Origin of the sequence: Luteimonas qiangzhengi (genome assembly GCF_039548515.1) — a bacterium.
Classification (GTDB): Bacteria; Pseudomonadota; Gammaproteobacteria; order Xanthomonadales; family Xanthomonadaceae; genus Luteimonas.
In genome coordinates, this window is record NZ_JBCLVE010000003.1 from 55,512 (window position 1) to 113,182 (window position 57,671).

Consider the following 57,671-nt stretch of genomic DNA (forward strand, 5'->3'; position numbering starts at 1 on the left):
ACCAGCGGGATGGTGCCCACCGCGGACGCCAGCGCGTACACCCCCACCAGCATGCCGATGTGGGACTCGGAGACCCCAAGGTCTTCGGTCATCTGGGGCAGGATCCCCGACGGGATCAATTCAGACAGCAGGCCCACGAAGGTGACGCTGGCCATCAGGCCGAATACGAACCACTCCGGCGCCCGCAGCCGGGGCGCTCCCGGTACCGGGGTCATGGATGAGAAGGCCTGATCATCATGGGCGGATATTCTCGCCCGGATGCCTACACTCCGCGACTGCCGACCACTGGAATGAGATGACGATGCAAACCCAGACCTCCCGCCTGGCCAACACCTACGCGCGAATGAGCCGTTTACCGTTCGGGCGATGGCTTTTCGGCCGCGTCGTATGCTGGCGCGCTCCGTATTTCGCCACGATCACACCGCGCTTCCTCGTCGTGGAGCCGGACCGCTGCGAGGTGGCAATCCGCGACCGCCGGCGCGTGCACAACCACATCGGCACCGTTCACGCGATCGCCCTGTGCAACCTGGCCGAGCTGGCCGGCGGGGTGATGATGGAGGCGGGCACGCCGCGCGGCATGCGCTGGATTCCAAAGGGAATGACGGTGGAATACCTGAAGAAGGCGGTCGGCACCCTGCGTGCCGTGGCCACGCCTGTGGTGCCGATCGAGGTCCATGATGAGGGCTACGAGGTGCCGGTTGACGTGGAAATCCGCGATCCGCAGGAAACGGCGGTGTTCAGGGCGACGATCGCGATGTGGGTGTCGCCGCGCGCCCGCCGGGATTGAGCCGCCTGCGACGCAGGCCCAGGCACCGCCAGGTCGGTGAGCGGCTCTACTCGCGACCTTGCGCGAACTCCGGGAAGGCCTCCGCTAGCGACCCTTCATCCGGCAGGATGTAAAACACCCCGCCCCGCTCGAACGTCGGACGGATGATCTGTTCGTAGAAGTCGGGCGCAACGTTGATACAGCCATGCGTCACCCGGTTGTCATCGGGCGTAGGCGATGCAAGGCGTTCGGGGCGTCGCTCGGCCGGGACGCCAGTTGCGGTGGGGTGGATGGAGACCGCCGAATCGTAGTCCACCCACAGCACGCGCCCGGCGTCGATCGACGGGCCGTAACCGCCAACGAAGCGGCCAGAAGGCGTGGTGCGATCACGACCAGGAATCTCGCGAAGTGCAAGGCCGGCGATGCCCGGGGCCGTGTGATCGCCAACCTGCGAGCCAAACAGCCCGGGTGCGGCGCCGCGAAGCCGGCCGTCGCCACCAAACACCAGGATCTGTGCAGCGGCCTTGTCCATGATCGCGAACGGATAGCCCTGACCGTCGTTGGCGGCCACCACCCAGCCCGCCAGCTCGATCACCGTGTCAGACACGTCCTGACCGGGCGGAAGCTGGTCAACGGCGACGACCGGTTGCCCGGCATCCCCGGCGTTCGCCACGCCGGGGATGCTGAACGCCAGGGCCAGGGCCAGCGCCCCATGAACGGCTCGCATTACCCGCGGGGCACGCGGCGCGGCGCCGTTTCCAGCTGCTGGACGCGGCTTTCAATCTGATCCAGCCGTTGGTTGGCCTGCTGCGCGGACTGATTCGCGGATTCCGCACTCTGGGCCGCACCCTGCACCCGCGTGTCGAGTTGATCGAGTCGCGAATTGACCTGTGCAAACTCGTCACCGTAGGTGGCGCAGGCCGAAAGGCCGACGGCGGCAACGATCGCCACGCCGAGCGTACGGGCCATCACCAGATGCTTCTTGGTCGGGAACATGGCAATCCTCCTTCGTGTTGGGTCTTCGAATATAGCGGCGTTTATGGCGGGGCCTCGATGCGCCTTCAGCTGACGTTGGAGTACGTAGATGAGCCGTGAAAATACCGCCACCCCGCCAGCCCGCCATACAGCAGCGCCAGCACCACGAGGTTGCACAGCTCCGGCGCCACCTCGGCCACGCTGGCGCCCATCTGGTTGAGCTTGACCATGGCGTTGATGCCGGGCGTGGAGGGCACCAGCTTCGCCAGCCACGCCAGCGGCTGCGGCATCGACGCCGCCGGCCACGACAGCCCGGACAGGAAGAACAGCGGCAGCGAGGTAACAATCAGCAGCTGGAACGGGCGCTCGCGGGTGCGGAAGAAGCTGCCCACGAACAGCGCGAACGCCACCACCGCGGCCACGTACAGTCCGCCGCCCAGCAGCGTGCCGGCCGGATTGCCGCCGCGCGGGTAGTCCTGCAGCCACATCACGAAGCCGTTGTAGTACAGCATGCTGCAGGTGCCGATCAGCGCGAACGCGGCGGCGATGCCGAGCAGGCCTGGGCGCGAGAACGCCAGCGGACCGATGCGCTCGCGGCGGGTGCCGGCCAGCACCAGCATGCCGATCAACAGGGTCTGCTGCACGATCAGCTGCGCCACGCCGGGCACGATGGTGCTGCCATAGCCTTCGCGGGTGTTGAACAGCGGCCGCGTCACCAGCTGCAGCGGCGGCGCGGCCGGTGCGCCGGCAAAGCGCGCCTGGGCCATGGCGGCATCGCGGCCGAACGCGGTGGCGGCATCGCCCAGGCCCTCGAGCACGGCGGCGCCGCGGCCGAGGAAGGCGCCGCTGCCGAACAGCGCCAGCCGTCCTTGGCCGCCGCGCAGGATTTCGCGCTGGAAGCCTTCCTGTATCGCCAGGATGCCCTCGGCTTCCCCGCGGGCAACGCGCTGCTGCGCTTCGTTCATCGACATGGCGCCGTCGACGATGCGCACCGCCCGCACCGCATCTACCTTGCGCACCAGCGCGCGGCTCATCGGGCTGCGGTCCTGGTCCACCACCAACACCGGGTACTGCGAGGCCACCTGGTGGCGGTAGGCGACCGGATAGAAGAACGAGTACAGCACCACCGCGCCGACCAGGGTCACCACGGCGTAGCGGTCGGAGAACACCGCGCGCAGCGTTTCCGTGAACCCGGCGGCGATCCGGTTCATCGCTGCCCCCATGCAGCCGGATCACGGGCGCCGCGCCCGTACAGCAGCAGGCCGGCGCCGCCGGCCACCAGCACGAACAGCAACAGCACGCCCAGCAGCGGCAGCGACACCGTCCACGCCGCACCCAGGTCGAGCTGCTGCGCCTGCAGCTTGAGGTAGGCGGTGAACGGCAGCAGCTGGCTCCAGGCCTGGGCCAACAGCGGCGCACCCTGCGTTGGAAAGGTCGCGCCCGAGAACGCCAGCGAAGTGCCCGCGTACAGCCCGGTCGCCGACAGCGCCGTGCCCAGGTTGCGGGTGGCGCCGACCAGCAGCAGCGCGATGCCGGCATAGGCCAGGTACATCGCCGCCTGCGCCGCCAGCAGCAGGGTCGCGCTGCCGGCCACGCCGCCGCCGCGGATCGCCGCCAGCCAGACCAGCGAGCCGGCTCCGTACGCGGTGAACAGCAGCAGGTACGGCGCCAGCTTGCCGGCGACCGCGGGCAGCAGACGGTCGCCGCAGGCCCGCAGCCATTCGCCGGCGCTGCCGTCACGCAGCTCGCGTCCCAGCGCACTCACCATCGTCAGGCAGGCGGCCAGGTGCAGCAGCGCCGGGAACAGCAGGCCGAGCAGGAAGTGTTCGTAGCTGCGCGCCGCATTGGCCAGCACGGTGGCCTGCACCCGCAGCGGCGGCGGGCGCACCGCATCCGGGCCGCGGGTGCGCGCCACGTTGCCGCGGGCAATGCGCTCGCCCGCCGCCTGCACCACGTCGCCGATCTCGCGCGCGGCCGCCTGCCCCGCGGTCTGGTGGTTGGCGTTGTAGTGGGCGAACACCACCGCGCTGCCTCCGCACAGGATCTCGCGCTCGGCGCCCGCCGGCACGTACACCACTGCGAACGTGTCCCCCGCGCGCACCCCCGACCAAGCCTGCGGCAGGCCCAGTGGCCGCGCGGCCACGCGCAGGCCGGGCGCGGCATCGAGCATGCGCGCCAGCTCGCGGCTGGTCGCGCTGTTGTCGTGGTCGACCAGCGCCACCGGCAGATCGCGCGGCACGCCGGCGGCGAACATCCAGGCAAACAGTGCCAGCGCCAGCAGCGGGATCCACGTTGCCAGCGCCAGGTCCCAGCGATCGGCGCGCAATCGCGCGCACTCGCGAACCGCCGAACGGACGAAGGCCTGCCGCGCGCTCGGCCGCGTCAGCGCTGCGGCCATGCGAACAGCACGCTCATGCCCGGCCGGAAGCCCGCCACTTCCGCCACCGGCCGCGCGCGCACCTCGAAGCTCCTGACGTCGTAGCCGGATGACTGCCGGGTCGCGCGCCAGGTTGCGAAATCGCCGGCCGGGCTGATGTAGTAGACCTCGAACCCGACGTCCTCCAGCTCCAGCGCCGGGATCGCCCCGCGCAGCGTGCGGCCGACCTCCAGCCCGGCGAACTGGTCCTCGCGCAGGTGGAAGGCCACCCACATGCGGTCCAGGTCGACCAGGGTGTAGATCGGATAGCCGGCCGGTACCAGCTCGCCAACCTCGGCCAGGCGCCTGGACACCTCGCCCGCCGCCGGCGCGTGCCCGCGCACCTCGTCGTCGGCCGCCTGCACCTCTGCCACCGCGCCCTCGGCCTGCCGCACCTGCGCCTGCGCGGCGCTCCTGTCCTGTTCGCGGGCGCCGGCCTGCGCCTGGTCGTACTGCGCGCGCGCCGCGCGCGCCTGCTGCTCGGCATCGACCGCCTTCGCCCGCGCCTCGTCGCGCTGCTGCCGGGTCACCACGCCCTCGGCGTGCAGCCGGTCCAGCCGCTGGAAGGTCGAGCGCGCCAACTCGCTTCCAGCCTGCGCGCGCCGCCAGTTGGCCTCGGCCGCATGGATGTCCTCCACCCGCGCGCCTTCCTCGGCCTTGTCCGCCTGCGCTTGCGCGGCGGCGAGCGCGGCGTCGGCCTGGCGCTGCTTCGCGGCCACTTCGGGGCTGTCGAGTTCGAACAGCGCCTGCCCGGCCTCGACCCGCTCGCCCTCGGCCACCAGCAGCGCCGCCACCCGCGCGGTGACCTTGGCCGAGACATTGATGCTGTCGGCATCGGCCATGCCCTGGACCAGGTCGGCCGGGCTGCGGAACGCCAGCCACAGGCCGCCGACGAGGATCGCGGCGATCACGGCCAGGACAGTCAGGCGCAGCCGGCGCCGGTCCGGCGGCGCCTGCGCGGCGGCGGGTGGTGGCGGGGCGGATGGCGTGGTTGCGTTCATGGCGGCAGCACCTTGTGGTCCGCCCTGCGGACGTAGTCGCCGAAGCGCGCCGACTGGCCGCTCAGTTCGAGCAGCCGCGCCAGCGCGAGGTCGTATTCGTAGGCGGCCTGGGCGCGCTCGACCAGCGCGCCGCCCAGGCCGAGCCGGGCGTCGATCACGTCCAGCGAGGTCGACTGCCCCTCGCGGAACGACAGCTCCTGCAGGCGCAGGTTCTCGTGCGCGTGTTCGATGCTGCTGTCCAGCAGCAGGTACTGCTGGCGCGCGGTCTCCAGCGCATTCCAAGCCTGGGCCACGCCGATCGCAATCCTGTTCTGCGCCTCGCGCAGCGCCGCCTGCGCCTGGTCCTGCTGCGCGCGCGCGGCGCTGATCCGGCGCGGCCGGTCGCTGCCGGACAGGAAGGTGTATTTCAGGCCCACGCCGAAGGCCCAGTCCGAATCGGTCAGCAGCGCATCCTGGCGGTGCAGGTCGTACTGCCCGAACAGGAACACCTGCGGCTTCAGCGCCGCCTGCTGCGCGCGCACCCCTTCACCGGCCTGCGCATCCAGCGCGCGCAGCTGTGCCAGCTGCGGGTGGCGGTCCAGCGCGGCACGGGTGAACTCCTCCAGCGCACCCACCGGCGCGCTGCTCACGAACAGCGGCGTGGACGGTTCCACCAGCCCACCGCTTCGCAGCATCAGCGCCAGCGCTTCGGCCACAGCATCGCGGTCGTTCACCGCCTTGCGGTATTCGCGCTCGCTGGCGTCGCGCGCCACCGTCGCCTGCAGCCGCTGCGCGCGGGTGGCGAAGCCCTCGCGTTCCAGCAGTCCGGTATGTGCCAGGTGCCGCTCCAACCCGTCGCGGACCTCGCCCCGCACCGCCACCGCCTGCTCGGCCAGCCGCAGGCCGAAATAGGCTTCCACCAGCTCCGAGACCAGCTGCTGCGACTGCTGCGTCCGCTCCGCATCTGCCTCGCGCACCGCCGCCGCCGCCGCGCCCTGGGCGGCCGGGATCTGCCCGCCGGTGTACAACGGCAGCACCGCGGTCACCACCGGGCGCAGGCGCCAGTCGCGCTCCCCGAACCGCAGCGGGCTGTCAATGCCGTAGGCCTCGGCCACCGGCGCCAGCGAGCCCAGCGGCAGCGCCAGCGTCTTCTGGAACTCCATGTAGCGCGCCTCCAGCGAGACCTCGGGCAGGCGCATGCGGTGGGAGGCGTCGGACAGGTCCTGCTTGCCGCGCAGGTTGGCATCGGCCGCGGCCAGCGCGTCGGACACCTGCTCCAGCCGTTGCTGCGCCTGCTCGAAGGTCAGCGCCACCGCGGCCGGCTCGTCCTGCGCCTGCACCACCGATGCGGCCAGCAGCACGAGCGCGGCGAACGTGAGCCGCCGCGCCAGTCCGCCGACACCGCCGGTTCTGGCGGAATCCGCTCCGTTCGCCCTGCACATCCGCCTGCCTGCTCCCTGCCTGCCCGCCAAATGCCGATCCTATCCCAGTCAGTACGCCGCTGCGGCCAACAGCGGCGCAGGATCCTCCCAGCGGGCGCGCCCGCCCAGGGCGGGCATTTCAAACAGCACAGCCCCGCCCACCACCTCGACGCCCTGCCGGCGCAGCAGGCGAGCCGCTCTGGTCCGACCACATGCACGCCCGGCGCCTGTCCATGACTTCCGCGCCTTCGCGGGAGTGACGGCATGGGCGGGCGGATGCAGGGACCCTCACGTGGCCCCCATGCCGCCGCGGAAAATGAAAAACACCGCGCCGAGGATGCATAGGCCGGCCCACAGGTAGTCCAGCTTCAGCGGCTCCTTCATATAGAAGAAGGCGAAGGGCACAAACACCAGCAGGGTGATCACCTCCTGCAGGATCTTCAGCTGGCCCAGCGACAGCACGGTGTAGCCGATGCGGTTGGCCGGCACCTGGAACAGGTATTCCAGCAGCGCCACCGCCCAGCTGGCCAAGGCGGCGACGATCCACGGTTTGGCGCTCAGCTCCTTCAGGTGCGCATACCAGGCAAAGGTCATGAAGATGTTGCTCATCAGCAGCATCAGGATGGTCAGGCCGACTTCGCGCATGGGGCACCGGTGGGATCAGGAAGGGGTGGAAGGGGATGACCGGGATATTCCAGCATGAAAGCCGGCCAGCGCCGTTATTGACGGCACATTGGCGCCGTAGCTGGGATGGAAGGCTGTGTTTCTTTGCCCACCCGGCTCCAAACCGCGACAATGGGCGGGTTACGCGGCCGTCCCGACCGGGCCGGCCCCTGCGCGCCACCCGGCCCATTGCCCGCGGCGCGCCCTCCCGTCCGTATCGAGGATTGCCAGCCCCATGCCCAACGCCCCCAAGATCATTTACACCCTGACCGACGAAGCGCCGTACCTGGCCACGCAGTCGCTGCTGCCGATCGTGCAGGCCTTCACCAGCACCGCCGGTATTGCTGTGGAAACGCGCGATATCTCGCTGTCGGGCCGCATCCTGGCGCAGTTCCCCGACCGGCTGAAGCCGGACCAGCAGGTGGCCGATGACCTGACCGAGCTGGGCGAGCTGGCCAAGACGCCAGAAGCCAACATCATCAAGCTGCCCAACATCAGCGCTTCCGAGCCGCAGCTGCGCGCCGCGATCCGCGAGCTGCAGGACAAAGGCTTTGATGTGCCCGATTACCCCGCTGAGCCCAAGGACGATGCCGAGCGCGAGATCCGCGCCCGCTACGGCCGGGTGATGGGCAGCGCCGTGAACCCGGTCCTGCGCGAAGGCAACTCCGACCGCCGTGCGCCCAAGTCTGTGAAGGACTATGCCCGCAAGCATCCGCACCGGATGGGCAAGTGGAGCGCGGATTCCAAGTCCCACGTGGCCCACATGAGCGACGGCGACTTCTACTCCAGCGAGCGCTCGGCGACGATGGCCGCCGCGGGCGAGCTGAAGATCGAGTTCGTCGGCGCCGATGGCAGCAGGCGCGCCCTGCGCGATCCGGTGAAGGTGCAGGAAGGCGAGATCGTTGACGCCGCGCGTATGTCGCGCAAGGCGCTGGCCGCGTTCATGGCCGAGCAGATCGAAGACGCCAAGGCCCAGGGCGTGCTGTTCTCGCTGCACCTGAAGGCAACGATGATGAAGGTCTCCGACCCGATCATGTTCGGCGTGGCGGTGCAGGAGTTCTACCGCCCGGTGCTGGAGAAGCACGCCGACGCGCTGAAGCAGGCGGGCTTTGACCGCAACAACGGCATCGGTGATCTGTACTCGCGCCTGGACAGCATGCCGGCCGACACCCAGGCCGCGATCAAGACCGATATTGAGGCGCTCTACAAGGAGCGTCCGGGCGTGGCGATGGTCAACTCCGACAAGGGCATCACCAACCTGCACGTGCCGTCCGACGTGATCGTTGACGCCTCGATGCCGGCGATGATCCGCGACTCCGGGCAGATGTGGAACGCGGCCGGTGAGCTGCAGGCCGCCAAGGCCGTGATTCCCGACCGCAGCTACGCCGGCGTGTACCAGGCCACGATCGAGGACTGCAAAGCCAACGGCGCGCTGGACCCGGCCACCATGGGCAGCGTGCCCAACGTGGGCCTGATGGCGCAGAAGGCCGAGGAATACGGCAGCCACGACAAGACCTTCCAGGCCCCGGGCGAAGGCAGCATCCGGGTGACCGACCAGGACGGCAACCTGGTGTTTGAGCACACCGTGGAAACCGGCGACATCTGGCGCATGTGCCAGGCCAAGGACGCGCCGATCCGCGACTGGGTGCGCCTGGCGGTGGAACGCGCGCGCCTGAGCGGGACCCCCGCAGTGTTCTGGCTGGATCCGCAGCGCGCGCACGACGCCCAGCTGATCGCCAAGGTAAAGACGTACCTGAAGGATCACGACCTGGCCGGCCTGGATATCCAGGTGCTGGCGCCGGTAGAGGCCACGAAGCACGCGCTGGCGCGCATCCGCAAGGGCGAGGACACCATCTCGGTGACCGGCAACGTGCTGCGCGATTACCTCACCGACCTGTTCCCGATCCTTGAGCTGGGCACCAGCGCAAAGATGCTGTCGATCGTGCCGCTGATGGCCGGCGGCGGGCTGTTTGAAACCGGTGCCGGCGGTTCGGCCCCCAAGCACGTGCAGCAGTTCGTGCAGGAGAACTACCTGCGCTGGGATTCGCTGGGCGAGTTCCTGGCGCTGGCGGCTTCACTGGAGCACCTGGGCCAGCGCAACGACAACGCGCGTGCGCTGGTGCTGGCCAAGGCCCTGGATGCGGCCACCGGCCGTTTCCTGGACAACGACAAGTCACCTACCCGCCGCCTGGGCGGGATCGACAACCGCGGCAGTCACTTCTACCTGGCCATGTATTGGGCACAGGAGCTGGCCGCGCAGGATGACGACCCGGCCCTGAAGGCCATCTTTGCCCCGCTGGCTGCAGCGCTGGCCCGCGATGAAGAGAAGATCGTGGCCGAGCTGATTGATGTGCAGGGCAAACAGGTGGATATCGGCGGCTACTTCCGTCCGAGCATCGAGAAGACCGGCGCAGCGATGCGCCCAAGCGCAACCTTCAACGCAGCCCTGGCCAACCTGGCCACCTGACCCACCACGGGGGCCGCAGCCGCGGCCCCCGATGGGTTCCGCTGTAGGAGCGCGTCATACGCGCGAAGGCGCGTGACACTTGGACGCAAACCGCGGCTTCGGCCCCAGCGTTATGTCCGAAGCCACGCTCCGTTGCCGCAATTCACGCGGTTTCGCACGCATGTAGGGATCCAGCGACAGCCACCGGTTGCGCAGCAGGACCTGGCCTTCGGCGGGCGTGGGCAGCGGCGCACGCTCGAGGCGGAAATTGCCTGCCGTTGGACGCCCTCGGGGCGCGAGGCCAGCACGATGCGGGTGTTTTCAGCGGGGGACTGGGTGTTCATGGGGTCTCCATAAGGCGTGCCCGCGGATTTCGCGACATGCCTTGGGAGTTGCAAGGTAGCGCCCTTGGCGTTTCGCCGCCCCGAAACCGCCACCGGCTTTGCGCTAGGCTGTCGACCCATTTACGGAGAACCGCCGATGAGACCTGTCCTGCTCACCGCCCTGCTTCCGCTCGCCCTGGCCGCCTGTACTCCATCCGGCGGCGACACGCCGGCTACCGCAGAGCCGGCGGCCGAAATGGCCATGGCTGTTCCGGCCGACGCCGGGGCCGAGGCATCGCTGGAAGGAACGGTTTCCGGCACGTGGCGTTCGCCCGACTTCGTCGAGCGCGACCGTTACCGCAACCCGGCTGAAACCTTGGCCTTCTTCGGCCTGCAGCCTGATCACACCCTGGTCGAAATCACCCCGGGCGGCGGTTGGTACGCCGAGATCCTGGCGCCGTACCTGCGCGAGCGCGGCCAGTACATTGCCGCCGTGGTGGACCCGGATGCGCTGGCCGAAGACCGCCGCGATTACCCCACCCGCGCCCTGGCCGGTCTGGAGGAGCGCTTCGGACAGGGGCCGGATCAGTTCGATCGCGCCCAGGTGGTGCGTTACAACCCGGACAGCCCGCAGTTCGGCGAGCCCGGCAGCGCCGACATGGTGGTGACCTTCCGCAACGTGCACAACTGGCTGGGCAACGACCAGGCCGAGGGCATGTTCCGCGGGTTCTTCGACGTGCTGAAGCCGGGCGGCGTGCTTGGCGTGACGGATCATCGCGCTGCGGCCGATGCGCCCGATTACGACGGCAGCGGCTATGTGCGCGAAGACCGCATGATCGCCCTGGCCGAAGCGGCCGGTTTCCAGTTCGATGCCAGCAGCGAGATCAACGCCAACCCGGCGGATACAAAGGACCATGCGAACGGCGTGTGGACCCTGCCGCCAACCAACCGCCACGACGAAGCCGACGCGGAAAAGTACGCCCAAATCGGCGAAAGCGACCGCATGACCCTGCGCTTCGTAAAGCCGGAATAAGCCCGACTATTGTCGGAACAACTCTTCCAGCCAACGCGCGCCTGACCGTCGCCGTAGGAGCGCCTCATTGGCGCGAAGTCGCGTGAATCATGGCAGCCCGCGGGGCTTCGGACTCGACGCAGGATCTGAAGCCCCGTCCAGTGATCAATGTCACGCGGCTTCGCGCGCATGGCGCGCTCCTACCGGGAGTCAGCGGGTCCTGTTTTCCAGCTCACAGACGTGGCTGGCCGCACTGAGAGTGCATGCGATGGAGTCCGGCGCGCCGGATGGCGCGTCGGCAGGAACAATGGTGGCGCCAAGCGCCGCGAAATGATCGGCCAGCGAACCCAGGTCGTCGCCGCCCTCGTCGGTCCACGTTCCCCGGACCTGCTCCAGACGATCCGGAATCAGCTGCCCGCCCGCAGTGCGGGCCGACCCCGGCATGTATTTGCCGAGAGGGCTGTCCAGCCCCACGGCGACATCCACGCTGGACGCATCGGCCATGGCGATCCTGAGAGTCACGCCAGCCCCGACCTCCCGCCCGGATGAGGCGGCCCGGGAACGCTGCTGGTCAAACAGTGCAGTCAGCTCGGCCGGGGCGATAAGATCCTCGACGAAAACGGCGTCGGTGGCGGCGGACTCGATCATGCCCTTCATGCTGAAGTCCGTGAGGAAGTCGTAGGCAGTCTTCTGCATCAGTCGCGGATTCACTGACAATCGCGACACCGGGACCCGGACCAGTGACTGCAGCACTCCCGTGGGGCCCGTGTTCAAGGTCATCCCTGCGTACTGCCCAGCTTGGGATCTACCTTGGGCATTCGCACCGCCCACGGCAGTCAGCGCGATGAGAGCCGCGCCGGTCGCCAGAAGAATCCTCGTTTGCATTGCCGATTCCATTCGTCGGGAACGGATCACCCTAACAAGGTGGCCCGCTGCAGACCAACGGGGCGCCCGGCTATCCGGCATCTGGCGCAGCGCAGGCGCTTGCCAACGGGCGTCAGGCTGCCACCCGTAGGAGCGCCTCATAGGCGCGAAGCCGCGTGAATCACAGCGGCCCGCGGGGCTTCGGACTCGACGCAGGGTCCGAAGCCCCGTCCAATGATCAATGTCACGCGGCTTCGCGCGCATGGCGCGCTCCTACCGGGAGCGGCGTCCACCGTGGCATGGCGTCGGGGGCGTAGCCCCGACCTACGGGGTGCTGAGGGCGCGCAGGATTCTCTGGCCGGCGCGGCCGTCGGCGGGGGTAATGCCGAGACGACGCTGCTCTTCGACAATGGCACGGCGGGTGTTGGTGCCGATCAGGCCGTCCACTTCGCCGATGTCATGGCCACGCTCCAGCAGCAGGGTCTGCAGCTGGCGGCGTTCGACCCGGGACAGGCCGGGATCGCTGGTCGGCCACGCGGCCACCAGGCCGCTGCCGCCGCGCAGGCGGTCCGACAGCAGGGCAATGGCCAGGGCATAGCTTTCCGCGGCGTTGTAGGAATAGATCGCATCGAAGTTGCGGAACACCAGGAACGCGGGCCCCTGCGCTCCGGCCGGCAACAGGATGGCCGACCGGGTGTCGCCCGGCAGGTCGATGCTGCCGCCGTCGATTCGCGCCACGCCGCGACCCGTCCAATCGGACAGCGGCCGACGGTTGGTCCGCCCGGCGAGCGATGCATTGAAGCCGGCGGGCAGCTTCACTTCATAACCCCAGGGCCGACCGGTCTGCCAGTTGGAACGCTTCAGATAGTTGGCGGTGGAGGCCAGCGCATCGGGAATGCTGCCGACCAGATCGCGGCGGCCATCGCCATCGAAGTCGACGGCGATGCGCGCATAGGTGCTCGGAATGAACTGGGTATGGCCGAACGCGCCCGCCCAGGAGCCGGTGAGACCTTCGGCCTTGATGTCGCCGGCCTGCAGCAGCTTCAGCGTGGCAATGAATTCACCGCGGAAGAACGACTGCCGCCGCCCTTCGCAGGCCAGCGTGGACAGCGAGGTCAGGATCGGGCGCTTGCCGAAGATCCGGCCGTAATCACTTTCCACGCCCCAGATCGCCACCACCGTGGACGGATCCACGCCGTACTCGCTGGAGACCCGGGCCAGCAGCTCGGCGTGCTCATCCAGCCGCGCCTTGCCATCGGCCACGCGCTCCTCGTCCACCAGTCCGGCCAGGTAATCCCAGATGTCGGTGCTGAACTCAGGCTGGAAATTGAGCAGCTCCAGCACCGAGCGGTCCGGCTCAAGGTCCGCGGTATAGCGCTCGAACGTGGCCGCGCTCACGCCCTGCTGGGCCGCGGTGGATTTCAATCCGACCATGCAGCGCTGGAACGCCGGATCGGCATGGGCGGCGAAGGCGGGCAGGAGCAGCAGCAGGCAGGCGAGACGTTTCATGGGCACGGGCATCAAAAGCAGGATCTCCATTGTAGGAGCGCGCCATGCGCGCGAAACCGCGTGAACTGCGGCGATTGAACGGGGCTTCGGACAGGGCGGCGTGGCCGAAGCCACGGTGTGCGACCAGACGTCACGCGGCTTCACGCGCATGGCGCGCTCCTACAGGGGGTTGAGGAGGCGCAGGCCGAGGCGGTTATCGGGGTCATTCCAGGATTCGGCCACCTGCCAGCCGGCGGCCGCTGCGATCGCGGCGAAGTCGGCGTCGGTGTACTTGTGACTGGTTTCGACCTGCATCGCCTCGCCTTCGGCGAAGTGGAAGGTCTGGCCATTCACCCGCACCTGCTGATCGCGCTGGCTGACCAGCGCGGTTTCGATCCGGCTGCGCTCTACCGAATAGCGTGCACGATGGCGGAATTGGGCCACGTCAAAGTCGCTGCCGATCTCGCGGTTCAGCCGTACCAGCAGGTTGAGGGTGAAATCGGCGGTCACCCCGGCGGCATCGTTGTAGGCGGCCTCGATCACCGCCGTCTCCTTGTGCAGGTCGATGCCGATCAGCGCCAGCCCGTCGGCGCCCACCGTGTCGCGCATGGCGCGCAGCAGGTGAATGGATTCATCGCGGTCGAAATTGCCCAGGGTCGATCCGGGAAAGAACGCCAGTCTCCGTCGCGGCGCCCGGCCCGGCTGCGGCAGGCTCACCGGACGGGTAAAGTCGGCGCACACCGGCAGCATTTCGATCGCGGCAAAGCGCCCTTCCAGCCGAGCCACGCTGTGCAGCAGCGCCGCGCGCGAGATCTCGATCGGGGTGTAAGCCACCGGATCATCCAGTCCGGCCAGCAGCAGCTCCGTCTTGCGGCCACTGCCGCTGCCGTACTCCACCACGTGCAGGCGCGGGCCCACCACGGCGGCAATATCGGCCAGGCGCGATTCCAGCAGGCCGATCTCCACCCGGGTCAGGTAGTACTCCGGCTGGTGGGTGATGCGCTCGAACAGCTCGGAGCCGCGGGCATCGTAGAAATACTTGGACGGCAACCGCTTGGGGCTGGTCGACAGCCCCGCCACCACGTCGGCGGCAATCCGCTCCGGGGTGGGCTGCAGGTCAACCAGGTCGGCGTCGGGTACGACAGATGTGGACAGGTTCATGCGTCACGGGCCAGGCGCAGGCCGGCCATCTGCCAGCGTGCATGGGAAGGGAAGAAGTTCCGGTAACTGGCGCGGATATGGCCGGCCGGGGTGAGGCAGCTGCCGCCGCGCAGCACCCATTGGGCATTCATGAACTTGCCGTTGTACTCGCCCACCGAACCCGGCCAGGGCCGGTAGCCGGGATAGGCGGTGTAGGCGCTGGCGGTCCATTCCCACACCCCGCCAAACAGCTGGGCGAAGCCGTTGATGCCTTCGGCACCGGCGGCGCGGGGATGAAGCACGATGTCATCGCCCCTGCCTGCCGGATCAGGCCCGGCAGCAGCCTGCTCCGCCGCCACCTGCTCCCACTCGGCCTCGCGCGGCAGGCGCGCGCCAGCCCAGCGCGCGTAAGCGTCGGCCTCGTAATAGGCCAGGTGGCAGGCCGGCGCATCCGCATCGGCCTCGCACCATCCGTGCAGGGTGAAGATCCGGTCCAGATCCTCATGCCAGTACAGCGGCCGGTCGACGCCCTCGCCCTGCAGCCAGGCCCAGCCGTCGCTCAGCCACAGGCCGGGATCGTGATAGCCGCCGTCGCGGATGAACTGGCGGAACTCACCATGCGTCACCGGGCGGTTGGCCAGCGCGTGCGGCTGCAGCAATACCGGATGGCGCGGCGACTCGTTGTCGTAGGCGAAGGCTGTCGAATCCTGCGGCCACGACGCGGTACCGATATGCGCAGTGCCGCCGGGGCGGCTGATCCACCGCAGCGGCACCGCGCCATCACGCATCCCGGCAGCCTGCTGATCACCGGCCTGCTCGCGATAGGCGGGATGCAGCGGGTTGCTCCAGAACGCGTGCTTGATATCGGTCAGCAGCAGCTCCTGGTGCTGCTGTTCGTGATGCAGGCCCAGCAGCAGGCGCTGCAGGGCCGGGCTATCCAGCTGCCCGGCGGTAGCGGCCTCAACGAGGCGCGCATCCACCTGGTGGCGGTAATCGATCACCTCATCCAGCGGGGGCCGGGTCAGCAGCCCGCGCCGCGGCCGGGCGTGCATCGGCCCGATGCTCTGGTAATAGCTGTTGAACAGGAAATCCCAGGCCGGGTGTACCGCCTTGTAGCCTGGCAGGCCGGCCAGGATGAAGCGCTCGAAGAACCAGGTGGTATGGGCCAAATGCCATTTGGCCGGGCTGGCGTCGGGCATGCTCTGCACCATCGCGTCCTCGGCGGACAGCGGCGCGGCCAGGGCCAGCGTGTGCGCCCGAAGCGCGACAAAGCGCGTGATGAGCGTCTGCGCGCAGGGCGGCGCAGGAGCGGTGACGGGAACAGCCGTGGGAACGGAATCCATCGGCCCATGATCGACGCGCCAAGGTGACAGAAGCGTTAAACCACGCCCTCAGCCCTCCGCATCCAGGTCAGCCGCGGCGGCCGGCGCCGGCTTCGATGAAACGCAGGAACTCGGCGCGGGTGCGGGCATCGTCGCGGAACGCGCCGAGCATGCTGGAGGTGATCATGCTGACCCCGCGCTTGTGTACGCCGCGGGTGGTCATGCACTCGTGGCTACCTTCCACCACCACACCCACGCCCAGCGGCTGCAGTGCGCGCTGGATGCAGCCGGCGATCTGCGCGGTCATCTTCTCCTGCACCTGCAGGCGCTTGGCGTAGGCGTCCACCACCCGCGCCAGCTTGCTGATGCCCACCACCTTGCCGGCCGGCAGGTAGCCCACGTGCACGCGACCGATGATCGGGGCCATGTGGTGTTCGCAGTGGCTTTCGTATTCGATGTCGCGCAGCACGATCATTTCGTCGTAGCCGCCGACCTCTTCAAACGTCCGGACCAGGTACTCATCCGGATCCAGCGCATAGCCGCTGAACCATTCGCCGTAGGCCTTGGCCACGCGCTTGGGGGTGTCGAGCAAGCCTTCGCGCGCAGGATCGTCCCCCGCCCAGCGCAGCAGGGTGCGCACGGCCTCTTCGGCCTGGTCACGGGTCACGCCGTGGGGGTCTGGGGGAAGCTCGGCCATGGGCTGGAATCACGCGTGCGGGGAATCGCCCATGTTAACGCGCCGCTGCTCAGCTGGCCCTGTTCTGGTTCTGCGCGGTCTCTTCCATGTCGCGCCAGACATGCATCACGGCGTGCCGTGCCTGGTCCCAGGTCAGGCGCGAACGGCCGCGGATCTTCAGCCAGCGCGCGCCCAGGGCAGGCTCGCTGTCTGCAAACTCCTGACCGCCATGAGTGCGCCAGGTTTGCACGCCGAACCGGTAGGCGGGCTCGTAGTCGTGCCATTCCATGCCTGGCGCGTAGTAGGCCATCTTCGAATAGATCTCTTCGAAATGGCCCACGTTGTCGTTCGGATCGGCCGAGACCGCTGTGCGGTTGCCCACCAGCGCACCACCGGCCACGCCGATCACCACTCCAATCACCAGCCCTGGCGGGCCTGCAATCAGGTATCCCAGCGCGCCCAGCACCGCTCCGCCGGCCAGCGCGCTCACCGTGGTGCGCGAAATATGTCGCTTTTCCAGAGTGCTCATTCTGCCTCCCGGGCGCGGATACGCCAGTTCTCCTGTTATGTTTCGCACGCTATAGCGCCACCAGTCGCCGTGCAGTGAAAGCGCGGCGGATGGGCGCGGAGATACACCACCATTTGAACCGGGAGTAGAGACCGTGCGATCCGCCCTTGCCTGCAGCACCCTTGCCATTGCCCTGGCCCTCGCCGCCTGCTCACCGCAGCATGCTGTCGAGCGGACCAGCGCCGCCGCCACCCAGCAGGCCGAGGACGAATCCGCGCGCCTGAATGCCTGGTTCGAAACGCAGTACGAGCAGTTCCTGCAGTTCAGCCCCACCACGATGACGTTCCAGGGCCGCAAGGATCGCTACGACCAGCTTGATGACGTGTCCGATGAAGGCATGCGCGAGCGCCTGGACTGGGCGGCCGCTTCGGTGGCGGAAATGGAATCGAGCTTTGATTACGACCGTCTGGACGATGACGCCCGGCTTTCCTGGGACATCTGGAAGCGCCAGTACGAGAGTGCCCGCGGGCAGATGGAGCACAAGGCCCACGCGTATCCGTTCGAGCAGATGAACGGCATGAACAGCGTGCTGCCGATGTTCCTGATCAACTTCCACAAGGTGGACAGCGAGCAGGATTACCTGGCCTATATCTCCCGTCTGCATGCGGTGCCAACCCTGCTTGGCGAGCTGCTGCAGCGCAGCCGCGCCTCGGCCGCCGAGGGCATCCGCCCGCCCCGCTTCGCCTATGAGGGGGTGATCGAGCAGTCGCGCAACATCATCACCGGCGCGCCCTTTGACGCCGGCGACGACAGCCCGTTGTGGGCCGACCTGCAGGCCAAGGCCAACGCCCTGGTGGAATCGGAGGAGATCACCGCCGAGCGCGCCGACGCGCTGAAGGACCAGGCGCGCCAAGCGTTGGTTGAGCAGTTGCAGCCCGTCTATCAGCAGATCATCGCCTGGAGCGAGGAGGAGCTGCCGCACGCGCTGGAAAACCCGGCCGGCGTAGGCACCACCCATCCGGGCGGCGCCGCGTACTACGCCTGGCAGCTGCGCGAGAACACCACCACCGACATGACCGCCGATCAGATCCACCAGCTCGGCCTGGACGAGGTGGCGCGGCTGCGCGACGAGATGGAAGCGATCATGGAACAGGTTGGCTTCGAGGGTGACCTGCAGGCGTTTTTCCAGTTCCTCAACACCGACCCGCAGTTCCGCTATCCCAATACCGATGCGGGCCGCCAGGCCTATATCGACGACGCCACCGCGGCAATCGACAACATCGAGAAGGTGCTGCCCGAATACTTCGGTCTGCTGCCCAAGGCCGGCCTGGAAGTGCGCCGGGTGGAATCGTTCCGCGAACAGGATGGCGCCGCCCAGCACTACTACCCGGCCACGCCGGACGGCGCCCGCCCGGGCATCTACTACGCGCACCTGTCAGACATGGACGCGATGCCGAAGACCGAGCTGGAGGTGATCGCGTATCACGAGGGCCTGCCGGGTCATCACATGCAGATCTCGATCGCCCAGGAGCTGGAAGACGTGCCGACCTTCCGCACCCAGCAGTTCACCACCGCCTATACCGAGGGCTGGGGCCTGTATTCGGAGTGGCTGGCCAAAGAAATGCCGGGCACCTACGAGGACCCATATTCCGAATACGGCCGGCTGATGTCAGAGATGTGGCGCGCGATCCGGCTGGTGGTGGATACCGGCATGCACGCAAAGGGCTGGACCGAGGAAAAGGCGGTTGAATACTTCGCTGCCAACAGCTCGATCCCCGAGGCCGCGATGCGCTCGGAAGTGCGCCGCTACCTGATCATGCCCGGCCAGGCGACCGCCTATAAGGTCGGCATGATCAAAATGCAGGAGTTGCGCCAGAAAGCTGAAACCGAACTGGGCGACGCCTTCGACATCCGCGCCTTCCACGACACCATCCTGGGCGGCGGCGCCATGCCGCTGGACCTGCTGGAGCGCCGCGTGGACGCCTGGATCGCTTCACGTCGCGAAGCGTCGGGGGCGTAGCCCCGACCTACGCCCGTTCGCGGGCCTGGCAAACCGCCGCGGTGAACAGGATGTCGGTTGAGGAGTTGAGCGCGGTCTCGGCCGAGTCCTGTACCACCCCGACCACGAAGCCGATCGCCACCACCTGCATGGCGATATCGGCATCGATACCGAACAAGCCGGCGGCCAGCGGGATCAGCAACAGCGAGCCGCCCGGCACGCCCGACGCGCCGCAGGCACCGATCGCCGCCACCACGCTCAGCAGCAGCGCGGTGGGCAGGTCCACCGGAATCCCCAGCGTGTGCACCGCCGCCAGGGTCAGCACCGAAATGGTGACCGCCGCGCCAGCCATGTTGATCGCCGCACCCAGCGGGATCGCTACCGATGCCGTCGCCTCATGCAGCCCCAGCCGCTTGGCCAGCGCCAGGTTCACCGGGATGTTGGCGGCAGACGAGCGGATGAAGAACGCGGTGATGCCGCTCTCGCGCAGGCAGGTGAACACCAGCGGGTACGGATTGCGCCGGGTCACCGCGAACACGATCAGCGGATTGAGCAGCAGCGCCACCGCCAGCATCGCGCCCAGCAGCACCGCCAGCAGGTGCGCGTAGTCGACCAGTACGCCCAGGCCCGAATCGGCCAACGTGGACGCCACGATGCCGAACACACCCAGCGGCGCCAGCCGGATCACCCAGCGCACTACAGTCGCCACCGCCTCGGCCAGATCGGCCAGGCCGGTACGGATGCCGTCGCCGGCCTTGCGCAGCGCCAGCCCCAGCGCGATGCCCCAGGCCAACAGGCCGATGTAGTTGGCTTCGGCCATCGCCTTGGCCGGATTGTCGAAGATCTGCAGCGCCACGCTGCGCAACACCTCGCCAATCCCGCCCGGCGCCGCCATGGCCATGTTGGGATCGACCTTGAGCACCAGGGTGGTCGGAAACAGGAACGAGGCACTCACGCCGATCAGCGCCGCGCCGACCGTGCCGATCAGGTACAGCGCCAGGATCGGGCGCATGTGGGTGCCGCCACCGCCACGATGGCCGGCGATCGCCGCCGCCACCAGGACCAGCACCAGCACCGGCGCGACCGCTTTCAACGCGCTGACAAAGGCCGTGCCCAGCAGCTCCGAGACCGCGCCCACGCCGGGCAGCAACACCCCGACCAGGGTGCCCAGGATCAGGGCAATGACGATCTGGGTAACCAGGCTGAGGCGGCGCAGGAAAGCGGGCAATGCGGACATGGGTGATCCCCGGGGTTGTATGAGTGCCGGCTCAGCCGGCCTGCGGAGCGGGTGCCGCCAGCGCACGATCGGCCACCACGGCCAGCACCGCGATCACCACCACCGGCACCGACCATCCCAGTCCGATTGACGAGCCGGGCAGCAGGTACAGCCAGTCGGGCACCCAGCCATCAAAGCCGGCGGCAATCACGCCATCAATCACCCCGAACACCGTGGCCACCGCCATCGCCGGTATGAACACCCGCGGCGGCGAGCGCCACAGCGGCATGGCCAGGCTCAGGGCCACCAGGGTGATGGCGATCGGGTAGATACCCACCAGCACCGGCACCGAGACCGCGATGATCTGCGCCAGCCCCTGGTTGGCCAGGACCATCGAGAGCAGGCCCACAACGATCACCACCGTGCGGTAGGACACTGGCAGCAGGCGGCTGAAGTACACGCCACAGGCACTGATCAGGCCCACGGCCGTGGTCAGGCAGGCCAGGGTGATCACCGCCGCCAGCAGCACCCCGCCGGGCGCACCGAAGGCATGCCGCGCGAAACCGGTCAGCAGCGGCACTCCGGTTTCGGCGGCTGGCGCCACGCTGCCACTGCCTGAGCCGAGGTAGGCCAGCGCGATGTACACCAGACTCAGGCACACCGCCGCGATCAGCGCGGCGATGATGGCGTAGCGGGTGACCAGGGAATCATCGTTCACCCCGCGGCCGCGGATGGCGGAGACGATGACGATGCCGAACACCAGTGCGCCCAGCGCATCCATGGTCAGGTAGCCCTGCACAAAGCCCTGCGACAGCGGCGCGGACTCATAGGCCGCGGTCAGCACACCCGCGCCACCGGCCGGATTGAAGAATGCCGCCGCGCCGAGGACTGCCAGCGCCGCCAGCAGCGCCGGGGTCAGCACCTTGCCGACGTTGTCGATCAGCCGCCCCGGAAACAGCGCGATCAGGATCGCCAGCCCGAAGTACACCACCGAATAGCCGAACAGCGCGCCCGACCCGTCACCGATGAACGGCGCGATGCCGATTTCGAACGAGACCGTGGCCGTGCGTGGCGTGGCAAACAGCGGGCCGATGGCCAGGTACACCGCCACGCCGAGGATGGTGCCGGCGACTTTTCCGATCGGCGAAGTCAGCGCGACCATGCCGCCGCCCACGCGGGCCAGGGCGACGATGGTCAGCAGCGGCAGGCCGACGCCGGTCAGCAGGAAGCCGAGCACCGCCCACCACAGGTGCGGGCCTGATTCGAGCCCGACCATGGGGGGGAAAATGATGTTGCCTGCGCCAAGGAACAGCGCGAAGGTCATGAAGCCGAGCGCGACGACATCCTGTTTCTTCAAGGTCTGCATGCAACTGGGTCCCCGATCCACAAGCGGGTCATTCTAGGCCCATGCAGCGCCCGCGTGCCCGGGCCGGGGGTCATGCATCCAGGCGGGCGGCAATCGCGCCCTGATGTGCTCCGCCATGTCCGGTCCAGCGGCTGCGACCGCAGCGCATGAACAGGGTTTCGGCCTCTTCCTGGTCGGCGGGGCGGATCACCAGCTCCAGCCAGTCACCCCACAGCACCGCTTTTTCCAGCGTTGCCGGGCGTCCGTCCACCCACGCCTCGCCGCCCACCCGCTGCCAGGTCTGGTGCAGCTTGACCCGGAAGTGGCGCTCACCGGCCAGCCAGTCCCAGGTGCCGGCCACCTTGGCCGGGATGATCCACAGGAACAGGCTCACCCCGCCCGACGACACCCGGCGGTCCGGCTTCCAGTCGCCCATGTCGAACGCGTGCGACACCACCCGGGTACCCGGCCGCAGCTCATCCAGCAGGCGCGGACGCAGGTCCACGTTCACGCTGTGCAGCAGGTACATGGTGACCACGGTAGCGGGGCTGAAATCGGCATGAAACAGGTCGTATTCAATGAAGCTGACCCGGTGTTCCACGCCCATCTGGGCGGCGTATTTCTCGGCTTCGCGTATCAGCGACTGATCGATCTCCACGCCCACCGCCTGGGCACCGCGAAGGTGCGCGGCGGCCACCACGATGCGGCCATCGCCCGAGCCCAGGTCGTACAGCACGTCATCGGCATCCACGCCGCCCAGTTCGAGCATGGCCTTCACCACGCGCTCTTCCGACGGCACGTAGGGCACGTCGAGATGGACATTGAGCTTTTCGAGTTGCTCTTCGAAAGACAGTTCGCGGAAATGCAACTTGCGGCACCTGACCATAATGATGAACAGGCGTCCTATTCTACCAGCCGGCTATTTTGGCTTGCGGTGACGGCCCGCACTGGCCTGGTCGATGGCCGGATTACCGACCTGATTGCTGGCGGCCCGGACCGGCTTTGGCCTAACCTGCCCGGGTGCGGTCCGGTGGGCCGCGAAACCCACTCCGCGGAGCATCCGTGTCGCATATCCCGGCTCCAGATACCCCCGTGACCGCCAGCGCTATTCCCTCTCTGGACCGGCTGCTGCGTGACTCCGCGCTGCGCCCCCTGCTGGCGGCACACGGCCATACCCGGGTGGCGGCCATCGTGCGCGACCAGCTGGGCGAACTGCGCCAGGCAGCGCTGGCCGGCAGCCTGCATCCCACCGAACTGGCGCCGGAAGCCGTGGCCGCCGCAGCGCAGCGGGCGCTGGACCAGCAGTCCCGCCCGCGCCTGCGCACCGTATGGAACCTGACCGGCACCGTGCTGCACACCAATCTCGGGCGCGCGGTGCTGCCGGATGAATCTGTGCAGGCCGTGGTGGAAGCGATGACCGCACCGATGGCGCTGGAGTTCGACCTGGAGCGCGGCGCCCGCGGTGACCGCGACGACCTGGTGGAAGGCCTGCTGTGCGAGCTGACCGGCGCCGAGGCCGCCACCGTGGTCAACAACAACGCCGCCGCGGTGCTGCTGATGCTGAACTCGCTGGCCAGCCGGCGCGAGGTGATCGTCTCGCGCGGCGAGCTGGTGGAGATCGGCGGCGCCTTCCGCATCCCCGACATCATGAAGCGCGCCGGCGCGAAGCTGGTGGAGGTGGGCACCACCAATCGCACCCACCCGGCCGACTACACCGACAACATCGGCGAGCGCACCGCGATGCTGATGAAGGTGCATTGCAGCAACTATGCGATCGAGGGTTTCACCGCCAGCGTGGACACGCCGCAGCTGGCCGCGATCGCCCGCGAACACGGCCTGCCGCTGGGCGTGGACCTGGGCAGCGGCTCGCTGATCAATCCGGCGCAGTGGGGCCTGCCTGCCGAGCCCACCGTGCGCGAAACGCTTGAAGCCGGCGCCGACGTGGTCACTTTCAGCGGCGACAAGCTGCTCGGCGGCCCGCAGGCAGGATTGATCGTGGGCCGCACGGACCTGATCAGGAAAATCCGCCGCAACCAGCTCAAGCGGGCGCTGCGCGTGGGCAAGCTGACCCTGGCCGCACTGGAGCCGGTGCTGGCCCTGTACCGGTCGCCGGAACTGCTGCCCGAGCGCCTGACCACCCTGCGCCTGATGCTGCGCCGCCCGGCCGCGCTGCGCGAGCAGGCGATGCGCCTGGCACCGGTATTGCAGCATGCGCTGGGCGAAGGCTGGGCCGTTGGCGCCGAACCCATGAACAGCCAGATCGGCAGCGGCGCCATGCCGGTCGAAGCCCTGCCAAGCTTCGGCCTGATGCTGCGCCACCGGGGCAAGGGCAGCAGCGGCCGCGCACTCAATGGACTGGCCAAGCGCCTGCGCGACCTGCCGCGTCCAGTCATCGGTCGCATCGCCGACGACGCGCTGTGGCTGGACCTGCGCTGCCTGGAGGAACGCGACGAGGCCGCTTTCACCCAGCAGCTTGAAGGACTGCGCGCATGATCGTCGGCACCGCCGGACACATCGACCACGGCAAGACCACGCTGGTGGGCGCGCTCACCGGGGTCCAGACCGACCGGCTGAAGGAAGAGCAGGCGCGCGGCATCTCGATCGAGCTCGGCTATGCCTACGCGCCGATGCCCAACGGCGAGGTACTCGGCTTTGTCGATGTTCCCGGCCACGAGAAGCTGATCCACACCATGGCCGCCGGCGCCAGCGGCATCGATTTCGGCCTGCTGGTGGTCGCCGCCGATGACGGAGTGATGCCACAGACCCGCGAGCACCTGGCGATCCTCGGCCTGCTGGGGGTGGAACGCGGCGCGGTGGCCCTGAGCAAGGCGGATCGCGTGGATGCCCCGCGCCTGGATGAAGTGCGCGCGGACATTGAAGCCCTGCTGCAGGGTGGCGCCCTGGAAGGCGCGCCAATCTTCGCTGTCAGCGCCACCCGCCCGGAAGACCCGGGCGTGGCCGCACTGCGTGCCCACCTGTACGACACCGCCGCAAGCTGGAATGCCCGCGACGACGGCGGGCTGTTCCGCCTGGCCATCGACCGGGTGTTCACCCTGGCCGGCCACGGCACCGTGGTCACCGGCACCGTGGTTGGCGGGCGGGTGATGGCTGGCGACGACAGCGCCCGGCTGGTGCTGGCCCCGGCCGGCAAGCCGGTGCGCGTGCGTACCGTGCACGCCCAGAACCAGCCCAGCGAAGACGGCCGCGCCGGCCAGCGCTGCGCACTCAACCTGGGCGGCATTGGCAAGGACGCGATCAGCCGCGGCGACTGGATCGCCGATGCGCGTGCGTTCCTGCCCACCCGCAATATCGACGTGGAGCTGGAACTGCTGGAAGGCGCCGACACCGCGGTCGGCAACTGGGCACCGCTGCACGTGCACCTGGGCACCACCCGACAGCTGGCCCACGCGGTGCCGCTGGCGGATCGCAGCATTGCCCCCGGCACCCGCGGCCGGGTGCAGCTGGTGTTCGACGAGCCGCTGTGCGCTGCGCCGGGCGATCGTTTCATCGTCCGCGACGCCCAGGCCAGCCGCACCATTGGCGGCGGCCGGGTACTGGATCCGCAGGGGCCAAGGCGCCGGCGCCGCTCGCCGGAACGCATGGCCTGGCTGGACGGCATCACCGCCCTGCTCGACGGCCACGGGCTGGAACCGCTGCTCGCCCAGGCGCCCTATGGCGTGGATGAATCCGCGCTGGTGCGGCTCACCGGCCTGGCGCCGGAGCAGCTGCAGCTTCCCGACGGCATCCTCTGGCTGACCCCGCGCACCGGCGCGCCCATCGCCATCACCGATGCCAACCGCCAGGCCCTGCACGCGCAGATCGAACAGGCGCTGGCGGATTACCACCGCGAAACGCCAGACGAGCCCGGCCCGGAGGCCACGCGCCTGCGCCGTATCACCCTGCCCACCGCCCCGGCCGCGCTGTGGCATGCGCTGCTGGATGAGCTGGCCGAAACCGGGCGCCTGCGTCGCAACGGCCCGTGGCTGCACCTGCCCGGCCACAGCGTCACGTTGGACGAAGGCGAAGCCGCACTGGCCGACCGTCTGCTCGCCCACCTGCATGAGGGCGGCTACAACCCGCCGTGGGTGCGTGACCTGGCGCGGATTGAAGCTGAGCCGGAGGAGCGCATCCGCCGACTGCTGCGTACCCTGGCCCTGCGCGGCGACGCGTTTCAGATGGTGCGCGACCTGTTCTATCACCGCGAGCGCACCCGCGAGCTGGCCGAGCTGGTGGTTGATCTGGGTGCCAACGAGGAGGGCGTGGAAGCTGCCCGCTACCGCGACGCCACCAGCCTGGGCCGCAAGCGGGCGATCCAGATCCTGGAGTTCTTCGACCGCACCGGCCTCACCCGCCGCGTCCGCGACACCCACTTCCTGCGTCCCGACAGCGCCTGGCTGGCGGACCTGCGCGCGCCGCATTGAGGGAAGGCGTCGGGTGTACCCGGCGTCGGGGGCGTAGCCCCGACCTACGTGGTAATTTGAGGGCTTCAATGGAAGGCAAGCGCGCCCGGTGGCGCGGCCGGGCTTCAAACCCGGTTGGGGGCGTCAGCCGCTCCCAGGCAGGTTCGACTCCTGTTGCCTTCCGCCATCCATCCCATGCCGCGTCCGCCGCAGGAGCGCGCCATGCGCGCGAAACCGCGTGAATCATGGCGCTCCCATGTGGCTCGGACGGGTCGCCATTACCGACGCCACGCCGTGACGACGGATGTCACGCGGCTTCGCGCGCATGGCGCGCTCCTACCGGGGCGTCCTGCGATACTGGGGCACCGTACCCGTATCCAAGCGCCATGACCGACACTGCCAGCCCCGAACGTCCCCGCCTCACTTCGCTGTCCCACGGCGGCGGCTGCGGCTGCAAGATTGCGCCGGGCGTGCTGGCCGATCTGCTCAAGCGCGCCGCGCCGACGCCGGTGTGGCCGCAGCTGATGATCGGCAACGACACCGCCGACGACGCCGCGGTGTACCGGCTCAACGACGAACAGGCACTGATCGCCACCACCGATTTCTTCATGCCGATCGTGGACGACCCGTACGATTTCGGTCGCATTGCCGCCACCAATGCGCTGTCGGACGTGTACGCCATGGGCGGCACGCCGATCATGGCGCTGGCGATTGTCGGCATGCCGATCAACGTGCTGCCGCACGAAGACATCGCCGCAATCCTGCGTGGCGGCGAAGACGTGTGTGCCGAAGCCGGAGTTCCGGTGGCGGGCGGCCATAGCATCGATTCGGTCGAACCCATCTACGGCCTGGCGGCGATGGGCATCGCCCACCCCGACCGCATCCGCCGCAACGCTGACGCCCGTCCCGGCGACCTGCTGGTGCTGGGCAAGCCGCTGGGCGTGGGCGTGATGTCGGCCGCGTTCAAGCGCGGCGTGCTGGGTGAGGACGGGTACAAGGCCATGATCGACGCCACCACCCGCCTCAACCGTCCCGGCGTGGCCCTGGCCGCGCTGCCCGATGTGCACGCGATGACCGACGTCACCGGCTTCGGCCTGCTCGGCCACGCCCTGGAGCTGGCCCGCGGCGCCAACCTCACCGTGCGCCTGCGCTTCGACGACCTGCCCTGGCTGCCCGGCGTGCAGCAGCTGGCGGCGGACGGCGTGGTCACCGGCGCATCAGGCCGCAACTGGACGGCCTATGGCGAGGGCGTGGAACTCGGCGCCGGCATCGACCAGACTGCCCGCGACCTGCTCACCGACCCGCAAACCTCCGGCGGCCTCCTGGTGTCCTGCGCCCCGCAGGCGCTGGGCGAAGTGCTGGAAATCTTCCAGAACGAAGGCTTCGCCGACGCCGCCGTGATCGGCGAAGTCCGCACCGGCCCCGCCCGGGTCGAAGTCGCCTGACGGCGGCACCCCCGAATGACCCGTGCCTTGCCGTAGGTCGGGGCTACGCCCCCGACGCGCGGTTCACATGAAATTGCGGGTATGCAGGCTTGAGAGGTGACGCGCGCGGTCGGGTTCAAAGCCCAGCCGCACCAGCTTGCCGTAGCGGCTGTCGGCCATGTCCTTGATCAGCACCTGCACCTTGCGCGAGCCCAGCGCGATGGCTTCCGGGGTGATTGCACCGGCCGCCATCACCACCAGCGAGTCGAATACTTCCTCGTTCAGCCCGCCGGTATGGCGGAGCGCCTCGTGGCGATCTTCCACCGCGCGCGCCAGGCGGTTGCGGAAATCGGGCTCACGCTGCAGCCGGTACAGCAGGTGCGACATGCCCAGGGCCACGTGGCGGGCCTCATCGATCGCCGCGTAGCGGGCGATCTGGCGGGTCAGAGGATCCGGCGCCTCGGCCTGGATGAACTTCAGCAATGAAACGAAGGTGCCTTCGCCGAGCACCGAAAGCAGAAAGCTGGCGACCGAGTAATCGGTCTCGTCCATCAGGCTTTTCAGCGATTCCTGACCGCCGGCCGTGGACAGCGCCGGCTCGCGTCCATGGCGGCGGATTCGCCGGGTAAACACGTCGATGTGCCGGGCTTCATCGGCGATCTGGATCGCCAGCGCGGCCTGCAGCTCGCGGTAGTGCGGATGCAGCTGACCGAGGAAGCGCGCCGGGATCACCAGCGCCGCGTTCTCGTTCTCGACCATGAAGGTCATCACCTGCACCACGGCGTCCTCGATCTCGTCGGGCAGCACCGGGGCATTGTCCCAGTCGATCTCTTCCGGGCTCCACTGCGCGGCCACCGCCTGCCGGTACAGGTTGCCGGCGGACTCGTTCCACAGTTCGTCGCGTTCGGACAGGCGGAAATGGATCTCAGGTGCGCCGGCCTCCACCATCGCGCCACGCGCGGCCAGGCCCCAGCGCGGGTTGGCGCTGGCGGCGATGGCGTCGTCTGCGCCCGGATCACTGTGGCCTGTTGGCAGGGCGTCGCGCCAGCGTCCGGCCTGGGCAGATCCACGGCGCACGCGCACCACATCGTCCGGGCCCGCCCCGGCTTCCATCGCATGACCCTGGGCGCGACACCAGGCGGCAAGCTGCGCCTGCCAGCCGGGAGCAGTCCCGTGCACGGTGACGCTTTCGCCCACCGCCACGGCGTTCAGCGCGTGCTTGATCAGCAGGTGCGCGCCGCTGTCGAAGCCGAGCGCACCCAGGTCCACCACGTTGTCGGTATTGATTGAAGTATTCATTCCATCAGCGGCATGCCGCACATCATCCTGGCGACCAGATCGTTGATCACGTCGGTGGTCGGTGCCATGATCGCCGCCGCGCGCGAATCACGGAACAGGCGCTCGATGCCCACGTCCTTGCGGAACGCGGCCCCGCCGCACACGCGCATGGCGGTGTCGGTCACCAGCAGCGCGGCCTCGGCGGCCACGGCCTTGGTCTGCAGCACGCGCATGAACATGTCCTCGCTGCCATTGTCGATGGCCTGCAGGGCCACTTCGCGCACGCCGCGTGCGCCATCCAGCGCGTGGCGGGCCTGGGCCAGCTGCGCACGCAGGGTTGGCAGATCCGCCAGCTTGCCGCCGGCGGCGAAGCCGGTCTTCGTCACGTGGGCCACCGCACGCTCCAGCGCGCCTTCCATCAGGCCAATCGAGACCGAGCCGATCAGGTTGACGAAGGTCGGCAGCTCGTCGCCGAACATCACCCCCTGGCCGCCGCCGTCTTCGCCCAGACGATGGGCCAGCGGCACGCGCACGTCGGTGGCCGCCACCGGCGCCGAGGCGTTGGCGCGCAGGCCCAGGCCGTCGAACGGGTTCGGCGACTTCAGGCCGTCGCGCTTCGTTTCCACGATCCAGATGGTGCTGGCGCCCTCGGCCTGCACCGGCTGCGAGGACCAGACGTAGGAGTCGGCCTCGCCGGCCGAAGTCACCATGCTCTTGCTGGCGTTGAGAAGCACGTGGTCGCCGTCGGCGGTGGCGGTGCTGACCGGCGCCCAGAAGTGGCTGCGCGAGCCGGACTCCGACCACGCAAGGGTGGTCAGGTGGCGGCCGGCGGAGATCTCGCGGCGGATGTCTTCCGGGCCGTGCAGTTCGATCAGGGTGGTGCCGGCGTAATGCATGGTCACCACCATCGCGGTGGCCGGGCAGTCGCGGGCGATGCGCTCCACCACCTGCGTGGCTTCGCGCAGGCCTTGGCCCATGCCGCCCACGCCCTTCGCGCTGATCAGCCCGAGCAGGCCGGCTTCGCCCAGCTTGGTGATCGCCTCGCGCGGGAAGCGTGCCTCGCGGTCGAGTTCCGCCGCCAGCGGCTTGATCACGTCGGCCACGATCGGCTCGAGCGTGGACAGGTAGGCCTTGGCAGGATCAGTACTCATAGTTCTTCTCCGTGATGCGGCCTTCGGCGTCGTAGAACTTCTCGTCATCCACCGCGCGCTCGAGCAGCGCATAGCCGCTGGTGCGGCCCGGGTGCCAGACCTTCAGCCCCTCCAGCTCAAGCAGCGGACGCACTTCCGGGTCGTCCCAGGACATGGCCAGCAGCAGGTCGGCGAAGCGCTTGGCCAGCGCCGGGTCCGTGTCCGGGGCGGTCGTCATGTTGCAGTGGTCGAATGCGCCAGTGGTGGCGACGATACGGGTGGTGCCGGCGGCCAAGGTGCCCTCCTGGGCGAACGCCTGGTAGTTGCCGGCGATCATCCAGGCGGCGTCGATCTCGCCCTTCACCATCGCTTCGGCCGCGTCCCGCTCACCGCCGATGTGGTCGCCGTGCTTGCCGCCCAGCACATCGAACAGCCGCGCGGTGTAGTCGGTGCGCTGCACCAGGCCGTGCTGGCGCATGTGGTCAAGCGGGATCAGCGTCGCCTGGGGCGAATCGATGGCGCCAAAGCCGACCTTTGCCCCGCGCAGGTCGGCGACGCTCTGCACCTTGCTGCCGGTCGGCACCACCAGCACCGACTGCAGGTCCATGTCGGTATCGCGCATCACGATCGCCTCGACCTTCTTGCCCTGCGCGCGGGCCATGCGATCGGCGCGCACGAAGGCCAGCGGCGAGTTCCAGGCGAAGTGCAGGTCGCCGCGCATCTGCGCTTCCACCTGCGCCTCGTAATTGGAGAACAGCACGTAGTCGAAGTTGAAGCCGCGCTCCCTCAGATAAGGCTTGAAGCCTTCCCAGATGGTGACGACCTTCGGGGCGTAGGACACAGCCCCCATGCGGATGATTTCGGACATAAGCTCCTGCCAATGACATTGAATTGGGCGCGCACGCGACAGCAGCCGCTGGCGCAGACACGCGGAAAATCGAGGGACGGATCACGCCACGCGAAGAAGGCGCGGGCGGCCGGGTTTCCCGGCACCATGCGAAACGATGGCTGGCGGGGACGCCGGCGGCACGGTGCGGCGGGGCACACGCGCGACCGGGAAACGGACAGTACCTGTCACGTCGGCTGCACCCAGTCTATCCGACGGATATGCGGTCCGGGTGACAGCCTCGCGCGGCGGGCTGGACCGCCCGGGCCGGCGCAGAAACGTCCGCAACCCCGGGCAGCCAGGCACCCCGTAGGAGCGCGCCACGCGCGCGAAGCCGCGTGAATCCGGGCGCCGCCCCGTGGCCTCGGCCACGACGTAATTACCGACGCCCCGCGGCGGTGATCAACGTCACGCGGCTTCGCGCGCGTGGCGCGCTCCTACAAAAGTGGCGGGGCAGCGCGAGGCCGGGGACAGGGTGCCCCCGACCCGCATTACCTCAGTGCACGCCGAAGCACATCGAGGTCGGGCCGAAGGTTTCACCGAAGGTCTGCCCCTGGCGATGGTGCTGCCAGTAGAACGTCGGCGCGGGTACGGCCTGGTTGCCGATCTCCGCCATGTCGGCCTCCACGTCAAACAGGCGCCCGTCGACCATCACGTAGCGGGTATCGGCGGTGTGGCGGATGTTCTCCAGCGGATTGCCGTCGAGCACCACCAGATCGGCGCGCTTGCCGACTTCCAGCGAGCCCAGCTGCGATTCGAAGCCGATGTAGTCGGCGCCATCAATCGTCGCCGCGCGCAGCGCCTCGAAGTTGGTGAAGCCGCCCTGGGTCAGCATCCAGATCTCCCAGTGCGTGGCCATGCCCTGCAGCTGGCCGTGGCCGCCCACCTGCACCTTCACCCCTTCGTCGCGCACCGTCTTCAGCGCCTCGGCCACGCGGATGTGGTTGTAGTCCCAGTCCGGCGCGATCTCGCGGCGGATCGAACGCGCATCCAGCGTCTCGCGCGGGAAGAAGCGATTGAGCTTGGCGTCCTCCCACACGTTGTCGCGGGCGTACCACCAGTACTCACCGGACAGGCCGCCGTAGCTCACCACCAGGGTGGGCGTGTTGCGCACGTCGGTTTCCTTCCACAGGTTCACCACGTCGCCGTACAGCGGCGCGATCGGCAGGTTGTGCTCAACGCCGGTGGCGCCGTCCAGGATCATGGTCATGTTGTGGTGGAAGGTGGAGCCGCCCTCTTCGACCACCAGCATGCCCAGCTCGCGCGCGGCCTGGTTGACCTGCTGGCGCTGGTCGCGGCGCGGCTGGTTGTAGCTCTTCACCGAGAATGCGCCATTGGCCTGCATCCGGCGCAGGTGGCTGCGGGCGTCGTCGAGCGAATCGATCTCGGCCTTGAAGCCGCCATCGGCGCCGTAGAGGATCGTACCGGTGGAGAACATGCGCGGGCCCACCATGCGCCCGGCCTGCAGCAGCTCGGACTGCGAGAACACGAACTCAGTGGTCGCCGACGGGTCATGCAGGGTGGTGATGCCGAAGGCGAGGTTGGCGTAGTACGCCCAGTTCTGCTGCGGCACCACGCCGGAGCCGAAGTTGGAGGCGTGCGCGTGCACGTCGATCATGCCGGGCACGATGGTCTTGCCGGTGGCGTCGATCACATTCGCGCCCGTCGGTACCTGCACCTCGCCGGCCGCGCCCACCGCGGCAATGGTGTTGCCGCGGAGCACGATGGTGCCGTTCTCGATCACCTCCTGCGAATTCTCCGCATCGCGCATGGTCACGATGCGCGCGTTGGTGAACGCCACCACCTCATCCGGCTGGTACACCGGCGCCTGAAGGCCCACGGCGATGCCGCCGCCCGGCACGGGCTCAGCGATCTCCTGCGGCGCGCCCGGCAGGAACGCGAACGTCTGGTCCAGGCGCCGCGAGTGGTAGCGGTCGCCGACCATCCAGTGCACCGAGTTCGAATCGGCCGCCCAGTGCAGGTAGCTGCCCACATCGGCGCTGACCTGGCGCACCGGCAGCGCGCGGGTCTCGCGGTTGAGGGTGATCACCCGCCCGGCCTCGGGCATCGGCGCCACATAGGCATGGAACAGCTCGGTAAACGCCACCCACTTGCCGTCCGGGCTGATCTGCACCGAGTCCACGTACTTCAGGTCGAACACCTCGCGCGGATCCTCGCCGTGCAGGCCCACCGACATCAGCTTCTTCTCCATGCCGCCGCCAGCCAGGTACAGCACGCGGGTGCCGTCGTGGTTGAACTGCGGCGACTGGCCGGACTCGGCCACCCGCACCGGCTCGCCGCCGGAAGCGGGGATCACGTAGATGCCGCGCTCCCCCGACCACAGGCTGCCGGTCAGCCCGCCACCACCCGTGCGGCTGTACACCACGTGGCGGCCGTCGGGCGAGAAGCCAGGCTGGTAGTAAAAGCCGGGCTCGCTGGTGATTTTGCGGCCCACACCGGTGCCGCTGGCGCCGCGCACGTGGATCGCACCCAGCCCTTCATCGGTCCAGGTCGTGTAGAGCATCTGCCGGCCGTCGGCGCTGAAGCCGGGCTGGTATTCGTACACGTCGCGGCTGCTGGTGAGCCGCTGCGGCGTCCCGTTGGGCAGCGACTTGCGCCACAGCTGGCCCAGCGCGTGGAACACCAGCGTGCCGCCATCGGCCGAGGTGGCCACGTCACGGATCATGCGCGGGTTGAAGTTGCCTTCCGGCAGTTGCTGGGCAAAGTGCAGCGCCTCGGAAACCACCTGCTCTACTTGCGCGGTGAACGGCACCTGGGTGGCCTGGCCACTGCCCATGTCCACCTGCCACAGCCCACCCTGGGCCCACAGCACCACCGCGTTTGAATCCGGCATCCAGTTGAAGCCGGTGTACGGCCCGAAGATCGCCCACGCCTCCTGCTGGTCGTGGCTCAGCCCATCCCACACCGGGCGCACTTCGCCGCTGGCCAGGTCCAGGTGATGCAGCACGCTCTTGTCGCGCACGCGCTTGACGAAGGCCAGCGAGCGCCCGTCCGGCGAGACTTGCGGACGCACCGCGCCGCCCGGGCTGTAGACCACGTTCTCGTTCTTGCCGGTATGCCGGTCGAAGCGCTTGATCGCGTAGATCACCCCGTGCGGGTCACGGTTGTAGTCGAACGCGCCGCCTGAACTGACGTCCTGCGAGTAGTACACGTAGCGGCCATCGGGCGACACGCTCGGCTCACCGATGTCCTGCTGCTCGTTGGGCTTTTCCACCAGCTGGATGCCAGCGCTGGTGCCGCCGGCGTGATACAGCCACAGCTCGCCCGCGCCCAGCGAACGGCGCGAGGTGAAGTGCTTGCGGGCCACGATGTACTCGCCATCGGGCGTCCAGGTGGGGTTGTTGAGCAGGCGGAAGCTTTCATCCGTTACCTGGCGCGCGTCACTGCCGTCAGCGGCAATCGTCCAGATGTTGTTGCCGCCGCTGCGGTCGGAGGTGAAGGCGATGCGGCTGCCGTCCGGCGACCAGCGCGGCTGGATGTCCCAGGCGCGGCCGCTGCTGATGCGAGAGGCGGCGCCGCCGGAGACCGGCATGCGGTACAGGTCGCCCAGCAGCGAGAACACGATCGTGCGCCCGTCGGGCGACACGTCCACGTCCATCCAGGTGCCTTCGCTGGTCTCGAAGCGCACCGTCTTGGCCTGGCCCTGGGTCGATTCCACGCTCCACTTGCCGTTGTCCTCGGCCGCGTCCGCATCGGCGCGCACGCCGCGGGCGCTTTCCAGCGGGGCCTCGGCCGAATCCACGCCGGCCGCGTCCAGCGCGTCCTGCTCCAGTTCGACGTTGTCGCCTTCCTCCTGCTGCTCCTGCTGTTCCTCGGGCGGCGGCGGTGCGTCCTGAGCGTGGACGGGGAGGGAGAAAAGCGCACCGGCAAGTGCGAGAGCAAGGACGTTGCGGGTCATGCAGGACTTCCGGAAAAGTGATTCCCGCCAACATAACCGCCCGCCCGCCCCGCCGCCCCCCACGAAAGTCATCACCGTAGGTCGGGGCTACGCCCCCGACGCCCCGCAATCCGGCAATCCGGCAATCCGGCAATCCGGCGTTCGCCGTGACTCCAACATCCCTCCTTGGTAGGAGCGCGCCATGCGCGCGAAGCCGCGTGACATTGATCGTCGCATCGGGGCTTCGGACAGGTTGCCGCGTCCGGCGCCACGCGGCATGGCCTGGGTTCACGCGGTTTCGCGCGCATGGCGCGCTCCTACTTGAAAAGGCGGGGCGGGGGCGCATATCGAGCGGTTGGAGCAACAACACTGGCCCGTATTCATGACCACAGAAACCCGCAAGTTCGAAGCCGAAGTCGCCCAGGTCCTGCACCTGGTCACCCACTCGCTCTACTCGCACAAGGAAATCTTCCTGCGCGAGCTGATCTCCAACGCCTCCGACGCCTGCGACAAGCTGCGCTTCGAAGCGATCGCCAACCCCGACCTGCTGGCCGGCGAAGGCGAGCTCAGGATCGACGTGGACTGGGACAAGGACGCACGCACCATCACCATCCGCGACAACGGCATCGGCATGACCCGCGATGAGGTGGTGGCCAACATCGGCAGCATCGCCAGCTCCGGCACGCGCCGTTTCCTGGAAGCGCTGGACGGCGAGAAGAAGGCCGACGCGCGCCTGATCGGCCAGTTCGGCGTGGGCTTCTATTCCGGCTTCGTGGTGGCCGACAAGGTCACCGTGCTCACGCGACGCGCCGGTTCCGACGCCGCCGAAGGCGTGAAGTGGGAAAGCGATGGCCGCGGCGAATACTCGCTGGAAGCCGCCACCGTGCCCGAGCGCGGCACCGCCGTGGTGCTGCACCTGAAGGAAGGCGAGGACGAGTTTCTCGAGGACTGGAAGCTGCGCTCGCTGGTGCGCAAGTACTCCGACCACGTGGCCTTCCCGATCCGCATGCCGAAGGCCGATATGGGCGGCGACGACGAGGACAAGGCCGCCGACCAGGCGCCCGAGTGGGAGACCGTCAACGACGCCTCCGCTCTGTGGACCAAGCCCAAGTCCGAGATCAGCGACGAGGATTACCAGAACTTCTACAAGTCGCTCGGCCACGATTTCAACGATGCCGCCGCGTGGAGCCACAACCGCGTCGAAGGCAGCCAGAGCTTCACCACCCTGCTGTATCTGCCCTCGCAGCCGCCCTTCGATCTGATGATGGGCGGGCGCGATGAGCGCAAGGGTCTGAAGCTGTACATCAAGCGCGTGTTCGTGATGGACGCGGCCGAGGAGCTGCTGCCCAACTACCTGCGCTTCGTGCGCGGCGTGGTGGATTCGGACGACCTGCCGCTCAACGTCAGCCGCGAGATCCTGCAGCACAACCGCCAGCTGGACCGCATCAAGGGCGCCTGCGTGAAGCGCGTGCTGGACCTGATCGAAAAGCTCTCGCGCGACGAGCCGGAGAAGTTCGCCGCCTTCCTCAAGGCCTTCGGCAACACCCTGAAGGAAGGCATCGTCGAAGACCACGCCAACCGCGAGCGGATCGCCAAGCTGCTGCGCTTCGCGTCCACCAAGGGCGAGGGTGAAGCCCAGACGGTGTCGCTGGATGACTACATCGGCCGCATGGCGGGCGACCAGGACGCGATCTGGTACATCACCGCCGACGGCTACAAGGCCGCCGCAGGCAGCCCGCAGCTGGAGGCGTTCCGGGCCAAGGGCATCGAAGTGCTGCTGATGTTCGACCGCATCGACGAGTGGATGCTCGGCCACCTGAACGAGTACGCCGGCAAGCCGATGAAGAACGTCGCCAAGGGCGAGCTGCCGCTGGACGAATCGGAAAAGAAGAAGCAGGAAGAAGCTGCCGAAGCCGCCGCCCCGCTGCTGGAGAAGCTGAAGACGATGCTGGGCGATCGCGTTGCCGACGTGCGCGTGTCCGCCCGCCTCACCGACTCGCCCTCCTGCCTCGCCCTGGCCGATCACGAAATGGCCCCGCACCTGGCGCGGCTGCTGCGCGAAGCCGGCCAGGACGTGCCGGACAGCAAGCCCACCCTGGAAATCAACCCGGGTCATGCACTGGTGCAGAAGATCGAAGCCGAGGCCGACGAGACCAGGGCTGCCGATCTGGCCACCCTCCTGCTGGAGCAGGCCGAGATCGCCGCCGGTGCCCAGCTGCCGGATCCGGCTGCCTTCGTGCAGCGGATGAACCGGTTGCTGGTGGGCTGAGCCTCCCGTCCTGGGCGGGCTTCAGTCAACCGCCCAGGACAGCACCGCGTTCCTGCACACGCCCCACAGCCGGGCGCCATCGCCGGACCACACCAGCCGCTCGAGATCGTAGCAGTCGCGCGGCGTCACATCGGCCACAACCGCCTTTCTGCCGGAGGCGGTCGGCCAGATTGCGATGCGACTGCCGCTACGCAGCACGTCGCCCCCCAGGGCGATGCGGGTGCCGTCGGGGCTGGCGCTTCCCGCTGCAAGCGAATTGACTCCCTCCAGCCAGGCCGACAGCAGCGTCCGCCCGGTGTCCACGTTGGTGACGTGCATGCCACGCTGCGGCTCCGGTCCGATCGTGAAGCCTGTGGCAATCCAGCGTCCCGCCGGAGACCCGAACGGCTCCGGCACATGCCCAGCCATGCCGGTTGCATCACTGTCCCCGACAACGACGTCCCCCAGCCGCAGCGGCAGCTCGATCGCGCGCACGATGCGCCCGTCTTCCCGATGCAGCAACGCGAGGCCGGTCGGTTCCTCCACCCAAAACCCTTCATGATCAAGCGCATCGATCGGCTTGAGCTGGGTATTGCCACGCCGGTAACGGTTCGCAATCGCCTGCCGCGGTGACACGAAGGCCGGCGTGAACCGCCAGGGCTCGCCATCGGTGACAGGCACGGGGCCAGACGTGAGCCTCTGCAGACCGCTGCGCAGGGGGCCGGCCACGTTGTAAACGTGGCTGTAGAGTTCCAGCCCACCATCCGGGCCCCGCCGCCACCGCCAGTAATAGGGCTCTTTGATACTTTCTGGAATCTGCAGCGGGTGATGGGTGGTAGCGCCGGTGGCCGGGTCGTAGATGACCACGACGTCGGAGAGCATCAAATAGATCCGACCGGCCTGCTCTCCCGCAACCAGGCGCGCACGGGTGTTGCGCACGCTCGGGTCGTCGTTGCGCCACAGCAGCCGCGCATCCCCACCGGGACGGTAATGCCACAGCCTGGGCTGGCCGCGTTCATGGGTAGCCAACAGCAGGTCGCCTTCCGGCAGCGGGAACAGATCACGCAGTTCACCGATCCCTTCGGCCAGCGGCCAACTGACCGTATCCAGCTGCCGCGCATCCGCAGCCGGCGCCGCCAGCAGGGATCGCATCACCGGAAACGGTGGCTCGATCGGCACAACCCATGCTTCGGGTGAGGCATGCACCTGGGTGTGCGCCCCTTCCGGCAACGCGCGCAGCGCTTCATACACCGGAGTCAACAGGTCCGAGGGCACCACCTGCCTCTCCAGGAACCTGGATGGCCCCGGGGAAAGGATGTTGAACTCGCGAATCTGGTCGATCAGCCCGCCGTCCGGGTTCGGCCACCGCAGCTGGGCGTGGACCGACACGACCGTGGCCGGGGCACCCAGCACGACGTCCATCTCCCTCACCGACACCACGTCAACGCGGCGACTGCGCCCGGCCAGGCCGTGGCGCCGGGTCCGGGTCGCCCTCCAGAACTGGCTGTCCGGCTGCAGCTCCGGCAGCTTGACCCGGGTCTGCGGAGAAGAATCGGCGGACGCTTCCGCACGTCGCATCTCACGCTCCAGCTCCCACGGCAGCAGGGCGCCCATATCGACCTGGGCCTGCAACCCCTCCAGCCACGCAATGCGGGCATACGCATGCCGCAGGTCCGGATGGCGCGACATGAGCACCTCGCCCCACCCGTCCCCCATGTAGGCCCGCGGGCTTTGCGAGAAATCCCCGTCGAAACGTCCCACCCCGGCCAGCGCCTGCTCCACCGCCGGCTGCACGTGGCTGAAGGGCGCGCGGATCGCGATATGGGCCACCTGGGAGCGGGTCCCGTCCTGAATCAGCACCTCGCCGCGCAGCGCACGCGGCAGGCCTTTTTCCTGCAGCAGCTCCGCGCGCCAACCCTCGAGCGGATCGGCTGGATCCGCCGCACACACGGGCAACGCCAAGCTGCACAGCAGTGCCAGCGCCAGTCGCCATCCGGCAACGCGTTGAACCGGGCCGGCTGTGCGCGGCCACTGGCTACCCTTCGGCTGATCGTCCATGTCCGCCCTGTGGTTACCTGGATCTTCCGTAGGGAAGCTTACCTTGGCCCTGGGCCTCACACAGACAAGATCAATTCGGGGTAACAATGCCCCGGGTACCGCAACAGAATCCTCATCCCACCACCGGAGGTTGCAACATGAGCCTGTTTTCCAAGATCAAGGACAGCATTTTCGGCCGCAAGGCCAAGGCATCCGAGCCCGTGCCCACCCGGCCCGCCACCCCGGCGCCGATCATCATCGACGGCAGCAAGGACGCCCCGAAGGAATCGCCACCGGCACGCCTGCCGGAAACCCCGGCTTCCGAGCCGGTGGACGTGGAAGCGGTGCTGACCGCGATGGCCGAAGAAAAAGGCCGCCCGAGCGACTGGCGCAACTCCATCGTTGACCTGCTCAAGCTGCTGGATCTGGATTCCAGCCTTACGGCGCGCAAGGAACTGGCGGCCGAGCTCAACGTCAACGCAGGCGCCCACGGCACTGCGGAGCAGAACATCGCCCTGCACAGGGCGGTGATGCGCAAGCTCGAGGAAAACGGCGGCAAGGTGCCGGCCGAGCTCAAGGACTGACGGGCAAAACAGAAGGACGCCGCCCAGTGCGGCGTCCTTGCTTCAGGATCCGCCGGCTGGCCTGGCGGACACCTGCACCGGGCCTTCGCCCTCGCGGGCGGCGGTGACCTGGATCAGCTCGGCGCCTTCCACATCGGTCATGAAGAATTCCACGGCGCGCGCGCCGGGCTCATCGCGACTGAAGCGCGGGGCGTGGAGCGCGTAGCCGCCGTTGTCCATCGCGCGGCGATGGGCAAGGCTCGACACCTCCTGCTCGCGTCGGACCACATGTCCGGGCCGGGGCACGCCGAACGCGGCCACCGCCTCGGCCCAGGCATCGGCGGAAGCCTGCGCACCGCAGGCTGCGATCACCCGGTCCAGGGCGCCGTCCGATCCGGGAAACAGCACCTCGCCATCCACTACCGCCACCGTCCGCCGCAGGCTGGGCAGAGCGTTGGGGGAGGTCAGGCCAAGCAATTGGCAGTCCAGCGCTTCAGTACCGGCCAGCGGCTCGCTTCTCACGTCATTCGGGTTCCAGCCCCACGCCTCGGCCGCGGCCAGTCCCACCTGGTGGGAGAACTCATTCTGCATCTGCGTACTCACGCCTTCGGTTACTCCGCTGGGGGCCACTCCGGTGGGGGCCTGGAGCCGCTGCTGGCATCCTGCGGCGGGCGCTGCCAGCAGCAGACAGCAGCCGATCGTGGAAAACAGCTTAGCCATTGGTCACGTTATTGGTACCCGGTGGACCGATGGTAACCGCGGCCGGGCGTGACAGTTCGGGCGGCAGCTGCTGGCCCGCGTCCTCGGCATCCTTCTTCATCTGCACCAGCGCGTTCACCTCATCCACCGCGTTGTGGATGGTGATGTCGTCGCGGCCAAGGATGGTGTTGAGGTAACCGGCAATGTCCTGGGCATCCTTGCCACCGGCTGCCAGCAGCTCGCCAAGATGTGGATAGCCCGGCCCGCGATTGACGAACATCGCCACCCGGTCGATCACATCGCCCACGCTGGGATCTTCGCCATGCTGCGCTTTCACACCCACCCAGTACGCGCGGAATTCCTCATGGAATCCATACGAGGAACCGAGCGACAGGCCGCGATCCCAGTTCTGCATGTGGTTGACCTCATGCACGAACGTATGACCGATCACCCGCAGCTCGCCGGAGTCCCATGAGCGGGCCGAAGTATCGACAGGATTGTTGTCAGCGCCGATATAAGAGGGGTTGATCCGGAACAGGTCCTCGGGGCTGAAGGGCACTGATCCGTAGGCCGAGGTCTCGGTGAAATCGAAGCGGTAGGGCGCCGATTCGCCCAGGAACAGATCCAAAGTGTTGGAGATGATTTCCTGGTCACCGGCGTCGTACTGGGACAGGAACGCCACCGTCTTCGCTGCGCGCTGGGTATCGCCAAGGTCGAAGGCCTGGACCCAGTCCTTGCCCAACATCGCCTCCAGGTTTTCGACCGACCGGGTATCGGGATAGTTGCGCACCTGGCTGAGCACGGCGGTGCGCTCGGCGGCGGTCACATCGCTGCTCTGCTGGAACTGGGGGCTGGAGATCAGCGAACGGATGGCGCTGGGCAGCGCGGTATCGCTGGAGGGACGCGCATCCAGTGCCTCGGTGACCAGGCGCTGGTCGACAGGCGACAGATCCTGGAATTCGGCTGATTGCTGCAGAGCCACGGCCGACAGGGACGCCAGCTGCTGCGGCGAGGGCAGCATCTGGAAGGACAGGTCGCGGATCAGCGTGAGCAGATCTGCCTGTACTGCCGGCTCAGCTTCTCCATCACGCGCCGCGTCGGCCACCAGGGACTGCGCGTCGGCTGGCAGCGCGGCGTATTCCGGCGCATCCAGCAATGCGACCTCGGCAGCGGGCTGATCGCCTTCATCCGCTGCGGCGGACGACGCCTGATTGTCGGTCTCCTGCGCCCGAGACCCGGCTTCAAACCGCGGGTCGAGATGCATCGGAAGGCTTTGTGCGGACTGCAGCGTATTCATGGATTGCTCCGGGCTTCCTGCTGGAAGCCATCGATCCTGCCATGCACCCGTGCATGTACCAGCCGGGGCTGACCCTAGGTGCATCCGCCCGCGTTACGATGCCGCACCTATTCCGCGCGCACTCCAATTTCTCCATGAAGGCCAGCACCAACCGGACACCGCCGGCTGTATGAACCAGCCGTTGCACCAGGCGGACGCCGGCGCCAGGCCCCGGGATGAGCGCCCGCTGTCGTGGACCGCAGGATTGCTGAGCGGCTCGCTGCATCTGGCCATCCTGCTGCTGGCGATGCTGGCTGAACCGATGGAGATGCCGACGCCGCAGGGATCCGCCGCCGGCGGCAGCCGGGTGGAAGTGGTGATGATCGGGGAAACCCCGGAAACCGCTCCGCCCACGGATGTCCCGCCGGTCAGCGCACCAGCAGTAGAGACTCCGCAACCGCCGCGCCCCGACCCGGTCGCCCCGGCTCCTGCTCCGCCGCGGGTACAGCCGACGCCCGTGGTACAGGCCGATGAAGCCATGCAGCGCCGCCAGGCCGCGCCCGCGGCGGCCAGCCCACCGCCCACGCCCAGCACCAACCGCCGTGCCCACGTCTGGGGCCAGCCTCCGGGCATGCTGGCCGAAGACCACGCGCCAGTGAACGCCGGCCGCGCGCCCAGTCCCGCGGTGAGCCAGGGCCGTCGCCACACCAGCTCGTCTTCCGAGCCGAGCATGGAGGTGGGCGGTTACCAGGTGCTCTACGACGTGCGCAGCGAACAGCGTCTGCGCGACTGGCGCGACGCCGGCATCACCGAGCTGTTCATTCCCCTGCCCGGTACCCGCGACTACATGGTGTGCCCGCTGGAAGTCGCACTCCGGCGCGAATCCGGCGCCTGCCGCCTGCTGGATCCGGATGACCCGGAGATGGCCGACATCGGCGATGCCCGCGAAGTCATCAACATGCATCGCGTCTACCGCCGCGGCGAACTGGTGTGGCGCGGCCCCCGCGCCTATCGCTGAGGCGCTCGACCCGCGCGGCATGCGTCTCTTGACGCGGGCATTACCTGCGGTCCACATCGCTTTCATCGGCGCTGCTGCAGAGTGGCTTCCAATCCTCCCCCCAAGGAACCACGCGATGAACAACCAGAAGAAGATCCAGCATTCGCTCAACGACCTGATCGAGATCGCCCGCGACGGCAGCGAGTTCTATACCGAGGCCGCTTCCAAGGTCGACAACCCGGAGTTGTCCACCCTGTTCACCCAGATGGCCGGGCACAAACGCGAGATCGTGACCGGTCTGACCGCCGACGTCGCCGCCATCGGTGGCGAGCCCGCGGACAGCGGCACCATGGCCGGCTCCATGCGAAAGATGTACGCCAACATGCGCGCCGCCTTGGGCAACAAGGATTACGCCTACGTGGCCGAGCTTGAGGAAGTGGAAGACAAGCTGCTCGAGGCGTTCAAGGACACCATCAACGATGCCGACACTCCGCCAGCCGCCAAGGCCGCCGCGCAGAAATACCTGCCGCGCGTAGTGGAATGCCACGACATCATGCGCAACCGGAAGGTCGCGCTGAAGGACGCGAACTGATCGCAGCGGCATGAAGCCGTAAAGGACCAGGCCCCGGCTTATAGCCGGGGCTTTTTTGTTTCAGCGCGCTGATTGAATTCACGCGGCTTCGCGCGCATGGCGCGCTCCTACTTTTGCGCGGGCACTCCGGTGCATTGCGACAGCAGGGTCAGATGCCGCGTCATCAGCTGCGTCTGCCGCGCGACGAGCAAGCGCACGGTGTCCGCATCAGCAGACGCGGTTGAAGAGAGCGCCGCGCTCGCCGCTTTGGGCAGTGACGATTGCAATGGCGCAGACCCGGCTTCATCAAGCTGGTAATCGGGCGGTGGTTCGGGCGGCAGCCGGGCGTCCAGCGCCGACACCAGGCGGTCCACGTTGGCGCAGTCCTCCATCAGCTGGCGGAAGGTGATGCCGACCGGGAACACTTTCCCCAGTTGCACCGAGACCTGGGTCAGCGTGAGGCTGTCCATCCCCAGCTCGATGAAGGGGGTATCGCCGTCGGCCAGGGCAATCTCGAAGCCGGTGGCGTCCGCGAACAGCTTCCTGACCCGTGCCGAGAGGCGCGCTTGGCGGCCAGCGGACGCTGGTATTGACCGATTTTCGGAAGACGTCATTCCTGCAGCTCCGACGGCATTCGGCGGGCGGGAAACAGCCAGCTCCTGATCTGGTTCATGGCGCCGCCCCGCTGTGGCGCGCTGGTCTTCGCGGGAGCGAAACGATCCGAACCGGCAATCTGCTCACCCACCTGCTCCAGGGTGGATGTCGCCAGTGCCAGGACATTGAGGCGGACGCCGGTCTCTTTCTCGACCCGGTTGATGAAACGCACCGCCAGCAGGGAATGGCCGCCTGCATCGAAGAAGTTGTAGTTGGCGGTAACCGGGGCGCCCACCAGTTCGGAGCACAGCGAACTCACGTAGGCGACCGCGGCGCCTGACCCATGGCGCGGCGCCCTTTCGTGCGCCACCTCGGGCTCTCTGTGGATGACCTCCGTGGGTTTGCGCTGCGCCGGCGCTGGCAGCGAGGCACGATCAACCTTGCCGTTGGGCAGCAGCGGCAGCGCATCAAGCACCAGGATGTGCTGCGGCACCATGTAGACCGGCAGGATCCCGCGCAGCCGTGCGAGCTGCGCCCTGTCGTTGAACCGGTCGCGGTCGGCGACGATCACATACGCCACCAGCCGCTGATCGCCCGGCGTGTCCTCGCGCACGGTCACCACCGAGCGCACGATGCCGGGATCGGCGTCGAGCGCAGCCTCGATCTCACCCGGCTCGATGCGATGGCCGCGCAGCTTCAGCTGGAAATCCAGACGTCCCTGGTGTTCGAGCACGCCGTCGTGGCGCCAGCGGCCGCGGTCACCGGTGCGATACAGCCTGGGCGCCAGGCCGGTGCCATGGTGACGGGGCGCAACGTGATCTCGAACGAACCGCTCCGCGGTCAGTTCCTCGCGGCCTAGATAGCCCAGGGCAACGCCCGCGCCGCCGATCCAGATCTCACCCGGCACGCCGACCGGGCACACCTGGCCGCGGGGGTCCATCACCCAGACCGTGGTGTTGTCGATCGGGTGGCCAACGTGGATGTCCAGCGCGCCGTCTCCGCCCGTGCGCTCAATCCTGGCGCAGGTCGACCACACCGTGGTCTCGGTCGGCCCGTACATGTTCCACAGTTCGACCCCGCGATCGATGAGCGCGCCGGCCAGCTCCGCCGACAGCGGCTCGCCTCCACACAGGGCCCGGAATCCGCGCTGCGGCTTCCATCCCGCGTCCAGCAGCAGGTGCCATGTGGTGGGCGTCGCCTGCAGTACGGTCACGCGCTCACGTTCCAGCAGCGCGGCAAGCCTGGCACCATCGGCGGCCTGCTCGCGCGTCGCCAGCACCAGGGTGGCCCCGACGCACAGCGGCAGGAAGATCTCCAGCACCGAGATGTCGAACGAGGTCGTGGTGACCCCAAGCAGGACATCCAGTGGGCCGAGTCCGGGGCTCCTGCGCATGCTCTGCAGGAAGTTGATGACCGCCCCGTTCGGCACGGCCACGCCCTTCGGCATTCCGGTCGAGCCCGAGGTGTAGATCACATAGGCCGCCGCATCGCGGCCAACCGGATCGACCTCGCGCGTCAGCATCGGAGCCGACGCAATCCCGGCGGCGTCCTGGTCCAACAGCAGCAGCTGCGGGGGTTGCAGCGCGAAGCCATCCGCAAGCCCGCCCGTGGACACCAGCAGCGCCAGTCCGGCATCGGCGGCCATCAAGCGCAGCCGGTCGGCGGGATAGGCCGGGTCGAGCGGCACGTAGGCGGCGCCCAGCTTCAGGATCGCCAGCAGGGTCGCGACCAGCTCCGGGTCGCGTTCAAGGCACACACCGACCAGATCGCCCTTGCCGACGCCTCGCGCCGCCAGGGCGTCCGCAAGCCGGCTGGCGCGCGCGTCGAGCTCGCCGTAGGTCAGCGTGTGGGCACCAAAGCGCAGGGCGATCCGCTCCGGTGAGCGTTCAAACTGCGGCGCCAGCAGCCCGGGCAGGCTGGTGGCCTGCGGCAGGTCGAGGGATGTGTCGTTCCAGGTTGCGAGCGCCTCGCGGTCGTTGTCACCGCGGATCTCGATGTCGCCGATCGCGACATCGGTCCGGGTGACGAATCGCTCCAGCAGCCCGGCGAAACGCTGCGCCATGAACTTCGCAGACGGGGCGGCGATGACATCGGCGTTGTAGTTGAGGTCGATCAGCAGCCGCTCGTCATCCTCATCCACCCACAGCGAGAGGTCGGTCAGCGCGCTGTAGTGCGGCAGGTTGAGATCCTCGCAGTGCAGTTCGCCCCACTGACGCACCTGGTCGCGCGAGTCCTCCATGGAGAACAGGGCCTGGTACAGCGGCGAGCGGCTCATGTCACGACCCGCCCCCAGCTCCTGCAGCAAACGCTCAACCGGCACATCCGGATGCGCAAAGCAGGCCATCATTTCATCGCGCACGTGCCCCAGCAGCTGGGCGAAGGTCCACTGCGGATCCAGCTCCAAGCGCATCGGCAGCACGTTGGCGAAGAAGCCCATCACCTCCTGCAGCTGTTCGGTGAGATGGCTGCGGACCGGCAGCCCGATCACCAGGTCGCGCTGTCCGCTGGTGCGGTGCAGGAAGGCGAAATAGGCGGCGAGCAGGGTCATGAACAGGGTGGCGTGGTGGGCCTGGCCGAGTGCGCGCAGCCGCTGCGCCAGCCCCGCCTCGACGCGGACACATTCGCTTCCTCCGCGTCCGCTGGGCATGGGCGGGCGCGGATGATCCTCGGGCAGGCGCAGCGGCTCGATGTCTCCAGACAGCCGCTGGCGCCAATGGGTGATCTGCGCACGGACGTCGTCACTGTCGGCAGCGGCCGCATGCCAGGCCGCGAAGTCGATGTAGCTGCGCTCCAGCGGACGCAGCATCGGACGCACGCCCGAAGTATGGCAGTCGTAGAACGTCGCCATTTCCTTGCAGAACAGGCGGAACGAGCCGCCATCCCAGACGGCGTGATGGACCTGCAGATAGAAGATGTGGTCCTCGTCGGACAGCCGGAACAGGCGCGCCCGGAACAGGGGCGCGTCGTCGGCTCGGATCGGGGCACGGAACAGGGGCTCGACCCGGCGCAGGAACCCGGCATGGCGCTCCCCGGCCGGGTACGCGGTCAGGTCTTCCTCCGGCAGCAGCGTCACCGGCAGGTCGTCCAGCACCCGCTGCACCGCACCGCCCTCATACGCTTCCAGGACGGTGCGCAGGGCGGGCTGTCGGCGGACCACATCGGCGAGCGCACGATCCAGCGCCTGCACGTCCAACGGCCCGCGCAGGCGCAGGGCCGACGGGATCATGTAGTTGGTCGAATCCGGCTGGATCTGTTCCTGCACCCACAGCCGCTGCTGCATCAGCGACAGCGGGCCGATGGACTGGTCCGGCTGGCGCGGGATGTCGAGCACGCCTGCTCCGGTCGCCTGCGCTTCAGGATGCGCGAGCAGGACTTCAGCCAGCGCGGCGGGCGTGGGCGTGTCGAACAGCAGGCGCAGCTTGACCCGGGTTCCGAACGCCTGTTCCAGCCAGCTCGCCAGCCGTGCCGCAAGCAGCGAATGGCCGCCTGCGGAAAAAAAATCCTGCTCCGGGTGGAAATCCGGAAGGTCCAGCAGCTCGGCCATCTTTGCGGCAATCCGCGAAGTCGCCGATCCGTCGTCCCGGCGCACGGCAGCAACGGCCGCTTCCTCGTGCGCCAGCGCGGCCAGCTTCGACACGGCCAGCTTTCCGGTTGCCGAGACCGGCATGGCGTCGAGCACCACCACGCGCTCGGGCAGCATGTAGGGTGGCAGCTGGTTGCGGAGCCCTTCTGCCAGCGCCCTTGTATCAACGTTCGTGCCACTGCGCGCCACCACATAGGCGATCAGTCCCGCGGCACCCCGCCCCTCCTCGCGCACCACCACGGCAGCCTCCGCCACCGAGGCATCGGCACGCAGCGCGGCTTCGATGTCGCCCGGCTCAATGCGATAGCCGCGCAGCTTCACCTGACGGTCCTGGCGCCCCAGGTGCACGAGGTTGCCGTCGTCGCGCCAGCGGCCGCGATCTCCGGTGCGGTACAGCCGTCGTGATCCCGGCACCCCCAGCGCTCCTGCGCCGTCGGCCGCGCTCAACCCATCGGGCACAAACTGCGTCGCCGTCAGATCCGCCCGGTCCAGGTATCCAAGGGCCAGGCCCTCGCCGCCGATGCAAATCTCGCCCGCGGTGCCGGGCGGACACAGGTGTCCGAAGCGATCGGTGATCCACACGCTCGAATTGTCCACCGGGCGGCCGATGTGGATATCGGGCAATCCGTCTGCCAACGCCGTGATCCGCGCGCCGGTGGCAGTGACCGTGGCCTCGGTTGGGCCGTACATGTTCCAGACTTCTGCGCCGTGCCTGAGCAGCGCCGTCGCCACATCGCGCGGCATCGCTTCGCCACCGCAGATCGCCTTGAATCCGGCCGGCCCGTGCCATCCGGCGTCGAGCAGCATGCGCCAGCCGGAAGGCGTGGCATCGAGATAGCTGGCCCCACTGCGCTCCATCAGCTGCCGGAAGGCGGCACCGCGGACAGCCGTGTCCCTGTCGACCAGCACCACCCGCGCGCCCACCGACAGCGGCAGGCACAGGTCCACCACCGAAGGATCAAACGACAGGGGCGTGACCGCGGCAACCGCGTCGTCCGGGCCGAGCCGCAGCCAGCGCTGCATGCAGGCGATGAGATTCGAGACCGCGCGATGCGGCACGCGCACGCCCTTGGGCGTGCCGGTCGAGCCCGAGGTGTAGATCACATAGGCCACCGAATCCGGCGTCGCCGCATCCGCATCGCGTCCGATGCGGGTCGTGGGCAGACCCGGCGGAAGGTCGCCTGGAGCATCCAACGCGAGCAGGGTCACGCCTTGGACCTCAAGCCGCCCGACGTTGGCGGTCTCGGTGAGGATGACCGACAGCCGCGCGTCGCTGGCGATCGCGGCCAGGCGCGCCGGCGGCTGCTCCGGGTCCAGCGGCACATAGCCTGCCCCGGCCTTCAACGTGCCAAGGACCGCCGCCGGCATGCGCAGCGTGCGGTCGAGCATGATCCCGACCAGGGCGCCGCGGGCGATGCCTCTGGAGCGCAGCAGGTGGGCGATGCGATTGCCCTGTGTGTCCAGCGCCGCGTAGCTGCACGTGGCGCCGTCCTGCCACAGCGCGATGCGCCCGCCGTCGGCATCGCACTGCCGTTCGAAATGCTCGTGCATCCGGCACTGCGCGTCGAAAGCCACCGGCGCCGGCTGCAGGTCGCGCAGCCGTTGCAGCGGCTCGCCTTCCACCAGCGAAAGACCCGACAGCGGCTGCGCGGAATCTCGCACCAGGCCGCGAAGCACGGTCTCGTAGGCTTGCAGGAACGCATCAACCGTGGCGGCATCAAACAGCGCGCTGCTGTACATGCACTCAAGACGCAGGCCGTCCTGCGACGGCACCGCGTTGATCGAGAAATCGAAGTTGTCGCAGACCATCGGATTGACCGACAGGTCGAGCACCAGCCCGGCGAACGCATCGCGTTCACGATCGGCCATCTGGTCAACGTTGAACACGGCGGACACCAGCGGCGGCCGGCTCGCATCGCGTTCGATCCGCAGCTTCTTGAGCAGCGAGCCGAAGGTGCAGCGCTGGTGCTCCATCGCATCGAGCACGGTCGTGCGGGTCGCCTCGAGCAGCGCTGCGACCGACTTCGCATGGTCGATCGCCAGTCGCAGCGGCAGCATGTTGACGCAGTGCCCGACCAGCGGCCCGGCCGCGACTTCATCCGCCTGGCCGGCCACCGGGATGCCCACCACCAGGTCATCCTGAGCGCTGAGCCGCGACAGCAGGACGCTGAAGGCTGCGAGCAGGCTGACGTACAGACTCGCACCGTGCGTCGCGCCCGTGCGCCGCACCGCCTCCATCAATCCGGCGTCCAGCGTGCGCACGGCGAATCCCGCGACCGGATCACGCTCTGGCAACCGGGGCCGGTCCACGGGCAGGTCGAGCACCGGTCCGCCGTCGGCGAGCCGTGCCAGCCACCAGGTTTCGTCGTCGGGCGACACCGACAGCTCCGGCCGCTGCGCCAGCTCGTGTGCGTACTCGTGGAACGAGCGCGCGGCGGGCAGGCCCGGGTTTTCGCTGCCGGATTCGCGGGAGTAAAGCGCACCCAGCTCATGCACGATCACGTTCCACGACCAACCGTCGCAGACCATGTGATGGGCGTGCAGCAGCAGCACGTGGTGTGTATCGGAGAGGCGGACCAGCTCCGCCCGCAACAGCGGACCGCGCTCAAGGTCGAACGGTGTTTGCACGCCGGCACGCTTGCGGTCGACCAGAGCCTCGGCCTTCGCGTCGGCGGCCAGCGCGCCAAGGTTGGTGAACGGCATGTCCAGTGACATCGTCGGCTGGACGTTCAGCCATTCACCGTCGGCTGAGATCGTCGAACGCAGGGCGTCGTGGCGGTCGACGATGGCGCGCAAGGCGGCATGCAGCGCAGCAACGTCAAGCCCGCCCTGCAGGGAGAGCGAGATCGACTGGTTGAAGGCCAGGGCGACGGAAGGATCAATTCGGGCCGCCAGCCAGATTTCCCGCTGCGGCTCTGTCGTCGGTACGGGAGTGCCGTCCGCAGGGCCGGGCTGCTGGTCAGGTTCCTGTCCCTGCTGCAGTGCCTGCGGCTGCACTGCGTTCGCCAGCACCATCTGCTGTGCCATCAGCGCCTGCTGCTCGCGCACGACCGACAGCAGCAACTCCCGGTCGGCCACCCCACTGTGCTCCAGCGCGTCCAGGTGCGCGGACATCAGCCGGAGCTGTTGGTCGAAGACCTCCGCCAGTCCACCCGGGGCCGGGGTGGTCATTGCCACAGCGCTTGGAACCGCCGCATCGGCGGCATCCTGGGCGACTGCGCTGCCAGCGGCCGCCGGGGCCACGGGCCGGGCATCCAGCCAGTACCGCTTGCGCTCGAATGGATACGCCGGCAACGCAACCCGGCGCCTGCGCGCGCGCCGGTCCAGGCCTGCCGGGTGCAGGGCAAGGCCCCGGCTCCACGCCTGTCCGAACGCGTCCAGCAATGTGCCCGCCTCCCCGTCCGGGCTGTCGCCCAGCGAAGCGATTGCGGCTACGCCCTGCTCGCGCAGCAGCGGCTGCTGGCGCGAGAGTGCGGTGAGCGTGCCGCGCGGACCGATCTCCAGCAGCGCGCGCGGCTGCACCACCTCCAGCGCGCGGGCAAGCGCCGCGGAGAAGCGCACCGGGTCGCGCAAGTGCCGCGCCCAATAATCGGCCGACACCGCCTGCGCCGCGTCCAACAGATCGCCGGTGGCGGTCGAGAAGATCGGGATTGACGGCGCATGCAACGACAGCGCCTCGACTTCGGCGCGGAACGGTGCCACCGCGGGCTCCATCATCGAGGAATGGAATGCGTGCGAGGTCCTGAGCGCACGACAGGCAACGCCCTCCGCTTCCAGCTGCTGCTGGAAGCTGGACACCAGGTCGTGCGGGCCCGACACCACGCAGGCTCCCGGCGCATTCTCGGCGGCCATCGACAGACCTTCGGGAAGCCGTGCCAGCAGCCCCACACGCGACTGCCGCACCGACAGCATGGAACCAGCCGGCTGGGCCTGCATCAGGCGGCCGCGGCGCGCGACCAGGCGCAGCGCATCCGGCAGCTCGAACACCCCGGCAAGAGTCGCGGCAACGAATTCGCCAACGCTGTGGCCCACCATTGCTGCCGGGGTGAGCCCCTGGGCCATCCACCAGCGCGCCAGTGAATATTCAATGCTGAAGATCGCCGGCTGCATGATCGCCGTCGGCAACAGCGCCTCGGCATCGTCACCGAACACCAGCGCGCGCAGGTCCTGCCCCAGCTCCGCATCAAGCACCTCGGCGCAGGCATCGAAGGCTTCGCGGAACGCTGGCTCGCGTTTGTACAGCGCCCGGCCCATGCCCGCGTACTGGCAGCCCTGCCCCGGGAACAGGAACACCACCGGGCCGTCCTTCGCCGGCACCGCCTTCGCAGCTGCGGCAAGGCCGGCGCCACGCAGCCGCGCGATCGCCGCGGCGCTGTCCGCGGCGGCAACGGCCACCCGGTGGGCCATCGCCTTGCGCCCGACCGCCAGCGTCCACGCCACGTCGGCGAGGTTCTGCGCAGGGTTGGCTTCCAGATGATCGGCAAGACGAGCAACCGAGGCCTGCAACGCGGACGGCGTGCGTGCCGACAGCACCAGCAGCTGCGCGCCTTCAGCGGCATCGGAAAGCGCCAGCGGCGGCGCCTCTTCCATCACCACGTGCGCATTGGTGCCGCCCACGCCGAACGAACTCACGCCGGCCCGGCGCGGGCTGCCCGACACCGGCCAGGGCAGCAGCTCGCCACTCGCCCGGAACGGCGTGGAGGCAAAATCGATGGCCGGATTGTCCTGCTGGAAATGCGCCGTGGCCGGGATCAGCCCGTGCTCAAGCGCCAGCGCGCTCTTGATGACCCCGGTCGCGCCGGCGGCCATCAGCGTGTGGCCAATGTTGCTCTTGACCGATCCGACCACGCAGAACCCGCTGTCCTGCGTGCCCAGCCGGAAGGCGCGGGTGAGGCCCTCGATCTCGATCGGATCGCCCATGGGCGTGGCTGTGCCGTGCGCCTCCACGTAGCCGATGCTGCGCGGATTGACGCCGGCATCCGCGTGCGCCATCGCGATCACCGCTGCCTGCCCGTCGCTGCTTGGCGCGGTGAAGCTCGCCTTGCCGCCGCCATCGTTGTTGATCGCCGCCCCGCGGATCACCGCGTGAATGGGGTCGCCGTCGGCGATGGCCTCGGACAGGCGCTTGAGCAGCACCACCGCGGCCCCGTCGCTGAACACCGTTCCGGTGGCGCCGGCGTCGAACGTACGCGTGGTCCCGTCGGCGGAGAGCATGCCGCCTTCCTGATACAGATGTCCGCTGCGCACCGGGCAGGTCACCGCCACGCCGCCGGCCAGGGCCATGGTGCAGCGGCCGGCACGCAGGCTGTCGACGGCCTGCACGATCGCCACCAGCGAGGTGGAGCACGCGGTATGCACGCTCACCGCGGGTCCGGTGAGATCCAGCTTGTGGGCGATGCGGGTGGCAATGTAGTCCTTCTCGTTGCCCAGCATGACCTGGAAGGCACCGAGGTTCTCAATGAGTTCCGGGTGCGCCAGCACATGGTTCTGGTAGTAGCTGGCGTTGTACATGCCGGCAAACACGCCCACCGGCGCGCCGGTAGCGTCGGGTACGTGGCCAGCGCGCTCGATGCACTCCCAGCACAGCTCCAGGAACACGCGCTGCTGGGGGTCCATCAGCTCGGCTTCCCTGTGTGAAATGCCGAAGAACGCCGCGTCGAAGCAGTCGAAGTCGTCAAACACGCCGCGCGCGGGCACATAGGCAGGATCCGCACGCAGCGCGTCAGGGACGGCGGGGTCCAGCTCGTCCGCTGAAAATCGGGTCACACCGTCGCGGCCCGCGCACAGGCTGTCCCACAGCGCTTCAACCGAAGGCGCCCCCGGGAAGCGCCCGGCCATGGCGATGATCGCGATCGCCTCACCGTCGCTGCCGCCGCGGCCGCGCGACATGCGCGTGGCATCGAGGGCACGCGGAGCGTCCCCGCAGCTGATTTCCGTCGCCAGCGTCGCCGGCGTGGGCGAACGGAACAGCGCCGTCGCCGGCACATCGCCGATGCCTTCTCGGCGTGCGGCCTCCAGCACCCTTGGCACCAGCAGCGAGCTGCCACCCAGGTCGAAGAAGCTGTCATCACGACCCAGCCCCTCAAGGTCGAGCACCTGGGCGAAGATCCGGCACAGCGCGACCTCCACCGGCGTGCGCGGGGCGGCATAGGGGCCGGCCCACTCCGGGCGTTCCCGGCCGGGTCGGGGCAGCTTCGCCCGGTCCAGCTTGCCGTTGGGCGAGAGCGGCAGCGCATCCATCTGCACGAAGGCCACCGGCACCATGTAGTCCAGCAGCTGCGCCACCAGATGCCGGCGCAGCTGTTCCAGATCAACCGGCGCCGCCGGGTCCTGCGGCGACACATAGGCGACCAGGCGCTTCATGCCCGGCACGTCCTCGCGGGCGAGCACGCCGGCCTGGCGCACCCCGGGGAACGCCATCACCTGCGCCTCGATTTCGCCCGGTTCAACGCGATACCCGCGGATCTTCACCTGGAAGTCCTGCCGTCCCAGGCACTCCAGGGTGCCGTCGGGCAGCCAGCGGCCAAGATCGCCGGTGCGGTACATGCGCGCATCGCCGCCGGCGAACGGGTCCGGCAGGAACCGCTCGGCGCTCAGCCCATCGCGCCCCAGGTATCCGCGTGCCAGCACCGCCCCTGCCAGGTACAGCTCGCCGGCCGCACCTTCGGAAAGCGGGCGGCCACGCCCGTCCAGCACGTACACCCGCGCGTTGGCGATCGGCCGGCCGATGCTGGGCAGCCGTGGCCAGGTGGCGGGGTCCTCGGGCAGGGTCAGCGCGGTGACCACGTGGGTCTCGGTCGGGCCGTAGTGGTTGTGCAGGCGGCAGCCGGGCAGGCGCTCGAAGAAGCGTACGATCTTCGGTTCAATCCGCAGCTGCTCGCCGGCGGTGATCACCTCGCGCAGGTCGCAGCGCAGCGGCGCGCCCGGCGGCAACGCGGCCAAATGCCCTTCCAGCCCTTCCGCCAGCATCTGCAGCGCAAAGTACGGCAGGAACAGACGCTCGATCCGATGCCGCACGATGACGTCGAACAACCTGCCCGCGTCCAGGCGCGTGTCCTGGTCGATCAGGTGCAGCTCGCCGCCCGCGGCCAGCGTGACAAAGGTTTCCTGGAAGGCCACGTCAAAGCCCAGCGCCGCGTACTGCAGCGTGCGCAGCGGACCGCCCTGGCCCGGCTCGCGCAGCTGCCACTGCACCAGGTTGGCCAGCGGCCCATGGGGCATCGCCACGCCCTTGGGCTGGCCGGTCGAGCCCGAGGTGTAGAGCACGTAGGCGAGGTCGTCCGCACGCACGTCGCATTCGGCGGGGTCGAGATCGCCGGCAGCTTGATCCGCCCAGTCCGCGTCCGCGGACAGGTCGATCACGGTCAGACCATCTGCCGGGTCGGTGTGTGCGCCGCCTGCAACCGGCGCCATCCCGGGCATGGTCAGCAGCACCCGCGGCTGTGAATCGGCCAGCGTCCAGGCCAGCCGGTCGGCGGGATAGGTCGGGTCCAGGGGCACATACGCGCCCCCGGCCTTCAGCGTGGCCAGCAGGCCGAGCACCACCCCTACGCCGCGATCGGCGTGGATCGCCACGCGCTCGTCGCGGCCCACGCCATGGCTGCGCAAATGACGCGCCAGGCGGTTGGCGCGCGCGTTGAGCTCGCCGTAGGTTACCCGCTCCCCCCCGTGCACCAGCGCAATCGCGTCTGGCGCGCGGGCGGCCTGCGCCTGGAACAGGCGGTGCACGCCGTCAACTTGCGGGAACGCCACGGCTGTACCGTTCCAATGCTCCACGGCTGCACCGTGCCGGGGCGCTCCGGCCAATGCGGACTTCCAGTCGCCTTTCGCGTCACCCGTGACCATCCAGCCGCTCCCCCCCGGAACACCTCCGTACAGCCAGTTGAACGGGTTCGGAGGGAAGGAGCGGCCAGTCACCCCGGTGGCTCAGCAACCGACAGCGCCCGCAAGCGGGCGTTTGCGGGGTTCGCTCTGCTGACGGGGAACGTCGATCAGGACCCGGGGCTGGCACCCGATCCGAGGAAGTCGATGACCCCCAGCGGGTCGTTGGTGAAGATCGCATCGAATCCAAATTCGATGGCTTCCCGCCAGTCTTCTTCGTTATCGATCACGCCCGAAAACACCAGCACGCCGTCGCGCTGGAACTGCCTGACCTGTGCAGGGGTGGTCTCCCGGGCGGCAAGCACGATGCAGCCGGCGTGCAGTTCCCGCAGCGTCGCCGCGTAATCGTGGCTGTTGCGTGGCACCCCGAGCGGGCACGTGCGCACATTGGGGTTCAGATCGTGCATGGCGCTGATCGTGCGCCAGTCGAACGATTGCAGGACCACCCGGTCTTCAAGCCCGTACCTGCGGACAAGCTGGTCGAGTTTGGCCGCATAGAGGGTGGGGTCAATCGGCTTTCCCGGCGCGCCATCCCTGGGCAGCTTGGTTTCGATGAAATACCGGATACGGCTGTCATCACGGAAGGCGATGAACACTTCCTCCAGGCTCGGCATGCCGGCGGAGCGCTTCTCCGCATCCGGATAGATGCCCCGCGACCGGCTGCCGCAATCGAACGCCCTGCTCTGGTCCAGGGTCAACGTGCGCACGGGCTTGGGAACCATGCCGCTCCCCTCCGGCGCTGTGCAGAACGCAGGGTTGATGTTGTTGTCATGGGTCACCAGCAGTTCGTTGTCGGCGGTCAACTGCAGGTCGAACTCCAGATACTCCACCCCGGCCCCGGCAGCCCGCTCAAACGCATAAACGGTGTTTTCCGGCCACATAAGCGCACCGCCGCGATGGGCAATGATGTCCGGATTGGCTGCCGGGACTGCCGTTGAGACCACAAGCGCTGCGGCCAGGGACGCCACTGATCCAAGGATGTTCAATTGCTTTGCTCCAGTTCACGATGCAAGAAATTCACCATGTCATCCGGCTTGTCGGTCAGGAACATGGTCGCTCCCGCCTCCAGCAACCCGCGGTAGCGCGCATGGCGTTCGGGGGTGGGCAGGTTGTCGATCTCCCACAGGGTCTCGGTGGATAGCCGCGTACCTTCCGGGCGCTCAGCCGCATTGAACGCGGCGAAAAACTCCGGCGTACTCCGGAACCAGAGGAAGTAGCCCACCGGGTTGTATCTGGCGAACCCCATCAGGTCCGTCATGTCATTGGGCCTGCATGAAGCTGGAGCACCGTCCGGGCAATCCTGGATCCGGGCCACGACGGCGAGCGTCGCGCCGACCTCCGGATCAGGCTGGTCGGCAGCATCAGGTGAGCCCGTCACCCAGGCAATGCCCTGGCCCTGCATTCCGAGCCGTTCCATCATTTCAGCAACCTCGGCATGGGTCGCATCCTTGATGTCCAGGTGAACGATGAAGCCGTGCTGCTTTGCGGCCAGCAGCATGTCTTCCAGCGTTGGAAGATGCTCTTCAGTGACCACCACGCCTGGCCCGCCATTGCCGCGGCGCAGCCGCAGATTCTCCAGCTGCGCCAGGGTCAGGTCCGCCACCCGGCCAGTCCCATTGGTGGTGCGGTCCACCGTGGCGTCGTGGATGGCCACCAGCACGCCATCCTTCGACTTGCGGATGTCCAGTTCGATCCCGTCGATACCCTGATCGGCGCAGGCATGGATGGAAGCCAGCGACACCTCCGGCGCCTCGCCCACGCAGCCGCGGTGGGCGATCACCAGCACCTGCGCGGGATCGCGCAGTTTGGCCGCCGGATCCTGCACCGGAGCCCGGGCCGCGGCGCCACCGGACTGCACAAGCAGCCCGGTGGCAATCGCCAGGACCAGGCCGATTACCTTGCCCCGCATCAGAAGTCCGCCTTCAGAGTGACAAAGAAGTAGCGGCCCACGCCGTCCATGTATGCCGCGCCGTTGGTGTTGCTGGTGTTGTCGGCGGTCAGGTGCGGGCTGGTGGCGTACGAACGCAGCACCGGGTGCTTGACCTTGCTGTCGGTGAGGTTCTTCACGCCCAGCGACACCGAGTAGTTGCTGTTGGCATACCAGGTGACGTTGAGATCGTGCTGCAAGTACTCCGGCACGTACGGCATCTCACGGGTTTCCAGCGACTGGTCGTTCACCGCGTACAAGCTCTTGCTGATGTAGCGGGTGTTGAGGCCGAAGCTGAAATCACCCACGTCATAGCGGTTGAGCAGGCTGAACTTGAAGTCCGGGTACTGGTATTGGCCGGCGTTGTCGGTACCGGCGCTGCCACGCTGGGCAATGACCCGGCGCTCCAGGTTGCGGGTGCCGCTGAAGCCCACGCGCCAGCGGCCCGGGCCCAGGTCGAAGCGGTAGTTCAGGCCGAAATCGATGCCGCGGGTGCGGCGACCCGCCAGGTTGGCGTACTGGGCCTGCACGTAATCCACCTCGCCCGCCAGGTGGCCGGGACCGTCGGCTTCATGCCGGTGCACGAACTGGCAGTAGCCCATGTCCGGGCCGCCGGTGGGGTTGACGCAGTTGTTCATGATCGTGCCGTAACCGATGGCGGTGATCACGTTGTCGATGTCGATTTCCCAGTAGTCGGCGGTGATGTCCAGACCACGCAC

The 57,671-nt window shown here is 68.4% G+C and carries 40 protein-coding genes, 1 tRNA gene and 1 pseudogene (2 of these 42 cut by a window edge); 12 read left to right on the forward strand and 30 right to left on the reverse strand.

The window, feature by feature from the left end:
- Positions 1–215 carry the 5' portion of an MFS transporter gene (locus tag WCE59_RS02630; protein ID WP_343257158.1) on the reverse strand. The gene continues 970 nt to the left of window position 1, outside the view, so 215 of the gene's 1,185 nt are visible here — the first part of the coding sequence; its start codon is at positions 213–215; its stop codon lies beyond the left edge, outside the window.
- Positions 216–301: 86 nt separating this feature from the next.
- On the opposite strand from WCE59_RS02630, the gene WCE59_RS02635 reads away from it, so the two are divergent.
- Entirely contained in the window at positions 302–787 is a 486-nt protein-coding gene (locus WCE59_RS02635) for a hotdog fold domain-containing protein (RefSeq protein ID WP_343257159.1), read from the forward strand.
- Between the two features lie 46 nt (positions 788–833).
- Here the strand turns inward: WCE59_RS02635 and WCE59_RS02640 are convergent, their stop codons facing one another.
- From WCE59_RS02640 to WCE59_RS02670, 7 genes are all read right to left on the reverse strand, one after another.
- Positions 834–1,493: a hypothetical protein gene (locus tag WCE59_RS02640; protein ID WP_449284085.1), complete on the reverse strand. Its 660-nt coding sequence runs from the start codon at positions 1,491–1,493 to the stop codon at positions 834–836.
- Positions 1,493–1,762, reverse strand: a complete 270-nt coding sequence (locus WCE59_RS02645; RefSeq protein ID WP_343257160.1) for a hypothetical protein — start codon at positions 1,760–1,762, stop codon at positions 1,493–1,495. Before WCE59_RS02645 ends, WCE59_RS02640 begins: the two co-directional genes overlap by 1 nt.
- 65 nt (positions 1,763–1,827) lie before the next feature.
- A complete protein-coding gene (locus WCE59_RS02650; protein ID WP_343257161.1) occupies positions 1,828–2,952 on the reverse strand; it encodes an ABC transporter permease in 1,125 nt (374 codons plus the stop codon).
- On the reverse strand, positions 2,949–4,139 hold the full coding sequence (locus WCE59_RS02655) for an ABC transporter permease (protein ID WP_343257162.1): 1,191 nt from the start codon (positions 4,137–4,139) through the stop codon (positions 2,949–2,951). The genes WCE59_RS02650 and WCE59_RS02655 overlap by 4 nt, the downstream gene beginning before the upstream one ends.
- Complete coding sequence (locus WCE59_RS02660) at positions 4,124–5,158, reverse strand: HlyD family secretion protein (RefSeq protein ID WP_343257163.1); 1,035 nt, start codon at positions 5,156–5,158, stop codon at positions 4,124–4,126. Before WCE59_RS02660 ends, WCE59_RS02655 begins: the two co-directional genes overlap by 16 nt.
- A complete protein-coding gene (locus WCE59_RS02665; RefSeq protein WP_343257164.1) occupies positions 5,155–6,579 on the reverse strand; it encodes a TolC family protein in 1,425 nt (474 codons plus the stop codon). Before WCE59_RS02665 ends, WCE59_RS02660 begins: the two co-directional genes overlap by 4 nt.
- A 267-nt stretch (positions 6,580–6,846) precedes the next feature.
- Complete coding sequence (locus tag WCE59_RS02670; protein WP_343257165.1) at positions 6,847–7,203, reverse strand: DMT family protein; 357 nt, start codon at positions 7,201–7,203, stop codon at positions 6,847–6,849.
- 253 nt (positions 7,204–7,456) lie between these two features.
- On the opposite strand from WCE59_RS02670, the gene WCE59_RS02675 reads away from it, so the two are divergent.
- A complete protein-coding gene (locus tag WCE59_RS02675) occupies positions 7,457–9,688 on the forward strand; it encodes an NADP-dependent isocitrate dehydrogenase (protein WP_343257166.1) in 2,232 nt (743 codons plus the stop codon).
- A 141-nt stretch (positions 9,689–9,829) separates the two neighbouring features.
- On the opposite strand, the pseudogene WCE59_RS02680 reads toward WCE59_RS02675, so the two are convergent.
- Positions 9,830–10,011 (reverse strand): annotated as a pseudogene (locus WCE59_RS02680) (NADP-dependent oxidoreductase); the annotation flags it as partial.
- A gap of 136 nt (positions 10,012–10,147) precedes the next feature.
- Here WCE59_RS02680 and WCE59_RS02685 point away from each other — a divergent pair.
- Positions 10,148–11,023, forward strand: coding sequence for a class I SAM-dependent methyltransferase (locus WCE59_RS02685; RefSeq protein ID WP_449284086.1), 876 nt, complete (start codon positions 10,148–10,150; stop codon positions 11,021–11,023).
- Positions 11,024–11,212: 189 nt separating this feature from the next.
- On the opposite strand, the gene WCE59_RS02690 is transcribed toward WCE59_RS02685, so the two are convergent.
- From WCE59_RS02690 to WCE59_RS02715, 6 genes are all read right to left on the reverse strand, one after another.
- Complete coding sequence (locus WCE59_RS02690; RefSeq protein WP_343257167.1) at positions 11,213–11,698, reverse strand: hypothetical protein; 486 nt, start codon at positions 11,696–11,698, stop codon at positions 11,213–11,215.
- A 492-nt stretch (positions 11,699–12,190) separates the two neighbouring features.
- Complete coding sequence (locus WCE59_RS02695) at positions 12,191–13,375, reverse strand: lytic murein transglycosylase (protein WP_343257168.1); 1,185 nt, start codon at positions 13,373–13,375, stop codon at positions 12,191–12,193.
- A 159-nt stretch (positions 13,376–13,534) separates the two neighbouring features.
- Entirely contained in the window at positions 13,535–14,515 is a 981-nt protein-coding gene (egtD, locus tag WCE59_RS02700; protein WP_343257169.1) for an L-histidine N(alpha)-methyltransferase, read from the reverse strand.
- Complete coding sequence (egtB, locus tag WCE59_RS02705) at positions 14,512–15,837, reverse strand: ergothioneine biosynthesis protein EgtB (RefSeq protein ID WP_343257170.1); 1,326 nt, start codon at positions 15,835–15,837, stop codon at positions 14,512–14,514. The genes egtD and egtB overlap by 4 nt, the downstream gene beginning before the upstream one ends.
- A 67-nt stretch (positions 15,838–15,904) precedes the next feature.
- Complete coding sequence (gene folE / locus WCE59_RS02710; RefSeq protein ID WP_343257171.1) at positions 15,905–16,513, reverse strand: GTP cyclohydrolase I FolE; 609 nt, start codon at positions 16,511–16,513, stop codon at positions 15,905–15,907.
- A gap of 49 nt (positions 16,514–16,562) precedes the next feature.
- Positions 16,563–17,021 (reverse strand): hypothetical protein, encoded by a 459-nt coding sequence (locus tag WCE59_RS02715; protein ID WP_343257172.1) that lies wholly within the window; start codon positions 17,019–17,021, stop codon positions 16,563–16,565.
- A gap of 133 nt (positions 17,022–17,154) precedes the next feature.
- On the opposite strand from WCE59_RS02715, the gene WCE59_RS02720 reads away from it, so the two are divergent.
- The gene (locus WCE59_RS02720) at positions 17,155–19,020 is read left to right on the forward strand and encodes a DUF885 domain-containing protein (protein WP_343257173.1); all 1,866 of its coding nucleotides are present in this window, start codon (positions 17,155–17,157) and stop codon (positions 19,018–19,020) included.
- A 7-nt stretch (positions 19,021–19,027) separates the two neighbouring features.
- Here WCE59_RS02720 and sstT read toward each other — a convergent pair whose 3' ends face one another.
- The 3 genes from sstT to WCE59_RS02735 all read right to left on the reverse strand — a co-directional run bounded on the left by sstT (position 19,028) and on the right by WCE59_RS02735 (position 22,428).
- Positions 19,028–20,236, reverse strand: a complete 1,209-nt coding sequence (sstT, locus tag WCE59_RS02725; RefSeq protein ID WP_343257174.1) for a serine/threonine transporter SstT — start codon at positions 20,234–20,236, stop codon at positions 19,028–19,030.
- A 31-nt stretch (positions 20,237–20,267) separates the two neighbouring features.
- On the reverse strand, positions 20,268–21,572 hold the full coding sequence (brnQ, locus tag WCE59_RS02730) for a branched-chain amino acid transport system II carrier protein (RefSeq protein ID WP_343257175.1): 1,305 nt from the start codon (positions 21,570–21,572) through the stop codon (positions 20,268–20,270).
- A gap of 79 nt (positions 21,573–21,651) precedes the next feature.
- Positions 21,652–22,428, reverse strand: coding sequence for a class I SAM-dependent methyltransferase (locus WCE59_RS02735; RefSeq protein WP_343257176.1), 777 nt, complete (start codon positions 22,426–22,428; stop codon positions 21,652–21,654).
- A gap of 224 nt (positions 22,429–22,652) precedes the next feature.
- Between WCE59_RS02735 and selA the strand changes: the two genes are divergently transcribed.
- From selA to selD, 4 genes are all read left to right on the forward strand, one after another.
- A complete protein-coding gene (gene selA / locus WCE59_RS02740; RefSeq protein WP_343257177.1) occupies positions 22,653–24,053 on the forward strand; it encodes an L-seryl-tRNA(Sec) selenium transferase in 1,401 nt (466 codons plus the stop codon).
- On the forward strand, positions 24,050–25,981 hold the full coding sequence (selB, locus tag WCE59_RS02745) for a selenocysteine-specific translation elongation factor (protein WP_343257178.1): 1,932 nt from the start codon (positions 24,050–24,052) through the stop codon (positions 25,979–25,981). Before selA ends, selB begins: the two co-directional genes overlap by 4 nt.
- Before the next feature lie 70 nt (positions 25,982–26,051).
- Positions 26,052–26,147: transfer RNA gene (locus WCE59_RS02750), tRNA-Sec, on the forward strand.
- Between the two features lie 199 nt (positions 26,148–26,346).
- Positions 26,347–27,405 (forward strand): selenide, water dikinase SelD, encoded by a 1,059-nt coding sequence (gene selD, locus WCE59_RS02755; protein ID WP_343257179.1) that lies wholly within the window; start codon positions 26,347–26,349, stop codon positions 27,403–27,405.
- Between the two features lie 63 nt (positions 27,406–27,468).
- On the opposite strand, the gene WCE59_RS02760 is transcribed toward selD, so the two are convergent.
- From WCE59_RS02760 to WCE59_RS02775, 4 genes are all read right to left on the reverse strand, one after another.
- Positions 27,469–28,683, reverse strand: coding sequence for a diiron oxygenase (locus tag WCE59_RS02760; RefSeq protein WP_343257180.1), 1,215 nt, complete (start codon positions 28,681–28,683; stop codon positions 27,469–27,471).
- On the reverse strand, positions 28,680–29,813 hold the full coding sequence (locus tag WCE59_RS02765; RefSeq protein WP_343257181.1) for an acyl-CoA dehydrogenase family protein: 1,134 nt from the start codon (positions 29,811–29,813) through the stop codon (positions 28,680–28,682). Before WCE59_RS02765 ends, WCE59_RS02760 begins: the two co-directional genes overlap by 4 nt.
- A complete protein-coding gene (locus WCE59_RS02770) occupies positions 29,803–30,660 on the reverse strand; it encodes a phosphate/phosphite/phosphonate ABC transporter substrate-binding protein (RefSeq protein ID WP_343257182.1) in 858 nt (285 codons plus the stop codon). The genes WCE59_RS02765 and WCE59_RS02770 overlap by 11 nt, the downstream gene beginning before the upstream one ends.
- Before the next feature lie 514 nt (positions 30,661–31,174).
- Positions 31,175–34,597, reverse strand: coding sequence for an amidohydrolase family protein (locus tag WCE59_RS02775; RefSeq protein WP_343257183.1), 3,423 nt, complete (start codon positions 34,595–34,597; stop codon positions 31,175–31,177).
- A gap of 361 nt (positions 34,598–34,958) precedes the next feature.
- Between WCE59_RS02775 and htpG the strand changes: the two genes are divergently transcribed.
- On the forward strand, positions 34,959–36,845 hold the full coding sequence (gene htpG, locus WCE59_RS02780) for a molecular chaperone HtpG (RefSeq protein ID WP_343257184.1): 1,887 nt from the start codon (positions 34,959–34,961) through the stop codon (positions 36,843–36,845).
- A gap of 21 nt (positions 36,846–36,866) precedes the next feature.
- Here the strand turns inward: htpG and WCE59_RS02785 are convergent, their stop codons facing one another.
- Positions 36,867–38,882, reverse strand: a complete 2,016-nt coding sequence (locus tag WCE59_RS02785; RefSeq protein ID WP_343257185.1) for a hypothetical protein — start codon at positions 38,880–38,882, stop codon at positions 36,867–36,869.
- A 137-nt stretch (positions 38,883–39,019) separates the two neighbouring features.
- Here WCE59_RS02785 and WCE59_RS02790 point away from each other — a divergent pair, with 137 nt between their 5' ends.
- The gene (locus WCE59_RS02790) at positions 39,020–39,445 is read left to right on the forward strand and encodes a DUF3597 domain-containing protein (protein ID WP_343257186.1); all 426 of its coding nucleotides are present in this window, start codon (positions 39,020–39,022) and stop codon (positions 39,443–39,445) included.
- Between the two features lie 42 nt (positions 39,446–39,487).
- Here the strand turns inward: WCE59_RS02790 and WCE59_RS02795 are convergent, their stop codons facing one another.
- Entirely contained in the window at positions 39,488–40,027 is a 540-nt protein-coding gene (locus WCE59_RS02795; protein WP_343257187.1) for a hypothetical protein, read from the reverse strand.
- A 109-nt stretch (positions 40,028–40,136) separates the two neighbouring features.
- Positions 40,137–41,420, reverse strand: a complete 1,284-nt coding sequence (locus WCE59_RS02800) for a hypothetical protein (protein WP_343257188.1) — start codon at positions 41,418–41,420, stop codon at positions 40,137–40,139.
- A gap of 169 nt (positions 41,421–41,589) precedes the next feature.
- On the opposite strand from WCE59_RS02800, the gene WCE59_RS02805 reads away from it, so the two are divergent.
- Together WCE59_RS02805 and WCE59_RS02810 are read left to right on the forward strand one after the other, a co-directional pair.
- Positions 41,590–42,417, forward strand: coding sequence for a type II toxin-antitoxin system RelE/ParE family toxin (locus WCE59_RS02805; RefSeq protein WP_343257189.1), 828 nt, complete (start codon positions 41,590–41,592; stop codon positions 42,415–42,417).
- 115 nt (positions 42,418–42,532) lie between these two features.
- Positions 42,533–42,988 carry a PA2169 family four-helix-bundle protein gene (locus WCE59_RS02810; RefSeq protein WP_343257190.1) on the forward strand — a complete coding sequence of 152 codons (456 nt, stop codon included), beginning with the start codon at positions 42,533–42,535 and terminating at the stop codon, positions 42,986–42,988.
- A gap of 107 nt (positions 42,989–43,095) precedes the next feature.
- On the opposite strand, the gene WCE59_RS02815 is transcribed toward WCE59_RS02810, so the two are convergent.
- From WCE59_RS02815 to WCE59_RS02835, 5 genes are all read right to left on the reverse strand, one after another.
- On the reverse strand, positions 43,096–43,581 hold the full coding sequence (locus tag WCE59_RS02815) for an acyl carrier protein (RefSeq protein ID WP_343257191.1): 486 nt from the start codon (positions 43,579–43,581) through the stop codon (positions 43,096–43,098).
- Entirely contained in the window at positions 43,578–54,896 is an 11,319-nt protein-coding gene (locus WCE59_RS02820) for a non-ribosomal peptide synthetase/type I polyketide synthase (protein ID WP_343257192.1), read from the reverse strand. The genes WCE59_RS02815 and WCE59_RS02820 overlap by 4 nt, the downstream gene beginning before the upstream one ends.
- 239 nt (positions 54,897–55,135) lie before the next feature.
- Positions 55,136–56,011: a glycerophosphodiester phosphodiesterase gene (locus tag WCE59_RS02825; protein WP_343257193.1), complete on the reverse strand. Its 876-nt coding sequence runs from the start codon at positions 56,009–56,011 to the stop codon at positions 55,136–55,138.
- A complete protein-coding gene (locus WCE59_RS02830) occupies positions 56,008–56,934 on the reverse strand; it encodes a glycerophosphodiester phosphodiesterase family protein (RefSeq protein ID WP_343257194.1) in 927 nt (308 codons plus the stop codon). The genes WCE59_RS02825 and WCE59_RS02830 overlap by 4 nt, the downstream gene beginning before the upstream one ends.
- Positions 56,934–57,671: the final stretch of a TonB-dependent receptor domain-containing protein gene (locus tag WCE59_RS02835; protein WP_343257195.1), read on the reverse strand. It continues 2,253 nt past the right edge of the window; 738 of the gene's 2,991 nt are visible here — the last part of the coding sequence; its start codon lies off the right edge, out of view; it ends in the stop codon at positions 56,934–56,936. Before WCE59_RS02835 ends, WCE59_RS02830 begins: the two co-directional genes overlap by 1 nt.

Coding starts and splice junctions, on each gene's coding strand:
- WCE59_RS02815 (WP_343257191.1), bottom strand. CDS start 43,581: ATGACGTCTTCCGAAAATCGGTCAATACCAGCGTCCGCTGGCCGCCAA.
- htpG (WP_343257184.1), top strand. CDS start 34,959: ATGACCACAGAAACCCGCAAGTTCGAAGCCGAAGTCGCCCAGGTCCTG.
- WCE59_RS02650 (WP_343257161.1), bottom strand. CDS start 2,952: ATGAACCGGATCGCCGCCGGGTTCACGGAAACGCTGCGCGCGGTGTTC.
- egtD (WP_343257169.1), bottom strand. CDS start 14,515: ATGAACCTGTCCACATCTGTCGTACCCGACGCCGACCTGGTTGACCTG.
- WCE59_RS02665 (WP_343257164.1), bottom strand. CDS start 6,579: ATGTGCAGGGCGAACGGAGCGGATTCCGCCAGAACCGGCGGTGTCGGC.
- WCE59_RS02695 (WP_343257168.1), bottom strand. CDS start 13,375: ATGAAACGTCTCGCCTGCCTGCTGCTGCTCCTGCCCGCCTTCGCCGCC.
- selD (WP_343257179.1), top strand. CDS start 26,347: ATGACCGACACTGCCAGCCCCGAACGTCCCCGCCTCACTTCGCTGTCC.
- WCE59_RS02775 (WP_343257183.1), bottom strand. CDS start 34,597: ATGACCCGCAACGTCCTTGCTCTCGCACTTGCCGGTGCGCTTTTCTCC.
- WCE59_RS02800 (WP_343257188.1), bottom strand. CDS start 41,420: ATGAATACGCTGCAGTCCGCACAAAGCCTTCCGATGCATCTCGACCCG.
- WCE59_RS02805 (WP_343257189.1), top strand. CDS start 41,590: ATGAACCAGCCGTTGCACCAGGCGGACGCCGGCGCCAGGCCCCGGGAT.
- egtB (WP_343257170.1), bottom strand. CDS start 15,837: ATGGATTCCGTTCCCACGGCTGTTCCCGTCACCGCTCCTGCGCCGCCC.
- WCE59_RS02785 (WP_343257185.1), bottom strand. CDS start 38,882: ATGGACGATCAGCCGAAGGGTAGCCAGTGGCCGCGCACAGCCGGCCCG.
- WCE59_RS02660 (WP_343257163.1), bottom strand. CDS start 5,158: ATGAACGCAACCACGCCATCCGCCCCGCCACCACCCGCCGCCGCGCAG.
- WCE59_RS02770 (WP_343257182.1), bottom strand. CDS start 30,660: ATGTCCGAAATCATCCGCATGGGGGCTGTGTCCTACGCCCCGAAGGTC.
- WCE59_RS02790 (WP_343257186.1), top strand. CDS start 39,020: ATGAGCCTGTTTTCCAAGATCAAGGACAGCATTTTCGGCCGCAAGGCC.
- WCE59_RS02640 (WP_449284085.1), bottom strand. CDS start 1,493: ATGCGAGCCGTTCATGGGGCGCTGGCCCTGGCCCTGGCGTTCAGCATC.
- WCE59_RS02635 (WP_343257159.1), top strand. CDS start 302: ATGCAAACCCAGACCTCCCGCCTGGCCAACACCTACGCGCGAATGAGC.
- WCE59_RS02670 (WP_343257165.1), bottom strand. CDS start 7,203: ATGCGCGAAGTCGGCCTGACCATCCTGATGCTGCTGATGAGCAACATC.
- WCE59_RS02765 (WP_343257181.1), bottom strand. CDS start 29,813: ATGAGTACTGATCCTGCCAAGGCCTACCTGTCCACGCTCGAGCCGATC.
- WCE59_RS02675 (WP_343257166.1), top strand. CDS start 7,457: ATGCCCAACGCCCCCAAGATCATTTACACCCTGACCGACGAAGCGCCG.
- WCE59_RS02685 (WP_449284086.1), top strand. CDS start 10,148: ATGAGACCTGTCCTGCTCACCGCCCTGCTTCCGCTCGCCCTGGCCGCC.
- WCE59_RS02760 (WP_343257180.1), bottom strand. CDS start 28,683: ATGAATACTTCAATCAATACCGACAACGTGGTGGACCTGGGTGCGCTC.
- WCE59_RS02830 (WP_343257194.1), bottom strand. CDS start 56,934: ATGCGGGGCAAGGTAATCGGCCTGGTCCTGGCGATTGCCACCGGGCTG.
- WCE59_RS02810 (WP_343257190.1), top strand. CDS start 42,533: ATGAACAACCAGAAGAAGATCCAGCATTCGCTCAACGACCTGATCGAG.
- WCE59_RS02645 (WP_343257160.1), bottom strand. CDS start 1,762: ATGTTCCCGACCAAGAAGCATCTGGTGATGGCCCGTACGCTCGGCGTG.
- sstT (WP_343257174.1), bottom strand. CDS start 20,236: ATGTCCGCATTGCCCGCTTTCCTGCGCCGCCTCAGCCTGGTTACCCAG.
- WCE59_RS02690 (WP_343257167.1), bottom strand. CDS start 11,698: ATGCAGAAGACTGCCTACGACTTCCTCACGGACTTCAGCATGAAGGGC.
- WCE59_RS02655 (WP_343257162.1), bottom strand. CDS start 4,139: ATGGCCGCAGCGCTGACGCGGCCGAGCGCGCGGCAGGCCTTCGTCCGT.
- selB (WP_343257178.1), top strand. CDS start 24,050: ATGATCGTCGGCACCGCCGGACACATCGACCACGGCAAGACCACGCTG.
- folE (WP_343257171.1), bottom strand. CDS start 16,513: ATGGCCGAGCTTCCCCCAGACCCCCACGGCGTGACCCGTGACCAGGCC.
- WCE59_RS02715 (WP_343257172.1), bottom strand. CDS start 17,021: ATGAGCACTCTGGAAAAGCGACATATTTCGCGCACCACGGTGAGCGCG.